Source organism: Mesorhizobium sp. P160219 (assembly GCF_057786095.1).
The window spans coordinates 1,518,739-1,575,092 of the sequence record NZ_JBYNWG010000001.1 but is presented as its reverse complement, the minus strand read 5'-3'; the positions used below and the strand labels follow the sequence as shown (position 1 = coordinate 1,575,092).

General features: G+C 62.9%; 53 protein-coding genes, 1 other RNA gene and 2 pseudogenes (2 of these 56 only partly in view). 12 read left to right on the top strand and 44 right to left on the bottom strand.

The window, feature by feature from the left end; genetic code table 11:
• Positions 1-101 carry the 5' portion of an iron response transcriptional regulator IrrA gene (gene irrA, locus AC3EMP_RS07725; RefSeq protein WP_023688734.1) on the bottom strand. The gene continues 331 nt to the left of window position 1, outside the view, so only the first 101 of its 432 coding nucleotides appear in the window; its start codon is at positions 99-101; its stop codon lies beyond the left edge, outside the window.
• 344 nt (positions 102-445) lie between these two features.
• On the opposite strand from irrA, the gene fabA reads away from it, so the two are divergent.
• The 4 genes from fabA to AC3EMP_RS07705 all read left to right on the top strand — a co-directional run bounded on the left by fabA (position 446) and on the right by AC3EMP_RS07705 (position 4,887).
• Positions 446-961 (top strand): 3-hydroxyacyl-[acyl-carrier-protein] dehydratase FabA, encoded by a 516-nt coding sequence (gene fabA, locus AC3EMP_RS07720; protein ID WP_023669566.1) that lies wholly within the window; start codon positions 446-448, stop codon positions 959-961.
• A gap of 122 nt (positions 962-1,083) precedes the next feature.
• Positions 1,084-2,304 (top strand): beta-ketoacyl-ACP synthase I, encoded by a 1,221-nt coding sequence (gene fabB / locus AC3EMP_RS07715; RefSeq protein ID WP_023736148.1) that lies wholly within the window; start codon positions 1,084-1,086, stop codon positions 2,302-2,304.
• 33 nt (positions 2,305-2,337) lie between these two features.
• Positions 2,338-3,150 (top strand): enoyl-ACP reductase FabI, encoded by an 813-nt coding sequence (gene fabI, locus AC3EMP_RS07710; RefSeq protein ID WP_023669564.1) that lies wholly within the window; start codon positions 2,338-2,340, stop codon positions 3,148-3,150.
• A gap of 183 nt (positions 3,151-3,333) precedes the next feature.
• Positions 3,334-4,887 carry a putative bifunctional diguanylate cyclase/phosphodiesterase gene (locus AC3EMP_RS07705; RefSeq protein WP_023688736.1) on the top strand — a complete coding sequence of 518 codons (1,554 nt, stop codon included), beginning with the start codon at positions 3,334-3,336 and terminating at the stop codon, positions 4,885-4,887.
• 16 nt (positions 4,888-4,903) lie between these two features.
• On the opposite strand, the gene AC3EMP_RS07700 is transcribed toward AC3EMP_RS07705, so the two are convergent.
• The 10 genes and pseudogenes from AC3EMP_RS07700 to rimP all read right to left on the bottom strand — a co-directional run bounded on the left by AC3EMP_RS07700 (position 4,904) and on the right by rimP (position 17,125).
• Positions 4,904-5,917, bottom strand: coding sequence for a class I SAM-dependent methyltransferase (locus AC3EMP_RS07700; protein ID WP_352670020.1), 1,014 nt, complete (start codon positions 5,915-5,917; stop codon positions 4,904-4,906).
• An 85-nt stretch (positions 5,918-6,002) separates the two neighbouring features.
• On the bottom strand, positions 6,003-8,150 hold the full coding sequence (gene pnp, locus AC3EMP_RS07695) for a polyribonucleotide nucleotidyltransferase (protein WP_023688738.1): 2,148 nt from the start codon (positions 8,148-8,150) through the stop codon (positions 6,003-6,005).
• 277 nt (positions 8,151-8,427) lie between these two features.
• Positions 8,428-8,697, bottom strand: a complete 270-nt coding sequence (gene rpsO / locus AC3EMP_RS07690) for a 30S ribosomal protein S15 (protein ID WP_006202929.1) — start codon at positions 8,695-8,697, stop codon at positions 8,428-8,430.
• A 198-nt stretch (positions 8,698-8,895) separates the two neighbouring features.
• Positions 8,896-9,990, bottom strand: coding sequence for a magnesium/cobalt transporter CorA (corA, locus tag AC3EMP_RS07685; protein WP_023692583.1), 1,095 nt, complete (start codon positions 9,988-9,990; stop codon positions 8,896-8,898).
• A 44-nt stretch (positions 9,991-10,034) separates the two neighbouring features.
• Positions 10,035-11,006, bottom strand: a complete 972-nt coding sequence (gene truB, locus AC3EMP_RS07680; RefSeq protein WP_023692584.1) for a tRNA pseudouridine(55) synthase TruB — start codon at positions 11,004-11,006, stop codon at positions 10,035-10,037.
• Entirely contained in the window at positions 11,006-11,425 is a 420-nt protein-coding gene (gene rbfA / locus AC3EMP_RS07675) for a 30S ribosome-binding factor RbfA (RefSeq protein ID WP_023669558.1), read from the bottom strand. Before rbfA ends, truB begins: the two co-directional genes overlap by 1 nt.
• A gap of 161 nt (positions 11,426-11,586) precedes the next feature.
• Complete coding sequence (gene infB / locus AC3EMP_RS07670) at positions 11,587-14,151, bottom strand: translation initiation factor IF-2 (protein ID WP_023669557.1); 2,565 nt, start codon at positions 14,149-14,151, stop codon at positions 11,587-11,589.
• The gene (locus AC3EMP_RS07665; protein ID WP_023726862.1) at positions 14,148-14,798 is read right to left on the bottom strand and encodes an RNA-binding protein; all 651 of its coding nucleotides are present in this window, start codon (positions 14,796-14,798) and stop codon (positions 14,148-14,150) included. The genes infB and AC3EMP_RS07665 overlap by 4 nt, the downstream gene beginning before the upstream one ends.
• A gap of 38 nt (positions 14,799-14,836) precedes the next feature.
• Positions 14,837-16,433, bottom strand: a pseudogene (gene nusA / locus AC3EMP_RS07660) (transcription termination factor NusA).
• A 47-nt stretch (positions 16,434-16,480) separates the two neighbouring features.
• A complete protein-coding gene (gene rimP, locus AC3EMP_RS07655; protein ID WP_023669554.1) occupies positions 16,481-17,125 on the bottom strand; it encodes a ribosome maturation factor RimP in 645 nt (214 codons plus the stop codon).
• Positions 17,126-17,460: 335 nt separating this feature from the next.
• On the opposite strand from rimP, the gene AC3EMP_RS07650 reads away from it, so the two are divergent.
• Positions 17,461-17,625 (top strand): hypothetical protein, encoded by a 165-nt coding sequence (locus AC3EMP_RS07650; protein ID WP_023669553.1) that lies wholly within the window; start codon positions 17,461-17,463, stop codon positions 17,623-17,625.
• Positions 17,626-17,666: 41 nt separating this feature from the next.
• Here the strand turns inward: AC3EMP_RS07650 and trmB are convergent, their stop codons facing one another.
• The 18 genes from trmB to AC3EMP_RS07560 form a co-directional block, all read right to left on the bottom strand.
• A complete protein-coding gene (gene trmB / locus AC3EMP_RS07645; protein WP_023669552.1) occupies positions 17,667-18,368 on the bottom strand; it encodes a tRNA (guanine(46)-N(7))-methyltransferase TrmB in 702 nt (233 codons plus the stop codon).
• Positions 18,369-18,489: 121 nt separating this feature from the next.
• Complete coding sequence (gene metK, locus AC3EMP_RS07640) at positions 18,490-19,755, bottom strand: methionine adenosyltransferase (protein WP_023669551.1); 1,266 nt, start codon at positions 19,753-19,755, stop codon at positions 18,490-18,492.
• Between the two features lie 222 nt (positions 19,756-19,977).
• Positions 19,978-20,397, bottom strand: a complete 420-nt coding sequence (locus tag AC3EMP_RS07635) for a helix-turn-helix domain-containing protein (RefSeq protein WP_023669550.1) — start codon at positions 20,395-20,397, stop codon at positions 19,978-19,980.
• A 137-nt stretch (positions 20,398-20,534) separates the two neighbouring features.
• Positions 20,535-22,127 carry an apolipoprotein N-acyltransferase gene (gene lnt, locus AC3EMP_RS07630; protein ID WP_023669549.1) on the bottom strand — a complete coding sequence of 531 codons (1,593 nt, stop codon included), beginning with the start codon at positions 22,125-22,127 and terminating at the stop codon, positions 20,535-20,537.
• Between the two features lie 77 nt (positions 22,128-22,204).
• On the bottom strand, positions 22,205-22,675 hold the full coding sequence (locus AC3EMP_RS07625) for a VOC family protein (protein ID WP_023669548.1): 471 nt from the start codon (positions 22,673-22,675) through the stop codon (positions 22,205-22,207).
• Positions 22,676-22,695: 20 nt separating this feature from the next.
• Positions 22,696-23,790, bottom strand: a complete 1,095-nt coding sequence (locus AC3EMP_RS07620) for a hemolysin family protein (protein ID WP_023682011.1) — start codon at positions 23,788-23,790, stop codon at positions 22,696-22,698.
• Between the two features lie 28 nt (positions 23,791-23,818).
• Positions 23,819-24,325 carry an rRNA maturation RNase YbeY gene (ybeY, locus tag AC3EMP_RS07615; RefSeq protein WP_023669546.1) on the bottom strand — a complete coding sequence of 169 codons (507 nt, stop codon included), beginning with the start codon at positions 24,323-24,325 and terminating at the stop codon, positions 23,819-23,821.
• 17 nt (positions 24,326-24,342) lie between these two features.
• Entirely contained in the window at positions 24,343-25,335 is a 993-nt protein-coding gene (locus AC3EMP_RS07610; protein WP_027049340.1) for a PhoH family protein, read from the bottom strand.
• 83 nt (positions 25,336-25,418) lie between these two features.
• The gene (gene miaB, locus AC3EMP_RS07605) at positions 25,419-26,828 is read right to left on the bottom strand and encodes a tRNA (N6-isopentenyl adenosine(37)-C2)-methylthiotransferase MiaB (protein WP_352710358.1); all 1,410 of its coding nucleotides are present in this window, start codon (positions 26,826-26,828) and stop codon (positions 25,419-25,421) included.
• 53 nt (positions 26,829-26,881) lie between these two features.
• Positions 26,882-27,682, bottom strand: coding sequence for a lyso-ornithine lipid O-acyltransferase (olsA, locus tag AC3EMP_RS07600; protein WP_023696735.1), 801 nt, complete (start codon positions 27,680-27,682; stop codon positions 26,882-26,884).
• Positions 27,683-27,710: 28 nt separating this feature from the next.
• Positions 27,711-28,205, bottom strand: coding sequence for a ribosomal protein S18-alanine N-acetyltransferase (gene rimI, locus AC3EMP_RS07595; protein ID WP_023669542.1), 495 nt, complete (start codon positions 28,203-28,205; stop codon positions 27,711-27,713).
• A complete protein-coding gene (gene tsaB, locus AC3EMP_RS07590; protein ID WP_023711441.1) occupies positions 28,205-28,882 on the bottom strand; it encodes a tRNA (adenosine(37)-N6)-threonylcarbamoyltransferase complex dimerization subunit type 1 TsaB in 678 nt (225 codons plus the stop codon). The genes rimI and tsaB overlap by 1 nt, the downstream gene beginning before the upstream one ends.
• A gap of 107 nt (positions 28,883-28,989) precedes the next feature.
• Positions 28,990-30,096 carry a DUF1513 domain-containing protein gene (locus AC3EMP_RS07585; RefSeq protein WP_352710355.1) on the bottom strand — a complete coding sequence of 369 codons (1,107 nt, stop codon included), beginning with the start codon at positions 30,094-30,096 and terminating at the stop codon, positions 28,990-28,992.
• A gap of 2 nt (positions 30,097-30,098) precedes the next feature.
• A complete protein-coding gene (locus AC3EMP_RS07580) occupies positions 30,099-31,178 on the bottom strand; it encodes an imelysin family protein (protein ID WP_023692589.1) in 1,080 nt (359 codons plus the stop codon).
• Positions 31,178-32,767: a di-heme oxidoreductase family protein gene (locus AC3EMP_RS07575; protein WP_023692590.1), complete on the bottom strand. Its 1,590-nt coding sequence runs from the start codon at positions 32,765-32,767 to the stop codon at positions 31,178-31,180. The genes AC3EMP_RS07580 and AC3EMP_RS07575 overlap by 1 nt, the downstream gene beginning before the upstream one ends.
• A gap of 12 nt (positions 32,768-32,779) precedes the next feature.
• Complete coding sequence (gene bfr / locus AC3EMP_RS07570; RefSeq protein WP_023669537.1) at positions 32,780-33,265, bottom strand: bacterioferritin; 486 nt, start codon at positions 33,263-33,265, stop codon at positions 32,780-32,782.
• Positions 33,231-33,542: a (2Fe-2S)-binding protein gene (locus tag AC3EMP_RS07565; protein WP_023751927.1), complete on the bottom strand. Its 312-nt coding sequence runs from the start codon at positions 33,540-33,542 to the stop codon at positions 33,231-33,233. The genes bfr and AC3EMP_RS07565 overlap by 35 nt, the downstream gene beginning before the upstream one ends.
• Positions 33,543-33,601: 59 nt before the next feature.
• A complete protein-coding gene (locus AC3EMP_RS07560) occupies positions 33,602-34,894 on the bottom strand; it encodes an imelysin family protein (protein ID WP_352710351.1) in 1,293 nt (430 codons plus the stop codon).
• Positions 34,895-35,384: 490 nt separating this feature from the next.
• Between AC3EMP_RS07560 and AC3EMP_RS07555 the strand changes: the two genes are divergently transcribed.
• A complete protein-coding gene (locus AC3EMP_RS07555; RefSeq protein WP_352710348.1) occupies positions 35,385-36,638 on the top strand; it encodes an NAD(P)/FAD-dependent oxidoreductase in 1,254 nt (417 codons plus the stop codon).
• A 122-nt stretch (positions 36,639-36,760) separates the two neighbouring features.
• Here the strand turns inward: AC3EMP_RS07555 and AC3EMP_RS07550 are convergent, their stop codons facing one another.
• The gene (locus AC3EMP_RS07550) at positions 36,761-38,038 is read right to left on the bottom strand and encodes a 4-aminobutyrate--2-oxoglutarate transaminase (protein ID WP_352710346.1); all 1,278 of its coding nucleotides are present in this window, start codon (positions 38,036-38,038) and stop codon (positions 36,761-36,763) included.
• Positions 38,039-38,233: 195 nt separating this feature from the next.
• Between AC3EMP_RS07550 and AC3EMP_RS07545 the strand changes: the two are divergent.
• A pseudogene (locus AC3EMP_RS07545) lies at positions 38,234-39,017 on the top strand (efflux RND transporter permease subunit); the annotation flags it as partial.
• 12 nt (positions 39,018-39,029) lie between these two features.
• On the opposite strand, the gene AC3EMP_RS07540 reads toward AC3EMP_RS07545, so the two are convergent.
• From AC3EMP_RS07540 to ffs, 12 genes are all read right to left on the bottom strand, one after another.
• On the bottom strand, positions 39,030-39,368 hold the full coding sequence (locus tag AC3EMP_RS07540; RefSeq protein WP_023696743.1) for a DUF2185 domain-containing protein: 339 nt from the start codon (positions 39,366-39,368) through the stop codon (positions 39,030-39,032).
• 38 nt (positions 39,369-39,406) lie between these two features.
• Positions 39,407-40,156, bottom strand: coding sequence for an ABC transporter ATP-binding protein (locus tag AC3EMP_RS07535; protein WP_023669527.1), 750 nt, complete (start codon positions 40,154-40,156; stop codon positions 39,407-39,409).
• Positions 40,153-40,989 carry an ABC transporter ATP-binding protein gene (locus tag AC3EMP_RS07530; RefSeq protein ID WP_023669526.1) on the bottom strand — a complete coding sequence of 279 codons (837 nt, stop codon included), beginning with the start codon at positions 40,987-40,989 and terminating at the stop codon, positions 40,153-40,155. The genes AC3EMP_RS07535 and AC3EMP_RS07530 overlap by 4 nt, the downstream gene beginning before the upstream one ends.
• 10 nt (positions 40,990-40,999) lie before the next feature.
• Complete coding sequence (gene nikC, locus AC3EMP_RS07525) at positions 41,000-41,920, bottom strand: nickel transporter permease (protein ID WP_023682024.1); 921 nt, start codon at positions 41,918-41,920, stop codon at positions 41,000-41,002.
• Positions 41,917-42,984: an ABC transporter permease gene (locus AC3EMP_RS07520; protein ID WP_023669524.1), complete on the bottom strand. Its 1,068-nt coding sequence runs from the start codon at positions 42,982-42,984 to the stop codon at positions 41,917-41,919. The genes nikC and AC3EMP_RS07520 overlap by 4 nt, the downstream gene beginning before the upstream one ends.
• 19 nt (positions 42,985-43,003) lie before the next feature.
• On the bottom strand, positions 43,004-44,647 hold the full coding sequence (locus tag AC3EMP_RS07515; RefSeq protein WP_023708185.1) for an ABC transporter substrate-binding protein: 1,644 nt from the start codon (positions 44,645-44,647) through the stop codon (positions 43,004-43,006).
• A 264-nt stretch (positions 44,648-44,911) separates the two neighbouring features.
• Complete coding sequence (locus AC3EMP_RS07510) at positions 44,912-46,189, bottom strand: lytic murein transglycosylase (RefSeq protein ID WP_023669522.1); 1,278 nt, start codon at positions 46,187-46,189, stop codon at positions 44,912-44,914.
• A gap of 175 nt (positions 46,190-46,364) precedes the next feature.
• On the bottom strand, positions 46,365-46,970 hold the full coding sequence (recR, locus tag AC3EMP_RS07505; protein ID WP_023669521.1) for a recombination mediator RecR: 606 nt from the start codon (positions 46,968-46,970) through the stop codon (positions 46,365-46,367).
• 96 nt (positions 46,971-47,066) lie between these two features.
• A complete protein-coding gene (locus tag AC3EMP_RS07500; protein WP_023669520.1) occupies positions 47,067-48,035 on the bottom strand; it encodes a cell wall hydrolase in 969 nt (322 codons plus the stop codon).
• Positions 48,036-48,250: 215 nt separating this feature from the next.
• Complete coding sequence (locus AC3EMP_RS07495; RefSeq protein WP_023669519.1) at positions 48,251-48,574, bottom strand: YbaB/EbfC family nucleoid-associated protein; 324 nt, start codon at positions 48,572-48,574, stop codon at positions 48,251-48,253.
• A 31-nt stretch (positions 48,575-48,605) separates the two neighbouring features.
• Complete coding sequence (locus tag AC3EMP_RS07490; RefSeq protein WP_023708186.1) at positions 48,606-50,417, bottom strand: DNA polymerase III subunit gamma/tau; 1,812 nt, start codon at positions 50,415-50,417, stop codon at positions 48,606-48,608.
• A 204-nt stretch (positions 50,418-50,621) separates the two neighbouring features.
• Positions 50,622-50,718, bottom strand: an RNA gene (ffs, locus tag AC3EMP_RS07485) — signal recognition particle sRNA small type.
• 157 nt (positions 50,719-50,875) lie between these two features.
• Here ffs and AC3EMP_RS07480 point away from each other — a divergent pair.
• From AC3EMP_RS07480 to AC3EMP_RS07470, 3 genes are all read left to right on the top strand, one after another.
• Positions 50,876-51,295, top strand: a complete 420-nt coding sequence (locus AC3EMP_RS07480) for an HIT domain-containing protein (RefSeq protein ID WP_023682032.1) — start codon at positions 50,876-50,878, stop codon at positions 51,293-51,295.
• A 35-nt stretch (positions 51,296-51,330) separates the two neighbouring features.
• Positions 51,331-52,272 (top strand): NAD(+) diphosphatase, encoded by a 942-nt coding sequence (nudC, locus tag AC3EMP_RS07475; protein WP_023682033.1) that lies wholly within the window; start codon positions 51,331-51,333, stop codon positions 52,270-52,272.
• Positions 52,273-52,347: 75 nt separating this feature from the next.
• Entirely contained in the window at positions 52,348-52,653 is a 306-nt protein-coding gene (locus AC3EMP_RS07470) for a Dabb family protein (protein WP_023669515.1), read from the top strand.
• Positions 52,654-52,659: 6 nt separating this feature from the next.
• Here the strand turns inward: AC3EMP_RS07470 and AC3EMP_RS07465 are convergent, their stop codons facing one another.
• Entirely contained in the window at positions 52,660-53,523 is an 864-nt protein-coding gene (locus AC3EMP_RS07465; protein WP_023682034.1) for a prephenate dehydratase, read from the bottom strand.
• Positions 53,524-53,546: 23 nt separating this feature from the next.
• Positions 53,547-54,272: a 3-deoxy-manno-octulosonate cytidylyltransferase gene (locus AC3EMP_RS07460; RefSeq protein WP_023669513.1), complete on the bottom strand. Its 726-nt coding sequence runs from the start codon at positions 54,270-54,272 to the stop codon at positions 53,547-53,549.
• Between the two features lie 193 nt (positions 54,273-54,465).
• Between AC3EMP_RS07460 and AC3EMP_RS07455 the strand changes: the two genes are divergently transcribed.
• Positions 54,466-55,131, top strand: a complete 666-nt coding sequence (locus AC3EMP_RS07455) for a c-type cytochrome (RefSeq protein ID WP_023669512.1) — start codon at positions 54,466-54,468, stop codon at positions 55,129-55,131.
• A gap of 151 nt (positions 55,132-55,282) precedes the next feature.
• Positions 55,283-56,354, top strand: partial view of an extracellular solute-binding protein gene (locus AC3EMP_RS07450; protein WP_023682035.1) — the 5' portion only. Its footprint extends 806 nt past the window's final position; only the first 1,072 of its 1,878 coding nucleotides appear in the window; the start codon lies at positions 55,283-55,285; its stop codon lies off the right edge, out of view.

The window sequence follows — 56,354 nt, the reverse complement described above, 5'->3', positions numbered from 1 at the left end:
AGCAGATCGGCCAGCGCAATGCGTTGGCGTGTCGGCCTGAGGCCGGCTTCGCGAACCCGCTTGTCCACAGCGACATTTTCCTTCCGGCAGCCCAGATCCATCTATCCGTCCAAGCCCACAGTTCTGCCTCAAGACACGCCCAGAGTGGCGAAAAAACGTCATCAACCGAAACTGGATACCTCCCGACATATATTCTGTTGGCGGAATACGATCAATAGAGCGACGTGCGTCCAGTTGGACGCACTAAGTGCGCTCTATCGCTTTTTTGGCGTCGCATCGTGCTTTCCGGAATCGAGATCGATTTCGGGCCGATGCGAGAGCGCGCATTGACCCGGGCAGACGGGCGGGTTAAGCGCAAACGCCGGTTTCCGGACCGAAAGGGATTGTGTTAGGAAACCAACGACAAGGGCGCCCCACCGCCCGGGACATTATGGGGACGAGACATATGGCGGGTTCGAAATCCAGCTACGGTTATGAGGAATTGCTTGCCTGCGCCCGCGGCGAGCTGTTTGGGCCTGGCAACGCCCAGCTGCCCTATCCGCCGATGCTGATGTTCGACCGCATCACCGAGATCAGCGAGACCGGCGGCGCCCACGACAAGGGCTTCATCCGCGCCGAATTCGACATCAAGCCGGACCTGTGGTTTTTCGCCTGCCATTTCATCGGCAATCCGATCATGCCGGGGTGCCTGGGCCTCGACGCCATGTGGCAATTGACGGGTTTCTACCTCGGCTGGCTCGGCGAGCCGGGCAAGGGCATGGCGCTGTCGACCGGCGAAGTGAAGTTCAAGGGGATGGTGACGCCTTCGGTCAAGAAAGTGGAATACGGCATCGATTTCAAGCGCGTCATGCGCGGACGCCTGGTTCTCGGCATCGCCGATGGCTGGCTTAAAGCCGACGGCGAACCCATATACGCGGCGACAGACCTCAAAGTGGGGCTGTCCAAGCAATCGGCCGCCTGACCGGCGCCACTGCAGCAGGGCGTTCCCGGACGCGCAACGACGCTGCGGCATTTTTGTTTTGCGTATGATCGCCGGCGAAAACCGACTAGGGTTTCGGGATCATCCGCTGGAAGGAGTTGCGAATGAGAAGGGTCGTCGTCACAGGCCTCGGCATCGTATCGTCGATCGGCAACAACGCCAACGAGGTGCAATCCTCGCTCCATGATGCCAAATCAGGCATCAGCTTCTCAGATTCCTTCGCCGAACACGGCTTCCGCTGCCAGGTCTGGGGTGCGCCGACGCTCGACCCGACCCCTATGATCGACCGGCGCGCCATGCGCTTCCTGAGCCAGGGCGCGGCCTGGAACCATGTCGCGATGGACCAGGCGATCGCCGACGCCGGGCTTGGCGAAAGCGACATCACCAATGAGCGCACCGGCATCGTCATGGGCTCGGGTGGCCCCTCGACCCGCACCATCGTCGAGGCGGCCGAGACCACGCTCAAGAACAACAGCCCCAAGCGCATCGGTCCGTTCGCGGTGCCGAAGGCGATGTCGTCGACCGCGTCGGCGACGCTCGCCACCTGGTTCAAGATCCACGGCGTCAACTATTCGATCTCGTCGGCCTGCTCGACCTCGGCGCATTGCATCGGCAACGCCTACGAACTGATCCAGTGGGGCAAGCAGGATGTGATGTTTGCCGGCGGCCATGAGGACCTCGACTGGACGATGTCGGACCTGTTCGATGCCATGGGGGCGATGTCGTCGAAGTATAACGACAAGGCGTCAACAGCGTCACGCGCGTATGACGCCACCCGCGATGGCTTCGTCATCGCGGGTGGCGCGGGCGTCCTCATCCTGGAGGAGCTCGAACACGCCAAGGCGCGCGGGGCCAAGATCTACGCTGAGATCGTCGGCTATGGCGCGACGTCGGACGGTTACGACATGGTGGCGCCGTCGGGCGAAGGCGCGGTGCGCTGCATGCGCCAGGCTCTGGCGACGGTGTCCACGCCGGTCGACTACATCAACACCCACGGCACCTCGACGCCGGTCGGCGATTCCCGGGAAATGGGCGCCATCCGAGAGGTGTTCGGCGACAAGATGCCGTTCATCACCTCGACCAAGTCGCTGACCGGCCATTCGCTGGGTGCCGCCGGCGTCCAGGAATCGATCTACTCGATCCTGATGATGCAAGGCGGCTTCATCGGCGAGAGCGCCCATATCGAAAACCTCGATCCCGAATTCGAGGGCATGCCGATCGTGCGCAAGCGCATCGACGACGCCAGGATCGACACGGTTTTGTCCAACTCGTTCGGCTTCGGTGGCACCAACGCAACGCTGATTTTCCAGCGCTATTCCGCATAAGGCCAGCGTTTTTTTGTAGGGGGATTGCCGGCCATGGACGGACTGATGAAGGGCAAGCGCGGGCTTGTCATGGGCGTCGCCAACGATCATTCGATCGCCTGGGGCATCGCCAGGAAATTGTCCGAACACGGAGCGGAGCTTGCCTTCACCTATCAGGGCGACGCATTCGGGCGCCGCGTCAAGCCGCTTGCCGAGAAGCTTGGGGCGTCTCTGGTGGTGCCGTGCGACGTCGAGGACAGCGCATCGGTCGCCGCCACCTTCGAGACGCTCGGCAAGGAATGGGGCGGGCTCGACTTCGTCGTCCACGCCATCGGCTTTTCCGACAAGAACGAGCTCAAGGGGCTCTACGCCGACACCAGCCGCGACAATTTCGTCCGCACCATGGTCATCTCCTGCTACTCCTTCACCGAGGTCGCCCGCCATGCCGCCCCGCTGATGAGCGAAGGCGGCGCGATGATCACGCTGACCTATGCCGGTTCTGTCCGCGTCATGCCGAACTACAACGTCATGGGCGTCGCCAAGGCCGGACTGGAAGCCAGCGTGCGCTATCTCGCCAACGACTATGGCCCGCGCGGCATCCGGGTGAACGGCATATCGGCGGGACCGGTGCGTACTTTGGCCGGCGCCGGAATCTCGGACGCCCGCCACATGTACTCCTACCAGCAGCGCAACTCGCCGCTGCGCCGCACGGTGACCATCGACGAGGTCGGCGGCTCGGCGCTCTATCTTTTGTCCGACCTCTCGTCAGGCGTCACCGGCGAAATCCATTATGTGGATTCCGGCTATCACATCGTGTCGATGCCAACCCTGGATGAGTTGAAGCAGACCGACAGCGTACGCGATTAATTCACCAGTAAAATTAGATGCATGGGCGGAAACTCATTTTAAGGAGATATCCGCTAGAAGTCCTATGGGCTTGGGCTCTGCGCGTTCTTGCTGGGCGCAAAGGATGCTTTAGCCTTTATGAATTTGCGCTTGATATTTCCCGAAGTCGAGTTGATTTCGGGATCATGCGACAGGGACTGAGCAATGCCTGCTGTCAGCAACCCGAAGCGAACACCTGTGTTCCGGCTGCTCACCGTCGCCAGTTCGGGCCTTGGCAGTTTCATCCTTGGGCTTTGGGGCCTCCGGCATGGTTTCGGGGACGGCTTTGCCGGCATGCAGGCGGAAACCATGATCGGCATCGCGTCGGCGCTATGCGCGCTGGCCGCCGCCGGTGCTGCCTTGTCCTTCTTCGCCGGCGTCGATGAATCGGTGGACTACGTTTTCAACGAAACCCATTTCGACAAGCTGACCGGGCTTTTTGCGCGGCCGGCGATGGTCGGCAGGATTGCCGACGCGGCGTCCGCGACGATCAGGACCGGTGAGCCGGTGTTCCTCATCGACATCGACATCGACCGCTTCAAGCAGATCAACGACGCCATCGGCTACAGCCATGGCGACGAACTGATCCGCGGCTTCACCAAGCGGTTGAAGGCCTGCATGCCCGAAGGCGCGGTGATGGGGCGCATCGGCGCCGGCGAGTTCGCTATCCTTGTCTGGGAACACCAACTCCAAAGGTCCATGGAAAGCACCGTCGAAACCATGATCGAGGAGATGCTGAAGCCGTACCAGCTCGATTCCCACCTGCAGTCGGTCGGCCTGTCGGTCGGCATCGTGGCGATGCCAAAGGATGGCGTCGATCCGGTCCTCATCCTGCGCCGCTCCAACCTGGCGCTGCAGAATGCCCGCGCCGGCGGCGTGGGCAACTGGTCGGTCTTCCATTCCGACATGGGCCAGGTCGCCGACTACCGCCACTGGATCGAATCCGAACTGCACATCGCCTTCGACCGTGGCGATTTCGACCTTCACTACCAGCCGCAGCTCGACCTGCCGACCGGCCGTGTCGTCGGCTACGAGGCGCTGATCCGCTGGAAGCACCCGGAACGCGGCATGATCCCGCCGATGGAATTCATTCCGATCGCCGAAGAGACCGGCATGATCCACCCGATCGGCAATTGGGTGCTGAACAAGGCCTGCAGCGATGCCCGTCATTTGCCCGAGGACTGCTTCGTTGCCGTCAACATCTCGCCGGTCCAGTTCAGGACCAAGGATTTCGTCGGTATCGTGCGCGACACGATGGCCAGCACCGGCATCAAGCCGTCGCGGCTGGAGCTCGAAGTGACCGAGACGGCGATGATGCAGGACCGCGACCGCGCCGCCATCATCCTGCAGCAGCTTGCCGACATGGGCATTTCGGTGGCCGTCGACGATTTCGGCACCGGCTATTCCAATCTCAGCTACCTGATCGACTTCGCCTTCGGCAAGCTGAAGATCGACCGCTCCTTCGTCAGCCGCATCGACACCGATTCCAATTCGGGCGCCGTCGTCTCTACCATCGTCGGCCTGTCGCGGGCGCTCGGCGTCGGCATCATCGCCGAAGGCGTCGAGACCGAGAACCAGGCGACGCTTTTGCGAGCAGCTGGTTGCGAGATGGTGCAGGGCTATCTGTTCGGCAGGCCGGCGCCGCTCAAGATCAAGCCTGGCGATATCAGACCGACCATTCCCGTCCACGAGCCGGCGCGCATCGTCAGCATGCATTGAGGCGACCGGCACCGTCCTATCGGCGCGCGGAGAAAACCTTGAACATGCCGTCGCGGGCGAGTTCGGCATGGCTGGAGAAGACAGCCTTCAGAACCGGTTCGTAAGGCAGCTGACGGTTCGCCACCATGAACAGCCGCCCGCCCGGCTTCAGCGCCTTGCCCGCCGCCTGGATCATGCCGGCGCCGATTTCCGGCTCGGCCGCCCGGCTGCGATGGAAGGGCGGGTTCATGACGATGGCATCATAGCGCCGCTCGACCGGCTCGCTCAGCAGATCGGTCCAGAAGAAGCCGGGCTCGAAGCCTGTCTGGCCGATATTGCCCTTGGCCGCCTCAAGCGCGTCGAAATCCGCTTCGTAAAGGTCGAGCCCCGTTATACCGGATGAACGTGCCGCGACCTCGGCGGCGACATAACCCCAGCCGGCGCAGAAATCAGCAATGTTGCCGCGCAGGTCTTTGGGCAGGTTGTCGACCAGAAGTTTCGAGCCGACGTCGATCCGGTCGAAGGAGAACATGCCAGGCGCGGTACGGAAGCGGTCCTCTACGACCAAGGCGGGATTGGCGACGCGCAGTTTTTCCGCAGGCGCCAGATCGGCCGGACGGCGAAGCCAGAAGGCGATGCCGTGATATTTCGGCAGATGCCCTTCGATGGGAACAAGCTCGTCGATGCGCTTGCGCAGGCTGGCGATGCCTTCGTCCTTACCGCCGGCGACAATGATCAGACCGCCCGGCGTGACGCGTTCGATCGCCTCGGCAATACGCATCTCGTTTAGCCCACGATGGCGGCCGGCAAGCACGAGCGCTGCATCGAATGCATCGCCTTCCGCGCGCGGCGTTACCTTGTGACCGGCACGCTCCAGCGCTCGGAGATGCGGCCGGAAACCCTGTGCAAGATGGAGCTCTGCCTCGAAGCCTTCCGGCAAGCGGAAGCCGGGCTCCGCACCCAGGAACAACACACGCTCGCCCTTTTGCGGCAGAGGGAACCCCTCGGCCTCGAAGGGATGGAACAGTGTCTTCAGCGGCTCAGCGGCCATTCTTCGATTCTCATGTCGTAGACGGGTATTAAACGAAAACGGGCGCGACATAAGCCGCGCCCGTTCAACTCTATTGTCAGACCACTCAGGCGGCGTTTTCTTCGCCTTCGGCCTTCTTGTCGCGGGCGATTTCCTTGCCGGTGGCCTGGTCGACGACCTTCATCGACAGGCGGACCTTGCCGCGCTCGTCGAAGCCCATCAGCTTGACCCAGACCTTGTCGCCTTCCTTGACGACGTCCGAGGTCTTGGCGACCCGGTCGTTGGCAAGCTGCGAGATGTGGACGAGGCCGTCACGCGGACCGAAGAAGTTGACGAAAGCCCCGAAGTCGGCGGTCTTGACGACCGTGCCTTCGTAGATTTCGCCGACTTCCGGCTCGGCGACGATGGTATGGATCCACTTCTTGGCCGCCTCGATCTCCTTGGCGTTCGACGAAGCGATCTTGACCGTGCCGTCGTCCTCGATGTTGATCTTTGCGCCGGTCTTCTCGACGATCTCACGGATAACCTTGCCGCCGGAGCCGATCACGTCGCGGATCTTGTCGGTCGGGATGTGCATAACCTCGATGCGCGGTGCGAACTCACCGAGTTCGGGGCGGGCGCCGGTCAGAGCATGCGCCATCTCGCTGAGGATATGCTGGCGGCCGTCCTTGGCCTGGTCCAGCGCGATCTTCATGATCTCCTCGGTGATGCCCTCGATCTTGATGTCCATCTGCAGCGAGGTGATGCCGCCTTCGGTACCGGCAACCTTGAAGTCCATGTCGCCGAGGTGATCTTCGTCACCCAGGATGTCGGACAGAACCGCGAAGCGCTCGCCTTCCTTGATCAGGCCCATCGCGATACCAGCAACCGGCTTGGCCAGCGGAACGCCGGCATCCATCAGCGCCAGCGATGTGCCGCAGACGGTGGCCATCGACGACGAACCGTTGGACTCGGTGATCTCCGAGACGACGCGCAGCGTGTAGGGGAACTGGTCCGCGCTCGGCAGCATCGGACGGATAGCGCGCCAGGCGAGCTTGCCGTGGCCGATTTCGCGGCGGCCCGGCGAACCCATGCGGCCGGTCTCGCCGACGGAGTAGGGAGGGAAGTTGTAGTGAAGGAGGAACTTCTCCTTGTACATGCCGGTCAGCGAATCGACATACTGCTCGTCCTCGCCGGTACCCAGCGTGGCAACGACCAGCGCCTGGGTCTCGCCGCGGGTGAACAGCGCCGAACCGTGCGTGCGCGGCAGGACGCCGACTTCCGAGACGATCTTGCGGACAGTCTTGAGGTCACGGCCATCGATGCGCGAACCGGTGTCGAGGATGTTCCAGCGCACGACCTTGGCCTGGAGTTCCTTGAACACCGAACCGATCTGCTCGGAGGTGTACTTGGCGTCTTCGCCTTCGGCCGGGGCGAACGCTGCCTTGACCTTCGCCTTGACGGCGTCGACGGCGGCGTAACGCTTCTGCTTGTCGACGTTCTTGTAGGCATTGCTGAGCTCGTCGCCGACGATCTTCAGCATTTCGGCTTCAAGCGCGGAGTAGTCCGGCGCCGTGAAATCGCGCGGCTCCTTGGCGGCAACTTCGGCCAGCTTGATGATGGCGTCGATGACCGGCTGGAAGCCCCTGTGGCCGAACATGACGGCGCCGAGCATCAGCTCTTCGCCGAGTTCCTTGGCTTCGGACTCGACCATCAGCACGGCGTCGGTGGTGCCGGCGACGATCAGGTCCAGCCTGGATTCCTGCATCTCATCGACATGCGGGTTGAGCACGTATTCGCCGTTGATGTAGCCGACGCGGGCGCCGCCGATCGGGCCCATGAAGGGAACGCCCGACAGCGTCAAAGCGGCCGAGGTGGCGACGATCGACAGGATATCGGGATCGTTCTCGAGGTCATGCTGGACGACGGTGACGACGATCTGGGTGTCGTTCTTGTAGCCGTCGGCGAAGAGCGGGCGGATCGGGCGGTCGATCAGGCGGGAAACCAGCGTTTCCTTTTCGCTCGGACGTCCCTCGCGCTTGAAGTAGCCGCCCGGGATCTTGCCGGCGGCGTAGGTCTTTTCCTGGTAGTTGACGGTCAGCGGGAAGAAATCGAGGCCTGGCTTCGGCTCCTTCATCGAAACGACGGTGGCGAGAACCTTAGTTTCGCCGTAGGTCGCAAGCACCGCGCCGTCAGCCTGACGTGCGATCTTGCCGGTTTCCAGGATGAGCGGACGGCCGCCCCATTCGATTTCCACTTTGTGGTAGTTGAACATATCTTGTCCTTAATAAGCGGAAAGGGCCGCGCCGTTTCACGGTGCGCGGATGCCCTTTCCCTGGCTTCCTTTCTCGGGCAGCCACGGGCAAGACAACGGGAAGCTCGGTAAATTTCGGCGCTGGTTAGCGCACGAGCGTCCTGCAATCCTGCCCCATGACCGTCCATGGGCGGTTTCGAGTGGCCTCTGCACGCTCGAAACCGGGTCTGGCCAATCGATGCGACTGGCAGAATGCGCGACCGGCGGGCTCTCCTTCGAAAGCCCGCCGGTCAATTCGTCAACGGCGCAGACCGAGCTTCTCGATCAACGTCTGATAGCGCGCGTCATCCTTGCGCTTGAGATAATCAAGCAGGCTGCGGCGCTGGGAGACGAGAGCGAGCAGACCACGGCGGGAATGGTTATCCTTCTTGTGGTCCTTGAAGTGGTCGGTCAGGTTCTTGATGCGCTCGGAAAGGATGGCCACCTGGACTTCCGGAGACCCGGTATCGCCCTTGGCGGTTGCGAATTCACCCATCAATTCCTGTTTGCGCTCGGCAGTAATCGACATCGTGTTTTCCTTATCTGTTTGAGGAAACGGGTCGCCCTCAGCCGGGATGTCGTCCAGCAGGGGCCGGTGCAAGCAAAGCGACATGGCGCGATGCTGCGGCGCATATAGGGCAATTCCCCGGAAAACACCAGCCCATTCATAAAGCCGGCTTGTCGCAGCCTTTGCTCGGGAATCCAGGATTCCCCTGACACCGGAAGCTTACAGCCACTTCTTGCTTTTGAAGAAGACGATCAGCCCGACAGCAACGGCCAGCATGAACAGCAGCGAAGCCGGGTAGCCATAGTAGGCTTTCAGTTCCGGCATGTTCCACGGCGAGATATCGGGATCGAAATTCATCCCCCAGATACCGACCAGGAAGGTTAGCGGCATGAAGATCACCGAGACGATGGTGAGATAAGAGATGACGTCGTTGGTGCGCGCCTGGCTCAGCGACAAATGCATTTCGATCAAGCCGGTCAGCATATCACGCTGGTTCTCGACCAGCTCGATCAGCCGCAATGCGTGGTCGAGCGTGTCGTTGAAGAAGATTTTCGTCTCCGGCTTCACATAGGGCACGTCGTTGCGGATCAGCGTCGCCAGCGTGTCGCGCATCGGCCACAGCACGCCCTTGAGCACATTGGCGTCGCGCCGCAATTCGTGCAGCTGGCGCATCTGATGCTTGTGAGGCGTGTTGAGCATCTCGTCCTCGATGCCATCGACCTCCTCGCTAGCGGCCTCAATCGGCGGGAAATAGCTGTCGACGATGGAATCGATGAGCGCATAGGCCAGATAGTCGGCGCCGCGCATCCGCAAGCGGTTGGGCAACGCTGCGGCGATGCGCTTGCGCACGGGGTCGAACGGATCGCCTTCGCGCTCCTGGAAGGTGACGACGAATTTCTTGCCGAAGAACACCGCGATCTGCTCATAGCGATGCACCTTGACGTCGTCGATCATGCGCATGACGACGAAGGCGTGGTCCTCGAAGAAGTCGACCTTCGGCCGCTGGCCGGTGTTGACGACATCTTCCAGAGCCAGTGGATGCAGGTTGAAGATCCGGCCGATCTCCTCGATCAGCTGGATGTTGGCGAGACCGGTGCAGTCCAACCAGACGACCGGCCAGTTGTCGCAATGGGTGTTGAGATCGTCGATGCTGGCATCGTTGATGGTCTTGAATTTTTCAGGCGAAATCAGCGTCAGCCGCAGCTCGGACCGTCGCGCCGCCGGATCGGCGATCAGCGTGCCGGGCGAGGCTCCAACCGGCGGCCGGCGCGTTGTCACCGGCGCCCGCTTCTTCACCGCCTCAGCCTTTGCCATGTGCCCCTCGGATGTGACGTCGACGTAAAACTAGACGGGAGTGGTCAGCCGGCAAAGACCCGCTTCGGCTTGAACATGCCTTGCTCGATGGCGCCGATGGCGACAAGCTTGCCGCGCGCGGTGGCGCAGGCTTCCTCGGCTTCCACGGGCGCGTCGCGGCCGCGGATGATGACGGGATTGCCAAGGCGGATCTTGGTCGCCGCTTCGTCGCTGATGGCAATCTGCGGCAGGCAGTCGAGCGCGGCGGCCGTGTCGACGAGCAGCGCATCGATTGCGCCAAAGTCGATCGGCGCGTCGGCAACATCGGCGTCGCCCTCTTTGTCAGCTTCGCGCTGTTCGCCGAAACGGGCGGCTTCCAGTTCGGCGACGGTGACGAAATCCTCCTGGGTGAACGGCTCGACCTCGACCCTGCGCAATTCGGCGATGTGGCCGAAGCAGCCGAGGTCGCGGCCCATGTCGCGGGCCAGCGAGCGCACATAGGTGCCTTTGCCGCATTCGACCTCGAACAAAGTGTGGTCGGCAGCGTGCTCGACGATGTCCAGACGGCCGATCTCGATCTCGCGCGCGGGGATGTCGACTGTCTCGCCCCCACGGGCGAGATCGTAGGCGCGTTCGCCTGATATCTTGATGGCCGAGAATTGCGGCGGTGTCTGCATGATGACGCCGGTGTAGTTCGGCAGCAGCGCCCTGACATCTTCTTCCGCCGGACGGCGGTCGGAACTTTGCGTCACCGGGCCTTCGAGATCGTCGGTCGAACGCTCCTCGCCCCAAGCGACGGTGAACCGGTAGATTTTGGCGCCGTCCTGCACATAAGGCACGGTCTTGGTTGCCTCGCCCAGCGCGATCGGCAGCATGCCAGAGGCCAGCGGGTCGAGCGTGCCGGCATGGCCGGCCTTTTCGGCCTGGAAAAGCCATTTGATCTTGGAGACGGCTTCGGTCGAACCCATGCCAACCGGCTTGTCCAGCACCACCCAGCCGGAGATCGGCCGGCCCTTCTTCTTGCCGCGGCGCCCCACTATTTCTCGTCCTTGTCGTTGTCTTCGCCATCGGCACCCAAGTCTCGCGCGACTTCCGGCGATTTCAGCAAATCGTTGATCCTGGCGAAATTGTCGAAGGACGTATCGAGCTTGAAGCGGAACTCCGGCATGAACTTCATCTGGCGGAGCGCGCCGGAGACGCGGCCACGGACGAACTTCGCGTGCTTGTTGAGCGCGTCGATGACCGCACCCGTGTCCTTGGCGCCGAGCGGCGAAACGAAGGCCGTTGCGACCCTCAGATCAGTGGACATACGCACTTCCGAGACCGAAACCACGGTGTTCTCGATCAGCGGGTCGATAATCTCGCCGCGCTGCAAGGTTTCCGACAGCGCATGGCGCACCTGTTCGGCGACGCGAAGCATGCGCTGGGATGGGCTGGAGGCGGTTGGACGGGGCATTTTTCTCAATCCGGAAAGCGTGAGGCGCGGGATGGGACCGTGCCGCCATGTCTCATATTTGTTCTATGCATGTCGTTTATCCCGCACTTTTGGGCGACAGGCATTAATGTTAGGGCGGCGGTCTTTCGACCACCGCCCGGTCGTATCGACAGTATGCGAACTCAGAGCGTCCGGGTCACCATCTCGACGCGGAAGCACTCGATGATGTCGCCGACGCGCATGTCCTCGTAGTTCTGGAAGGCCATGCCGCACTCCTGGCCGCCCGGAACTTCCGCGACTTCGTCCTTGAAGCGCTTGAGGGTCTTCAGCGTGCCTTCATGGATGACGACGTTGTCGCGGATCAGGCGCACGCCCGCTCCACGCTCGACCTTGCCTTCGGTGACACGGCAGCCGGCGATCTTGCCGACCTTGGTGATGTCGAAGATCTCGAGGATCTCGGCATTGCCGATGAAGGTCTCGCGGCGTTCCGGCGACAGCAAGCCGGAAAGTGCTGCCTTCACATCGTCGACGAGGTTGTAAATGATCGAGTAGTAGCGGATTTCGATGCCCGCGGCCGCCGCGGCCGCACGTGCCTGCACGTTGGCACGGACGTTGAAGCCGATGATCGCGGCCCCCGAGGTCTCCGCCAGCGACACGTCGCTTTCGGTGATGGCGCCGGCGCCGGCATGAACGATGCGCGCACGCACCTCGTCGGTGCCAAGCTTGTCGAGAGCGGCGTTGATCGCCTCGATCGAACCCTGCACGTCGCCCTTGATGACCAGCGGGAATTCCTTCAACCCGCTCGTCTGCAGCTGCGACATCATCTGTTCGAGCGAGCCGCGCTGGCCGGCATGGCGAGCCACTGCCTTCTCGCGCGCCAGACGCTGGCGATATTCGGTGATCTCGCGGGCGCGGGCCTCGTTGTTGACGACAGCGAAGCGGTCGCCGGCTTGCGGCGTGCCCTGCAGGCCAAGCACCTCGACCGGCATTGCCGGCGGCGCCTCCTTGATCTGCTCGCCACGGTCGTTGACCAGCGCGCGCACCCGGCCCCATTCGTTGCCGGCGACGAGGATGTCGCCCGGCATCAAAGTGCCGGTCTGCACCAGTACGGTGGCGACGGGGCCACGGCCCTTGTCGAGCTGGGCTTCGATGACCACGCCCTCGGCGGTACGGTCCGGATTGGCCTTGAGGTCGAGGATTTCGGCCTGCAGCAGGATCGCCTCGAGCAGCTTGTCGAGGTTGGTGCCCTTGGTCGCCGACACTTCGACGTCCAGCACTTCACCGCCCATCGATTCGACGAACACCTCATGGCGCAGCAGTTCCGACCGCACCTTCTGCGGATCGGCATCATGCTTGTCGATCTTGTTGATCGCCACGATGATCGGAACGCCGGCCGCCTTGGCATGGCTGATCGATTCGATGGTCTGCGGCATGACGCTGTCGTCGGCCGCCACCACCAGGATAGCGATGTCGGTCGCCTGAGCGCCGCGGGCGCGCATCGCCGTGAAGGCGGCGTGACCGGGCGTGTCGATGAAGGTGATCTTCTGACCGTTCTTCTCGACCTGGTAGGCGCCGATATGCTGGGTGATGCCGCCGGCTTCGCCGGAGACGACATTGGCATTGCGGATGGCGTCGAGCAGCGAGGTCTTGCCGTGGTCGACATGGCCCATGATGGTCACGACAGGCGGCCGCGACACCAGGTCCTCGGCATTGTCGGCAATGTTGAACAGGCCTTCCTCGATGTCGGACTCGGCGACGCGGCGGACCGTGTGGCCGAATTCGGTGGCGACCAGCTCGGCCGTGTCGGCGTCGATGATGTCGCCCGGCTTCAGGATCTGGCCCTGCTTCATGAAGTACTTGACCACATCGACAGCGCGCTCGGACATGCGCTGCGCCAGTTCCTGGATGGTGATGGTTTCAGGCAGGATCACTTCGCGCATAACCTTCTCGCGCGGCTCATTATGCATCGCGCGCTTGAATTTTTCCTGGCGGCGACGCATCGACGACAGCGAGCGGGCGCGCGCGTCCTCGTCGGAAAGCGCCGTGTTGAGGGTCAGCTTGCCGCGACGACGGTCTTCCTCGGCCTTGGTCGGCTTGGCCGGGCGCGCCACTTCGGGCGTAACCGGACGGCGTACCGGGGCGCCGGCGGCGGTGCGCTTCGGCTTGACCTCTTCCTCGTCGTCCGATGCCACAAGCTCGGCAGCCTGCGGCGCGCGGCGGCGCGCTTCTTCCTCGGCGCGGCGGCGGGACTCGGCCTCGGTCTGCAGGCGGGCTTCTTCCTCGGCCTGACGGCGCGCGGATTCCTCGCGCTCGCGCTTGCGGCGTTCCTCATCCTCGTTGCGGCGCTTGGCCTCTTCGATGGCGCGTTGGCGGTCCTCGACGTCGCGAACCTTGGAGCCTTCGAGCGCCCTGCGGCGCGCTTCCATTTCATTGCGCGACAGTTCGTTCAGCACCATGCCGCCGCGTTCGGCCGGCGGCGGCGGAGGCGGCGCCTTAGGCGCTTCCTGCACGACGGGGGCTGCCACTACCGCGGGCTTGGGCGTAAATACGGGTGCAGCCACCGGCTCCGGCTTGTCGCCGGGCATGGAGAATTTGCGCTTCTTGATCTCGACCTGGACCTGCTTGGTGCGGCCATGCGAGAAATTCTGTCGCACGACGCTCTGCTCTGTACCGGGGCGCTTCAGCGTCAAGGTCTTCTTCGGTGTAACACTCAACGTCTTATCGTCGCCCGATTTCGTATCGCTCATTCCATATCCTCTGCAGCATCATCTTCGTCAGCAACGGCCGCAAGCATTGCCAGATCGTCGGGGGTTCCGCCCCGATATCGGTCGAGCGCAACCATGCGCCTCTCAACCGCCTTGCCCGCGTCTCCCGCGAGAACGGCAGCATGTATCACATTTGTACCCCCCAATGCCAAGCTCAACTCGGCCTCGGAGAAAAGTTTGTAGGCAAGGACTGCCGGCCCGCCGAGGTGGACAGTTGCCCGCCGCGCCTGACTGATCTTGCGCACGCCATCGTCGGATGCCTCGGTCGCGTGGAGCACGAAAAGCGCCGACCCCGAGCGCACCGCGCTCTCGACCTTGGTTGCGCCGAGTGCGATCGAGCCAGCCTTGCGGGCAAGGCCAAGCATACCCAAAGCGGATCGTGCAAGCAGTCCGTCGACCATGCCGCCGAGATCGGGCGGCACGACGACCTGCGCCTTGAAGGCGCGGGCAAACAGGTTCTTCGCCGCCGCCTTGTCGATATGTAGGCGGTCGGCGCTCACCCAACAACCACGGCCGGGCAGATTTCTCTTCAGGTCAGGAACGACGGCCGAATCCGGGCCGACGACGAAACGGATCAGCTCATCCGGCTCGGCTTGCTTGCGCGTGACGATGCAGGTGCGATCGTTCATCTCGTCCTGGGGCGGGTTGTGTGCGATGCGGTTTCACCTCACGCACCAACGGCTTCGTCAGCCGGGACCTGTTCGGCTGCAAGCTCGTCTTCGGTGATCCAGCCGGCCTTGAGGCGGGCTGCCAGAACCATCTGCTCGGCGTCGGCGCGCGACACGCCGTGATTGGCGAGCACACCCGGGAATACCTTGGTCTCGCCGTCCTTGCGTTCCTTCCAGCCGGTCAGGTCGTCGGCGGCATAGCCGGCGAAATCCTCGATCGTCTTCACGCCATCCTCGCCGAGCGTCACCATCATGGCGGTGGTGACGCCAGGGATCTCGCGCAGTTCGTCGGTGACGCCCAGCGCCTTGCGCTTGTCGTCATGCTCGGCTTCGATCTTCTCCAGATATTCGCGGGCGCGGGTCTGGATCTCCGAAGCGGTGTCTTCGTCGAAACCGTCGATCGAGGCGATCTCGCCCGAATCGACGTAGGCAACTTCCTCGACGCTGGTGAAGCCTTCGGAGGCCAACACCTGGCCGACCATCTCGTCGACATCAAGGGCTTCCATGAACAGCGACGAGCGTTCGACGAATTCCTTCTGGCGGCGCTCAGAACTCCTCGGCCTCGGTCAGGATGTCGATGTCCCAGCCGGTGAGCTGCGAGGCAAGACGCACGTTCTGGCCACGACGACCGATGGCAAGCGACAGCTGGTCATCGGGAACCACCACTTCGATGCGCTCGGCATCCTCGTCGAGCACGACCTTGGCGACTTCCGCCGGCTGCAGCGCGTTGACGATGAAGGAGGCAGCCGAAGGCGACCACGGGATGATGTCGATCTTTTCGCCCTGCAATTCGCCGACCACGGCCTGGACGCGGCTGCCGCGCATACCGACGCAGGCGCCGACCGGATCGATCGACGAGTCACGCGAAATGACGGCGATCTTAGCGCGCGAGCCTGGGTCGCGGGCGACCGACTTGATCTCGATGATGCCGTCATAGATTTCCGGCACTTCCATGGTGAAGAGCTTGGCCATGAACTGCGGATGGGTGCGCGACAGGAATATCTGCGGGCCGCGCTGTTCGCGGCGCACGTCGTAGACATAGGCGCGGACGCGGTCGCCGTACTTGTAGTTTTCACGCGGGATCAGCTCGTCGCGGCGGATAATCGCCTCGCCACGGCCGAGATCGACGATGACGTTGCCATATTCGACGCGCTTGACGGTGCCGTTGACGATCTCGCCGATGCGGTCCTTGTATTCGTCATACTGGCGGTCGCGCTCGGCCTCGCGCACTTTCTGCACGATGACCTGCTTGGCCGACTGGGCGGCGATGCGGCCGAAATCCATTGGCGGCAGCTGTTCGGCGATGAAGTCGCCAAGCTGGGCGTCCGGATTGCGCTCGCGGGCCGAGGAAATGGCGATCTGGGTGGCGTAGTCGTCGACCTTCTCGACCACTTCCATCAGCCGCTGCAGCTTCATCTCGCCGGTGTTGGCGTTGATGTCGGCGCGGATGTTGGTTTCCTGGCCGTAGCGCGAGCGCGCGGCCTTCTGGATCGCATCAGCCATGGCGGCAATGACGATCGACTTGTCGATCGACTTTTCACGCGCCACCGCGTCGGCGATCTGCAGCAGTTCAAGTCTGTTGGCGCTTACAACCATCTTATTTCTCCCGAGCTTGTTGCCGAGCTTTTAGGCCCGGCCGCTCATCATAGTTCCTGTTCGATTTCGTCTTCCGCGCCGCCTTCAGCACCTTCGGGTGCATCATCAGCTTCGCCGCGGCGTTTCTTGGCTTCCTTGCGTTCCCGGTTGTCCTTCGAAAGGGCATCGCGAATAAGGTCGTCGGTGAGGATCAGCCGCACATCGGCGATCGCGTCATAAGGAATGCGAACCGTCGGCTCTTCGCCGTAGGCGGCCTTGTCGCGCTCGAGCAGCATGTCGTCTTCGCCGGCTTCGGCGATCTTGCCCTTGAAGCGCTTGCGGTCGGCGACCGGCACCGAGGTTTCCATCTTCACAAGATGGCCGGTCCAGGTGACGAAATCCGACTTGCGTACCAGCGGCCGGTCGATGCCCGGCGACGACACTTCGAGATGATAGGCCTTTTCGATCGGGTCATCGACGTCGAGCGCCGGCGACACAGCGCGGCTGACCTCTTCGCAATCCTCGACGGTCATGGTGCCGTCTTCGCGTTCGGCCATGATCTGCAGCGTCAGGCCGTTCTGGCCCGACAGATGCACCCGCACGAGACGGAAGCCAATGCCTCGCAACACCGGCTGAACGATCAGCGCGATGCGCGCATCGATACCGCTTTCGCGGATGATGCGGTCGTCGGCTTCGCTTGCCGTTGCAGTCATGCGGTTCCTGTCGTTCTCTGGATCAGGATGATCGTCGTCCCGAACCATCTCTTTGCTGATGGCTGACCGGCAGGTAATAAAAAAGAGCGGGACCGGGTGGACCCACTCTTCGTCATACCGACCAAGAATTTGAGGCTGATATAAACGATCCCGGCCGGTGTTTCAAGTCTGTTGACGGGCCGGGCAGAGTGCAGCCGGGGACGGCTGGCAGGATTGCGCGCGGCGCATGCCGGCTATGCGGTAACGGCCCTGTGATCCCGGATTTCACATCCCTATCTATGTTGCACTGCACAAATCAAAGATGAGCGCGCGGTGGCGCGCGAAAGGTCAAGACAATGAGCAACCGTACCGTGTTTTCCGCCATAGGCGACGCCTTTGCCCTGTTCGGCAGCGCCGTTGCCGCCTCGCGGGCCGTCGAAGCCGGCCGCAAGCCGCGCGCCAACGATCTGCGCCGGCTCGGCATGGACCCGACCGCTTTCGGCAAGATCGGCCGTTTCTGAACCAGACCGGCTGTCGATGCGGGACACTTTCCCGCATCGAACTATTTTCTGATGAAGGTGAGATAGGCCGGCCGTCGGCCCTCGCGAATGGCTTTTGCCTCGTAGCGTGTGCCCGGCCAGCCTTCATAGGGCCGATGCCAGTCGGCCCCATCTTGCACCTGCCAGAGGAGCGCGCCATGCGCCCGACAGTGCAACAAGGTCCAGTTCACATAGGTGTCGATGTCGGATGCGAAGCGGAATTTTCCGCCCGGCTTCAGCACGCGCGCGAACCGATCGAGGTTGAGCGGGCTGACAAAGCGCCGCTTCCAATGCTTTTTCTTCGGCCAGGGATCGGGGTAGAGCAGATCGATGCCGTCGAGCGACGCCTGCGGCAACCAATCGAGCAGGCGCGTGGCGTCGTCGTCATAAACGCGAAGATTGGCAAGCGGCTTTTCCCGCACCGCCATCATCAACTTGGCCATGCCGTTGACGAACGGCTCGACACCGATGAAGCCGGTCGCCGGTGCCTCCGTGGCACGGTGCAGCAGATGCTCACCGCCGCCGAAGCCGATTTCCAGCCGAACCGTTGAAACATCCGCTGAGAATAGCGCGCGCAATTCTGCCGGTGCCTGGACGGAGAGGTCGAGGCCATACGCTCCAAGACCGCTTTCCAGCGCCGCGGCCTGCTGCGGGCGAATGGTCTTGCCGTGCCGGCGGCCGAAGAACCCTTCGGTCGCGCGGCTCCGCCTGTCCTGTGGATCCATGGCCTGGTCGCGCGCCGCGCTTAGATTGAGATGAGATTTGGCTGAAATCTCATTCTCAATCTAATCCTTTGTTGGAGCATGATCTTTTCCAAAAAACCGGTACCACTTTTTGGAATCATGCCTAAGCAGCGATCGCGTCCTTGAGCGCCTTGGCCAGATCGGTCTTTTCCCAGGAGAAGGACCCGTCTCGGCCGGCCTTGCGGCCGAAATGGCCGTAGGACGAGGTCTTTGCGTAGATCGGCTTGTTGAGGTCGAGATGCCTGCGGATGCCGGATGGCGACAAATCCATCACCGTGCGCAGCGCTTCCTCGAGCTTGGCCTCGTCGACCTTGCCGGTGCCGTGCAGGTCGACATAGACCGACAGCGGCTGGGCAACGCCGATGGCGTAGGACAGCTGGATGGTGCAGCGGTCGGCGAGCTTGGCCGCCACTACATTTTTGGCGAGATAGCGCGCCGCATAGGCGGCGGAGCGGTCGACCTTGGTGGTGTCCTTGCCGGAGAAGGCGCCGCCGCCGTGCGGGGCAGCACCACCGTAGGTGTCGACGATGATCTTGCGGCCGGTCAGGCCGGCGTCGCCGTCCGGTCCACCGATGACGAACTTGCCCGTCGGGTTGATGTACCACATGCAATCGTCGGCGATCTTGAGGTCGCCGAGCGCCTCACGGATGTAAGGCTCAACGACCTTGCGGACCTTCTTGGAATCCCAGGTCGCGTCGAGATGCTGCGTCGACAGCACGATCTGCGTCGCTTCGGCGGCTTTGCCATCGACATAGCGAACGGTGACCTGGCTCTTGGCGTCGGGTCCGAGCTTGCCGGCTTCGCCGTTGTTTTCGTGACGGGCAGCGGCGAGCAGTTCGAGAATCTTGTGGCTGTAATAGATCGGCGCCGGCATCAGGTCCGGGGTCTCGCGGCAGGCATAGCCGAACATGATGCCCTGGTCGCCGGCACCCTCTTCGCCCTGGCGGTCGGCGGCGTTGTCGACTCCCTGGCCGATGTCGGGCGACTGGCCGTGCAGCAGAACCTCGATCTTTGCCGTCTTCCAGTGGAAGCCGGCCTGCTCGTAGCCGATTTCGCGGATCGCCTTGCGGGCGACCGACTTGAACTTGGCCGGGTTGACGACCGAATGCCCGGCGGCGTCCTTGAGGATGTTGCCGGCTTTGTCCCGCTTCAGCAGAGTATCGGGAACCCTTACTTCGCCGGCGATGACGACGCGGTTGGTGGTTGCGAGCGTCTCGCAGGCGACGCGGACTTTCCACGGGTCCATGCCGGTCTTCTTGGCCTCGCGATAGACCAGATCGACGATCTCGTCCGAGATGCGGTCACAGACTTTATCGGGATGACCCTCGGCCACGGATTCCGAGGTGAAGAAGTAGTTCTGCCGCGTCACGGGTGTCCCCTCTTGAAAAAACGATCGGCAGGGCTGCCGATTTTGGCGCGCCACGTGTTAACGGTGCCGGGCGCCGCTCGTCAAGCGGTGCCGCGGTTCTGGCATGAGTGCCGCAGCAATATATCTTGTACCACCGGCGGCTTGGCGCCGCCGGCAGTCGAGCCTCTGGGCTACTCGGGCCCGGGGGATTACTGGGGCCAATGGGTCAATCGACCCACCGAATCACTCGGCATCTTCGGCAGAAAGGGACTTCACAAGGTCGATAATCCGGCGGCGCACCTTCACATCCGCGATCTTGACGAACGCGCGGTTGAGCTGAAGCCCTTCCGGACTGCCGCAGAATTCGACGGCGAAAGCCATCGAAGTGTCCTCGGCAAATCCTCTATTACCCACCGGCTCCTGCCCTGGCGCATCCTCGAAAAAGAAGGCGACAGGCACGCTGAGTATCGAGGCTATTGCCTGCAGACGGCTGGCGCCGACGCGGTTCGTTCCTTTTTCATATTTTTGGATCTGCTGAAACGTAATACCGAGATTTTCACCAAGCTTTTCCTGGCTCATTCCAAGCATATTGCGCCGAAGGCGGACGCGACTTCCGACATGGATGTCGATCGGATTCGGTTTCTTCTTGTTTTCTTCTGTCATTTTTTCCTCGCCGAATTTTTCCGGCCTTTTCTATTTTTCTCGCCCAAACGAAGCCGGAGCCAACTGCCCCAACAGAAACACCAACCGACTTCGAGAAAATTAGGCGGTAACAGTATGAGTTTCTAATGTGTCGACTGTCAATTCACCCGTAGCCGTTGCCTTACGTTCAAGCTGAGGGCGATTGCGGCAAACACCAACATGATCAGCATTCCGTTAATGCGCCGCCCCGCGGCGGAGATGAAGGCTTGGCCGGAGATCGGCACCCGCACGTCGATGGCGCCACGTGCATCGACCGCCAATGCGTCGACGATGCGTCCCCGCGTATCGACAACGGCGGAAATGCCGTTGTTGGCGGCGCGCAACAGCGGCAATCCGTTTTCCACCGCGCGAATCTGAGCCTGCCTGAAATGCTGGTACGGCCCAGGCGTGTCGCCGAACCATGCGTCGTTGGTGACGTTCACAATAAGCTGGGATGACGTTGCGTCAACAGCCACAAGATCAGGAAAGATCACCTCGTAGCAAATAAACGGCAAGGCGCTGATGCCGCCGGGCAAAGCGATCGGATGGCGCTCGTTGCCGGCGGCGAAATTCATCGGCCCGGCGACGAGCTGTCCGATGCCGAAGCGGCTGAGCAGACCGGAAAACGGCAGATACTCGCCGAACGGGACCAGATGGACCTTGTCGACGGCATCAGCGATTTCGCCCTTGTCATCGATCGCCACCACCGAATTGTAGTAGCGGCTGTCGGCATCCGCCCCGGATCCGCGCTCCTCGCGCACGACGCCGGCAATCAGCATCTGACCAGGCTGCAGCATGTCGCCGACCGCGGTCAGCGCGTCCGGACGCTCGGTGAACAGGAAGGGTACCGAGGTCTCCGGCCACAGGATCAACTGCGGTTTGTTATGGCCGGGATCGGGCGCTGCGGCCGACAGGCCCATCATCGTGGCGAAGATGCGGTCGCGCACCGAGGCGTCCCATTTTTCGCTGAGGTCGACATCCGGTTGCACGATACGGACATCGAGAGTGCGGGTTGTCGGCTTGTCGGGGGTCGCGAGCCTGAAATAGCCGAAGCCAGCATGGGCGGCGACGAGAATGGCAAGCAGGACCACACCGAGACGGACATGCCGGCGTGCTGCAAGCAAGGCCGGCATGGCGAAGACAAAGACCGCCAGCGCGTTCATGCCGACCATGCCGGTCACCGACACGCTTTGCATCAACAGCGGCACGGGCATCGCCGCATAGCCGACGGCATTCCAGGGAAAGCCGGTGAACAGGAAGCCGCGCAGCCATTCCGTCAGGCCAAAAGCAAAGGCAAGGGCGGCAACGCGGCCAATATCGTTGGTCCATAACAGCCGCGCGACGACGGCGGCGAAGCCGTAGAAAAATGCCAGCGCCAAAGGAATGCCGACGACCGCGAAGGGTAAGGCCCAGGCGAAACTGTCGGCCTCGACCAGAAGCGCCTCGCCGATCCACCACAGGCCGGCGAGGAAATAGCCGAAACCGAACCACCAGCCGATGGCAAAAGTCGGCCGCAGGCGCCTGAGCCAGCCGTCGGAAGCCTCGCCGGTGGCGCCGTCGAGCAGCCAGACCAGCAGTGGAAACGAGACGAAACAGACGGCGAAGAAATCGTAAGGCGCCTGGGCGAGCACCGCCAGCGCCCCGGCAAGAAACGCCACCAGCGCGCGTCGCCAGCCCCAAAGCAGAATTATCCGGCCGGCAAGGCGCTCCATACAGACTTCCCAAGTCGCGCGAATCAGGAGCCAAGATTTATCAGATTTATTGAAACGCGAACCGGCCGATCGCTGCGCTATCGGTGCCATCCCTCGATGGTGAGCCCGCTCAGGTGCTCGGCCTCCTCGCGCGGCACGGTGCGCACGGTCTGGGTGAAGGTCCAGACATGGCCTTCGGGGTCGCGCGCCCGATACTGCCGTTCGCCGTAGAAATGGGCGGCAGGCTCCTCGACGATTTGGGCTCCAGCCGCCATTGCCCGCTCACAATGCACGTCCAGGCCGTCTTTCAGATGCACACAGACCGACTGAGTGTTCTTGCCGCCGACGCTTACCGGACTGGCAATATGATCGGCCCATTCGGAATCGACGATGATGTAGCCGTCGCCAAAACGCATTTCGGCATGGACCAGCCGTCCGTCGGCGTCGCTGACCACCATGCTCGGCTCGAAGCCGAAGGCCGTTTCGAGCCATTTCAATGCGGCTCGCGGGTCCTTGTAGAACACACCCGAGCCAAAGGTTGAGTGCTTGAAGGGATCGTCGATCGTCATCGGCCGGGCGACGTTCTGTCCTAGGCCTGCTCGGTGCGGGGGGCGGTCACGCGGCGGCGACGCTCGCCCTTCTGGTTCTGGACGATGCGCACCCGCTTGACGCGGCGCGGATCGGCGTCGAGCACGTGGAATTCGAAGCCGGGGATGGCTTGCACAACCTCACCACGCGCGGGCACGCGGCCCAGCGTGTTGAAGATCATGCCGCCGATCGTGTCGACATATTCACCATGCTCACCGGCGGTAAAGTCCTCGCCGATCATCTTGGCGACCTCGTCGATCTCGGCCTTGCCGTCGACGACGAACACGCCCTCGCCGGTCTGGGTGATCAGCGGCTCGTCCTCGTCATGCTCGTCCTCGATATCGCCGACGACCATCTCGACGATGTCTTCCAGCGAGGCGAGACCATCGGTGCCGCCATATTCGTCGATGACCAGCGCCATCTGGGTTCGCGTCGTCTGCATATGGCCCATCAGGTCGGAGGCAAGCATCGAGGGCGGCACGAAAAGCACCGGGCGGATTAGATTGAGGTCGCCGATGGTGCGGCCGAGATCGACCTGGGCGAGGTCGAGAAGCGTCGTTGCCGGCGTCTTCCTGGATGTTCTGCCCTTCTTGACCCGGGCGACCTTGGTGATGTGGGCCAGCACGTCGCGGATGTGAACCATGCCGCGCGGATCGTCGAGCGTCTCGGAATAGACCGGCATGCGGGAATGGCCGGACTGCTCGAACAGACCGAGCAGATCGCCCAACGTCGTGGTGATCTCGACGGCCTCAATATCGGCGCGCGGCACCATGACGTCCTCGACGCGTACCTCGCGCAGGCGCAATATGTTGTTGAGCATGGCGCGTTCGCCGGGCGAGAAAGACCCGGCATCGCTGGTCGTTTCGGCAAGCGCGCCGGCGATTTCCTCGCGCAGGCTGGTGCCGTTCCGCTGCCTGAAAAGGCCCAAGACGCGGTCGAACAGGGACGGACCGGCAGGCGATGGCTCGCTGGCAATGCTACCAGAAGCGGGGCTGCCGGAACTGGGACTCGGACTCGATCCCTCTTCCGTCGTATCGGAAGGCTTTGTCGCACTGCCAGCCTCGGGGCGGGCGGCAGTTTCTGGTTTGTCGTTCATCGTCGTCCGGTCAATTGGTCTTTTGTCATTACGTGTAGGGATCGGGAATGGCAAGCCTTGCGAGCGCTGAGCGCTCGATGGCTTCCATCTCATCGGCCTCTGCATCGGTCTCGTGATCGTAGCCCAGCAAATGCAGCAGGCCGTGGATGACGAGATGGGTGATATGGTTCTCGAAGGGCTTGTCTTCCAGGGCTGCTTCGCGCGCCACCGTCTCGGCGGCCAGCACGATGTCACCCAGCATGGGCGGCAGCTTGCCACCCCTGGGGAACGGAAAAACAGGGAAAGACAAGACGTTGGTCGCCTTGTCCTTGCCGCGCCAGCCGGCATTGAGGGTACGGATATGGGCATCGTCGGAAAAGACGATGCTGAGTTCGGAAGGACCGGCAGCAGCGGTTTCGGCAAAGGCAGCCGACACGGCGCGATCGACCAGACGCGTCAGCGCCGCCTCATCGGGCCAGTCGCCGGCCTCGACCGACATATCGATCTCGACGGGAACCGAACTATCCCCGCCGCCAGGTCTTATGTCTTCAGGCATGAGCCCGCATCGTCACATCAGCTCTCGGCGCCGAGGCCGCGCGCCAGCTTGGCGTCGCGGTCATAGGCCCTGACGATTTCGGCCACCAGCGGGTGGCGCACAACGTCGACATCGTTGAAGCGCACGGTTACCGCGCCGGCCACGCCGTCAAGGACACGCAAGGCTTCGACGAGGCCCGACTTGGTGCTTGGAGGCAGATCGATCTGCGTCGGATCGCCGGTGACGATCATGCGCGAATTCTCGCCGAGGCGGGTCAAAAACATCTTCATCTGCATCGGCGTGGTGTTCTGCGCCTCGTCGAGGATGACGGCGGCATGCGCCAGCGTGCGGCCGCGCATGAAGGCCAGCGGCGCGATCTCGATGACCTCGGCGGCAATGGCGCGCTCGACCTTGTCGGCCGGCATCATGTCGTAAAGCGCGTCATAGAGCGGCCGCAGGTACGGATCGACCTTTTCCTTCATATCGCCGGGCAGAAAACCCAGCCGCTCGCCGGCCTCGACCGCCGGCCGTGACAGGATGATGCGCTCGACCATGCCGCGCTCGAGCAGCATCGCCGCATGCGCCACCGCCAGATAGGTCTTGCCGGTGCCGGCGGGGCCAATGCCGAAGACAAGTTCCGAACGCTCCAGCGCCCGCATATAGGCGTCCTGGTTGAGCGAACGGGCATAGATCGTCTTCTTGCGGGTGGAGATCTGGGCGGCCGAAACCTTGCCCTTGCGTTCCAGCGTCGGCAGCGTCAGCTGGTCGTCGGCGGCAATCGCCATGCGCACGGCGCCATCGACGTCGGACTGGCCGATATCGGTGCCCTTCTGGAGAATGCCGTAGAGATTGTCGAGTGCGCGGCGCGCCTGTTCGGCCGCCGAGGCCGAGCCCTTGATGGTCAACTGGTTGCCGCGCGAGCGGATGTCGACGCCGAGCTTCTGCTCGAGCCGGGCCAGGTTCTCGTCGAACTGGCCGTACAGGGCGCTGGCAAGCTTGTTGTTGTCGAAAGTCAGAACGATGTGCGCCATGTCAGAGGCCCCGGATGTCTGGTTCTGGGGCAGAGTCTTCACTTCAGCAGCGCTCAACCGTCTCTCCTCATCTGCCGAGGCCATCAAACCAACTCGGCGAACAGGCTATTGTAGCCCGTCTTCGTGATTCGCACCCGGATAATGTCACCGATTTCCCCGGCCTTTTCATCAACAATAACCGGCTGCAGCCAGGGCGAGCGGCCGACCTTCTGGCCGGCCTGACGGCCGGGTTTCTCGATCAGCGTGTCGATGGTGCTGCCGACCAGGCCCAAGCCGAAATCCTGCTGCTGCTTGAGCAACAATGCCTGCAGCTGTTGCAAACGTTCATCCTTGACCGCTTCCGGCACGTGATCGGGCATATCGGCGCCCGGCGTGCCGGGACGCGGCGAATATTTGAACGAGAAGGCCGAGGCGTAGTTCACCTGGCGCACCAGACCCATCGTGGCCTCGAAATCCGCCTCGGTTTCACCGGGGAAGCCGACGATGAAGTCACCGGACAGCGCGATGTCGCCGCGTGCAGCGCGGATGCGCTCGAGCAGCGCCAGATAGTCCTTGGCCGTGTGCCTGCGGTTCATCGCCTTGAGGATGCGGTCTGACCCGGATTGCACCGGCAGGTGCAGATAAGGCATCAAAGCCGGGAGATCGCGATGGGCAGCGATCAATTCGTCGTCCATGTCGCGCGGATGGCTGGTGGTGTAGCGCAGCCGCGCCAGGCCAGGAATTTCGGCCAGCCGGAACAGCAGGCGACCAAGCCCCCATTCCATGCCATCCTCACCCTTGCCGTGCCATGCATTGACGTTCTGCCCCAGCAGCGTCACCTCGCGCACACCGGCATCGGCCAGCCGCTCGGCTTCGGCGACGATCTGCGCCACCGGCCGCGACACTTCCGAGCCCCTGGTATAGGGCACGACGCAGAAGGTGCAGAATTTGTCGCAGCCTTCCTGCACCGTGAGGAAGGCGGTGACGCCGCGCTTGATCATTTCGGCGCGCTTCGGCTGCGGCAGATGCTCGAACTTGTCCTCGATGGCGTATTCGGTCTCGACGATCTTCTCGCCGCCACGCACCCGGGCCAGCACATCGGGCAGCCGGTGATAGGTCTGCGGGCCGATGACCAGATCGACAGCAGGCGAACGGCGGATGATTTCCGCGCCTTCGGCCTGCGCGACGCAACCGGCGACGCCGATCAGCATTTCGCGCCCAACTGCTGCGCGTTCAGCCTTCATGTCGCGGATGCGGCCGAGCTCGGAATAGACCTTTTCCGCCGCCTTCTCCCTGATATGGCAGGTGTTGAGCAGCACCAGGTCGGCGTCGGCGATGACATCGGTCGCGGTGTAGCCGTCGGCTGCCAGCGCATCGGTCATGCGCTGTGAGTCATAGACATTCATCTGGCAGCCATAGGTCTTGACGAAGACCTTTTTGGCCGAGGCGGACGCCACAGCAGCGCTTTGCAAGGCGCTGTCGGTTTCGTTCCGCTCTATCGTGTTCAAATCCATCCGGCGGCTTCTAACGCCTTTCCGTGACAAAAAACAGACGATTCTAGGTTGCGCTACCGACTCTGGCGCGGGTCGGCGAGCGCGGCCTGCATCATGGCGCGCACCTGGCTTTCCATCAGCCTCGACGTTTCCTTGCGGTTCGAGCCCTTGGAAAAGGCGATGGGCTCGCCGAAATGCACCTCGACGTCAATGGCGCCTTCGGCCATCAGCACCTTGAGATGCGGCATCAGGTCCTGATCGCCGATCCAGGCAGCGAGCGGCCGGTGGCGACGGCCGAGAGGCACGCCGTGCACCCGCGTGTAGGCAATCGCCAGCGGCTGGATGAAGACCTGCTCGGCCGCGCCTTCCGAAATCGCCATCGAGGCGGCGCCGAACAAGGTGCTCTTGAACGGCAGGATGGTGTTGCCGTCGCCGGTAGAGCCCTCGGCAAACAGCACCATGGCGTCGCCCTTGGCCATGCGGCTGGCGATCTCGCTGGCCTGGTCGCCAGCTGTCCGCTTGCGCTCGCGTTCGATGAAGACCGTACGCTGCAGTTTCGACAGCCAGCCGATCAGCGGCCATCCCTCCATGTCCGCCCGAGCGATGAAGGTCACATCGGCAAAGGAGCCCAGCACCATGATGTCGGTCCAGGAGATATGGTTCGAGGCGACCAGCAGCGGGCGCTGGCTGGACAGCGCACCTTTGACATGGATGCGCAGGCCGAGCGTCCGGACGATGAGGCTGTGCCAGGCCTTCAGAATGACCGTCTCGCGCCAGATTCCGGTCTTCATCGACAGCAGCTGCAAAGGCACAAGGACCAGCGAACCGATGACAACGAGGCTCAGCGCCAGGAAAATCCTGATTTTTCCGATCATGCAGCTTGGCCCTGCCCCAAAACTTTGGCTAGCGAAGATCGCGGCGCATGACAAGCGCGCCGGTAGGACCATGTTCGGTCGAGCGGTAATAATTGGCGCGGTGGCCGACCTGGCGGAAACCCAGCCGCCGGTAGAGGGCGATGGCAGCGACATTGGTCTCGTCGACCTCAAGGAACAGCGCCTCGGCCCGCTGCGCATGCAATTCGCGCAGTACCGCGTCCATCAACTGCCAGCCGAGCCCCTGGCGGCGATGCGAGCGCGCCACCGCCACGGTCAGAATCTCGCCCTCGCCGGCTGCAAGCCTGGCCAGCACGAAGCCGACCGGCGGCTTGGCGCCCTGGCCGATTTCGCGCGCGGCATAGCCGAACACGGTTTCCTGTTCGAGCAACGCGGCGAACTCGCCATCGGTCCAGGGCCGGACGAAATCCTCGCGGTGCAGCACCGACGCTGCCGGGCTGTCGGCGATGGTCAGCGGCTCGAGCGCATAGTCCCTGCGGCGCGGCTGGAGGAAAGGGATGCGCATCACTTTTCCTGCCTCAACAGGATGAACCCGGCCTGCGCCTTGGCATCGGCGCCGCGCAGATAGAGTGGCTTCGGCTTGTCGCCCTCACCTTTTGCAGCGGCGAGCCGGGCGTAGACGGCAATGTCGGCGGTGGCAGCCGTCGGGCCGATATCGAAATCGCGACCGGCCGCGGCTGCGATCTGCACGGCGGCCGTGCCGGCAAGCACCGGACGATTGTCCGCCGCCATTCCCGCGGCTTGGGCAAGTGTGGTCACAGCCGGACCATAGCGCAAAATCGCTTCCGCATCGTAAAACGCCGCATGGATCTCCTCGCGGCCTGCATCGAGAGCCGCCAGGATCGGGCGGCCGGGAAATGCCGCCCTCGCCTCGGCCGCCAGCGCCTCCAGTGTCGTTACCCCGATCGCCGGGATCTTCAGCGCCAGCGCCAGGCCGCGCGCCGCCGAGACGCCCACCCGCAGGCCGGTGAAGGAACCCGGACCGATGGAGACCGCAACGGCGCCAAGGCCGGCATAATCGGTGCCGTCCGCTTTCAACGCTTCGTCAATGACAGCCATCAGGTGTTCGGCGTGGCCTTTGCCGAGATCGAGTACCGAGCGGCCGAGCTCTCTGTCGCCCGATGCGTCATAGACGCAAGCGGCGCAGAGATTGGCGGCACAGTCGATGGCGAGCAGTTTCATGGGCGACCGGTTCGAAAAACAGTCTCCCTCTGCCCGCCACGGCGCGCCGCCGCAAGAGCCAGCGCGTAAATTGTTAAGCGGCTTCGCTTCGGTGCAGGCCGGACGGCTTACGCCGCCGGCGCGATGCGCAGCATGTGGTTGTCCCAGACATAGTCGGGCTCGGAGCGCGTCGCGCCGCTGCCTTCGATGATTTCGCCGGCACCCGTGGTTGCCATGAAGCCCGGGCCGTCGGGCGCCAGGCCGCAGACCTCGACCAGCGCCTTGGTGGCGACGATCTTGCCGCTGGCGGCGTCGATGACGGCCAGCGAATTGCCTTCCGGCGAAGACACCGCGACCGTGCCGGCAATCGGGTTGGCGGCGACCGAGCCGATGTAATTCCGGAAGCCGGATAGCACGTCCTGCGGCATGTCGAGCAGCTGCAGCCCCTTGCCGCGCGTGGCGCGGCCGACCAGCGGTGGCCGCTCGGTGCCCGGCCCGCGGTACTGGCAGCCGAACCAGATGGTGCCTGTGGGGTCGGCATCCATGTGGCGAATCGACAGCTGGTGCAGAGCCGGCGGCAGTTCGTGCTTTTCGATGAGATCGCCGGTTGTGCGATCGACCAGCACATAGGACGGCTTCATGGTGGCGATGTTGAGCTCGGCGCGGCCATAGTCGGGATGGGTCTCGATGCCGCCATTGGCGATGGCGATCGTCCGGCCGTCTCCGAGCAGCAAGAGCTCATGCGGCCCCATGCCATAGGTCGGAAACTCGCCGATGCGGCTGAACTTGGCCCGTGCGTCGTAGATCCCGACGACGCCGGCGGCATTGTCGAAATTGTTTTCGGTGACGTAAAGCAGCGCGCCGTCGGTGGAAAACACACCGTGGCCGAAGAAATGCCGACCGGTGATGCTGACGATGGTCAGCGGCGGCTCGCGGCCGGCATGGTCGAAGACCACGGCGAAGGTGCCGGGTTGCCGGGCGAAGACCACGGAGCGCTTCGAGACCGGATCGAAGGTGACGTCGTGGCCACGGTCGGGCAGGTCGATCGCATGCAATACTTTTCCGGCTTCCGACAACACAGCGGCGCCAAAGCTGCCGTCACGCTTGACGAAGGCGGTGGCAAAGACGGCATCGGCGGCAAGCGTGTCCGCCCAGGCCCGCGGCGCCATTGACGCGACGAAGCCGGCGCCGGCAGCCCTGAGAAAATCGCGGCGGTCGATCAGCGGCGTCCTCATGATCAGTCTCCGTCGAGCGAGGAGAAGCCGGCGGTCAGGCCGAACTCGGCGGTCAGCCTGGTTCCGATCAGGCCCGACAGGCTGGAGGTGATCAGCGCGAAATGCTCGAGTTTTCCGCGCTCCGCGGGATCGGCCAGCGTCTTGTCGATCGGACCCTGGATGGATTTGGCAGTGGCAACGCCATTGATGAGCTGGATATGGATGGATTCCGCCATCCATCTGCTATCCTCGGGCAGCGCGTCGCCGAGCTTCGAGGCCTGGAACAGCGCATCAATGCCGGAGAGGTTGCCGGCTAATGACAGGCCGGTGTTTTGCGACCGCCAGTAGATCGCCTGCCTTGGCTTGTCAGCCTCCGGCTTGGCGCCGAAAAAACCTTTGAGGCGCACGTCGCGGACCATTTCCAGCTCGTTGATGAAGACGCCGACCAGTTCGGTCACCGCTTCGGTGCCGTCGCGGTAAAGCGCATTGTCGGGTCCGGGATTAGCCCACGAGGCTGCAAAACCGTCCGGTTTTTTCCAGGCCGCGTCGACATCGGCCGCCATGGTCTCGATGTTCTTGGCGACTGCCGCGCCATAGGCGCAGCGATAGGGCTCGTCCTTGCCGACGAGCGTCTCGGCGCCGTCGCCGTAAAGCACGAACTCAAGCGCCCCTAATCCCTGCATCGCGACACTCTTGCCCGCCAGCTGCGCCGGATCGGTGGCGGTCGGATCCTTGCCGGCCAGCGCCGCCTGCACCTGCTTCAGGCCGATGCTCTTTCGGTCCGGCCAGTAGAGCATGCGCTCCAGCCGGTTGTTCTCCTTGATTGGCCCGAAGCCGATGATTTCAGCCGACGACCAAGCTGCGACCGTGGCCGAGAATCCGGCATGCGCGGCATCGAGGTTGCCCTGCGACGGCGCCTGGCAGAGCGCGTCCATGGCCTTCGCCAAGGTGCCGGCATGGCCATGCAGGCTGGCATAGGCGGGGCGGACAAAGCCGTCGATCGCTCTTTGGATCACGTCGGAGGCTTTCACCGAGGCCGATGCCGGGGACGCACCGAACAGAGCCAATGGGAGGAGGAGAACAGGCAAAACCCGCTTGAGCATCAGAATGACTCCAGGAATTTGATGAGAGCATCGCGGTCGGCCGTATTGGCGGCGGCAAAGCGATCGCGCGCCTTCTGCCCCTCGCCGCCATGCCACAGGATCGCTTCGGTAAGCGTGCGCGCACGCCCGTCATGCAGGAAGAAAGCGTTGCCGTTGACGGTCTTTGTCAGGCCGATGCCCCATAGCGGCGGGGTGCGCCATTCACTGCCCGTGGCATCGCCCACCGCCTGGCCGTCGGCAAGGCCAGGCCCCATGTCGTGCAGCAGAAAGTCGGAATAGGGCCAGATCAGTTGGAACGCCTGCGCCTTGTTCCCGCGCATGGTGACGAATTTCGGCGTATGGCAGGCAATGCAGCCCATCTCGTAGAACAGCTTCTTGCCGGCGAGCACGGCGGGTGCGCCGACATCGCGCCGCGCCGGCACCGCAAGGTTCTGTGAATAGAAGGTGACGAGGTCCATCACCGGTGGTGGCGCCTCGACCGGGCCGAGCCGCTTCTGCACGCCATTGGGCATGGCTAAGCAGGCCTCTTCGGCTGCGGTGCAATCGCCCCAGTGGCTGGGCTCTTCCGGCGTCGAAATGCCGATATCGCCGGCAAAGGCGTCCGCCGCCTGCTGGCGGATCGATGCGGTCTGCGCCTTCCAACCGAAGCGGCCAAGCGTCAGTTGCCCGCTGCTGAGGTCACGCACCATGTTGGGCTTGCCGGAAATGCCGTCGCGGTCGTCGGGATCGGCATGGGCAAGGATGTCGGCCGGCGCGATCTGTTCGATCAGGCCAAGGCCGATCATGGGCGGGGTCAGACGTGGCGACAGCGTGGTGCGCGGGTCAAGCGGGCCGTAGCCAAGCCCGTCGAGCGAATAGCTCGGCTTGCGCAGCGAAACGATGCTACCGTCACCGAGCGTGACCTTTTCCTTGCGATAATCGACATACATGCGGCCTTCGCCCTTGAGGCCGGGCACCGCCAGTTCCTGCAACTGCGCGCCGTAGACCGGATCGGGGAAGTTCAGCACCTTGTGCACGGCAATCTCGGCTTTTTCCTCGGCCGTGCTCGCATCGCGCGCCAGCCGCAGGAACATCGACGTGGTGCGGCTGTCGGCGGCCGGCGGGCGGCCGCGGCCATCCTTCAAATGGCAATTCTGGCAGGCGCGCTCGTTGAACAGGGGTCCGAGACCGTCCGAGGCCTGGGTCGAGGATGGCGACGACACCCAGTTCTTGCGGAAAAGCGCATTGCCGAGCTTGAAATTGCCCTGTTCCTCGAAGGTAATGTTTTCAGAGGGTTGCGAGAAGGCGTCGCGGTCGACCTGCTTGCGCGACGTGCCGGCGCCGCCTTGCATCGTTTCGAAGGATTCGGGCTTGGAGAAATCCTGGGTTGGCCTGGTAACTGCAAGGACGCGGGCCTGGTCCTTCGGCGTCAGGTCGGTGCGGCTCGTGGCGAGGCCGACCGGTTCCGACGATCCGGCCAGGGCCGGGGCCAAAATTGCCGCCAGGGTTACAACCGAAAGCCCGCGAAAGGCCTGATATCGCGGGTTTTTGAGGAGCAGCGGGCCGGCGGCCCGCCGCAAGCGGCGCAGAATATCTATGGGGCGCCGCATTCCTGCATGGTCCTATTCCGCCTCGTCCGCCGATGCGGCGTTGAGCTGGCCGTATTTTTCCTCGCCGATCGAGGCAAGGAGGTCGAGCTGCGTCTCGAGGAAGTCGATGTGACCTTCCTCATCCGCCAGCAATTCCTCGAACAGCTTCATCGTCACGTAGTCGCCGGCTTCGTTGCAGATCTCGCGCGAACGCTTGTAGGCGGTGCGTGCGTCATATTCGCCGGCGAGATCGGATTCGAGCACTTCCTTGACGTTCTGGCCGATGCGCAACGGCGCCACGGACTGCAAATTGGGATGCCCTTCGAGGAAGATGATACGGGCCACCAGCCGGTCGGCATGGTGCATCTCCTCGATCGATTCGGCGCGTTCCTTCTTTGCCAGCTTGGCATATCCCCAATCTTCGAGCAGGCGGAAATGCACCCAGTATTGATTGACGGCGCCAAGCTCCAGGAACAGAGCCTCGTTAAGCCGCTCGATGATCTGCGGTTCGCCTTTCATGGATTCTGCTCCCATATTGGACGCGCAGGCCTCTGACGCGATCCAGGTGTGAAACGATGTCCACGCCGCTCGCCTCCGAACGGGCGTGGTAATTTTCGGTGACCCGAATGATCGTTTCGACCACATTTGGGAAGCAGCCGCAACAGCGACCGCGCTTTTGCATCGTGTGATAGACCTTCGCCGGCACGATCAGTTGCCAGGGGTCCTGATCCAGCAGATCGACGATCGTCTGCTCAATCTCCTTTTCGGTGATGATGTTGCAATGGCAGATCAGCATGGATTGGCTCTGGCTGACGGCGCCCCTCCGCGCCGTTTGGCTAGTGGTTGGTTGGGGTGCTACTTGAACACCTTGTCCGGTGCGTCGAGGCTGTCGGACCCCTCGAAGGCTATGTTGTTCAGCTTCAGCGCGCCGACGGCGCGTTCGATCGACTTGGTCTGGTCGACCAGCGCGTCGATTGCCGCCTGCACGGTAGCATTGCCTTCGGTGTTGCCCTCGGCGATCTGCTGGTCGTAGGCATCACCGGCCACTCCCCGCGCCTTGATCGCCTCCATCTTGGCGACCGAGACATCGAGCTTGTCGGACAGTTCCTTGTCGATCGCCGGATCGGCCGCCTTGACCATATCGTGCACCGACGGGCCTGAAACGACGGTGCCGTCGATGCGCGTGTAGCTGGCGAGATAGGCGGCGCGGATGCCGATGGCGTCATAGAGATGCGAGTTGTAGGTATTATCCGAGAAGCAGTCGTGCTCCTCTTCGGGATCGTGCAGCAGCAGGCCGAGTTTCATGCGCTCCCCGGCCAGTTCGCCGTAGGACAGCGAGCCCATGCCGGTGAAGATCACCGAGATAGCGGTGTTCGGCTGGCCATCGACGAGGTTCTTGCGGGCGGCGCCGTCTTCCTTCCAGTTGCCGACCATCTCCTGCAGGTCGGAGACCAGAAGATCGCTGGCCGACTTCAGATACTCGGCCCGGCGATCGCAATTGCCGCCGGTGCAGTTCTTGAGGTCGTAGTCGGTGTACGGACGCTCGCCGGCGCCCGGGCCGGTGCCGTGCAAGTCCTGGCCCCAGAGCAGGAATTCGATGGCGTGATAACCGGTGGCGACATTGGCCTCGATGCCGCCGGCCTCCTGCAGCGTGCCGGCGAGGAACTCCGGCGAAAGCTTCGAGGCGTCGACCTTCTTGCCGTCGATCTCGATGTCCTTGTTGGCGATGACATTGGCGGTGTAGAGCGCGTTCGCGTCGGACTCGGTGCCGTAGCTCTTGGCGACGTAGTCGATCAGGCCTTCGTCGAGCGGCCAGGAGTTCACCTTGCCTTCCCAGTCGTCGACGATCTTGTTGCCGAAGCGGTAGACCTCGGTCTGCTGGTAGGGCACGCGCGACGCCTTCCAGGCATCGCGGGCGGCATTCAGCGTGTCCGCCGACGGGTTGGCAAGCAGCGCGTCGACAGCCTTGTCGAGCGCCTGCGCCGTGGTCAGCGAATCCTCGTACTTGGCCAGCGCGATGTCGGAATAGGTCTTGATGACCGCCTTGGCATCGATCTCCGCCGCCTTGGCCGGCAGGATGAAAACCGCCGCCGTCAACATAGCCGTGGCACCGATCGCAGCCAGTCTGCCGCCATATCGCGCTGTCATCATCAGTCTCCAGTTCAAAGGGGATTCGGTAAAAGGCGCGCGTGCCAAACGGTGCCGGGACATAGGCATGCCGTAGGACACCACAGATGCCGCGCCGCTCTGCGGCTCACGGGAGAAAGACACCAAATGCCTCCAATCGAACGGGTTCAAGGCCCAAACATCAAAGGGATGCGCTGACGCGCGAGCCTCCATAAAACGATCGCGAGGCCGGAAGTCAACTGGTGAACCCTAGAAAATTCAATTGAAACAACAGTTTAGAATTATTCTAAACTAGCACTATCAACTTTAAATCGTAGCCAGCAGCCAAGGTGAGAGACGCCGCGATTGACAAGCGACCGTTCCGGGTGCGACCCGGACCGGGGCTCTTGCGACGGCGGCAGACAATCGCCATCTGGCGGAACGGCTCACAATCAAAGCATGATGTCGTCCGAAAACCGCTTCACACTTTTCGGCATCATGCTCCAGATTTGAAACAGGAATTCGGGTTGCGATGAAGAACGGGGTCGTCATTGTCGGTGCGGGTCATGCGGGCGTGCAAGCGGCCGCCAGCCTGCGCGAGGAAGGCTATGACGGGCCTGTCATACTGATCGGCGACGAAACCGATCTGCCCTATCACAAGCCGCCGCTGTCGAAGACCTTCATCAAGGACGCCGATGCCAAGCCGCAACCCTTGCGCGGCGAGGCCTTTTACACCGGCAGCGCCATCGACTTCAGGCCGGGCATCCGAATAGACAGCCTCGATACGGCAGGCTGCAAGCTGGAGGTAGCGGGCGGCGGCGTGCTGCCGTTCGACCGGCTCATCCTGGCCACCGGTTCGCGGCCGCGGCTTCTGCCGCTGCCGGGCGCCGACCTCTCGGGCGTGCTGTCGCTGCGCTCGATCGCCGATGCGCGGCTGATCCGCGCGCTCAGCGCCCAAAGCGAAGACGTGGTCATCCTCGGCGGCGGCTTCATCGGGCTGGAGATCGCGGCAACGCTGAGGGCCGCCGGCCGCAACGTCACCCTGGTCGAGGCTGTCGACCGGCTGCTTGGCCGCGCCGTGGCGCCGGTGGTGGCGAGCCATGTCCGCCAACGGCTGGAGGCGATCGGCGTTCGTATCCTCACCGGCACAACCATTGCCAGGCTGGAAGGGGAAAACGGCCATGTCTGCGCTGCCATCACCTCCACCGGCGAAAGGCTGCCCGCGCGCATGGTCATCGTCGGCATCGGCGCCGTGCCGAATGTCGAACTTGCGCAGGCTGCCGGACTGACTGTCGCCAATGGCATCCGCGTCGACCAACAGATGCGCACCTCAGTGCCTGATATTCTGGCCATCGGCGACGCCGCTTCCTACCGCCACTGGTCGACCGGCGGCGACGTGCGGCTGGAATCGGTGCAGAACGCCACCGACCAGGCGCGGCTTGCCGCACGCACGATCACCGGCCATACGGACGCCTATGCGGCGGTGCCGTGGTTCTGGTCTGACATCGGCGACATGAAACTGCAGATGGTCGGGCTGACCTCGGGCGGCGACAGCCATGTCGTGCTGGGCGACCTCGCTGAGAACAAGTTCTCGATCTACCACTATGCTGGAAGCCGGCTGCTCGGCATCGAATCCGTCAACAGGCCGGGCGACCATATGCTGGGCCGCAAGATGCTCGGGGCCGGGTTTTCGCCGATGGCGCAGACGATTGCTGAGGGACCTGACGGGCTGAAGGCTGCACTGGCAGCGTTCCAGCAGGATGAGCCGGCACGGGCTGCGGGCTAGACGCACTTACCCTCCCCCTTGTGGGGAGGGTCGCTGCGAAGCAGCGGGGTTGGGGTCGGCGCGAGGCCCCCCCACCCGGACCTGCGGTCCGACCTCCCCACAAGGGGGAGGTAGGTTTTGCGCTAGGCAGTGCAGACTTCGCGGATCGAGCTTTCCAGAATGTCGAGCGCCTCGTTCATGACATTGTCCTGGATGGTGATCGGAGCCAGGAAACGGATGACGTTGCCGTAGACGCCGCAGGTCAGCAGGATCAGCCCCTTGTCGAGCGCCTTCAGCCGGATCGCATTGGCGATCTCGGCCGACGGCAGGCCCTTCTTGACGTCGTTGAACTCGACCGCGTTCATGAAGCCGAGACCCCTGATGTCGACAATCTCGGGCACATCGTCGCGGATCGACTGCAGCCGCTGTTTCAGCCGGGCGCCCAGCGTATTGGCGCGGTCGCACAGCTTTTCGTCCTCGATTACGTCGAGCACGGCGTGTGCTGCGGCGACACCGATCGGGCTGCCGCCATAGGTGCCGCCGAGCCCGCCAGGACCGGGCGCATCCATGATGTCGGCGCGGCCGGTGACCGCCGCCAGCGGGAAGCCGCCGGCCAGGCTTTTCGCCATGGTGGTAATGTCGGCCGCGACCTCATGATGATCCATGGCGAACATCTTGCCGGTGCGGGCAAAGCCGGTCTGCACCTCATCGGCGATCAGCAGCATGCCGTGCTGGTCGCAGAGCTTGCGCAGCGCCGTCAGGAATTCGCGTGGCGCGTCGTAGAAGCCGCCCTCGCCCTGGACCGGCTCGATGATGATGGCGGCAACGCGAGCCGGATCGACATCGGCCTTGAACAGTTTGTCGAGTGCGACCAGCGAATCGGCTGTAGACACGCCGTGCAGCGGCACCGGAAACGGCGCGTGGTAGACGTCGCCCGGCATGGCGCCGAAGCCGACCTTGTAGGGCACGACCTTGCCGGTCAGCGCCATGCCCATGAAGGTGCGGCCGTGGAAGCCGCCGGCAAAGGCGATGACGGCTTGGCGGCCAGTGGCGTTGCGGGCGATCTTGATGGCGTTCTCGACCGCTTCAGCACCCGTAGTGACGAAGATGGTCTTCTTCTCGAACTTGCCGGGCAGCATGCCGTTCAGCCGTTCGGCCAGCCTGACATAGCTCTCATAGGGCACGACCTGGTGGCAGGTATGGGTGAAGCGGTCGAGCTGTGCCTTGACCGCCTCGATCACCCTGGGATGGCGGTGGCCGGTGTTGACGACGGCGATACCGGAGGAGAAATCGATGTATCGGCGGCCTTCTACATCCCAGATCTCCGAATTCTCGGCGCGGTCGGCATAGATCTGCGTCGTCATGCCGACGCCGCGCGAGATCGACTGGTTCTTGCGCTCAGAAATGGCTGCGTTCTTCATTTCGTCCCTCATCGGGCCGACGCCCGTTCTCGTTAGATGAATGCCAAGGCCTCTTCTGACCTTATTTCACGTTTTCCTCAAGTTGGCACCGCCGCCGGGCGATTGGGCCTGTCGTCGATGCGGGCCACTTCGACAGACCGGTCTTAACCAGCCGACCGATACACGTACGGGGCAGTCCGTGACAGCTCACCCGTCACCGGGAACGGCGAAGCGATCCCGCTCGCCGCGGTGGCGAACTTCCGCTACGACCTCGAACAGCCGACGGTGTGGCGGCGAAACCGCATCCCGACGATCACCGTTCGCGCAGGCCTCGTTGGCGACGTGCTGCCGGCCACCGTCGTCAACGAATTGAAGCCGTCGGTCGACGCCTTCATCGCCAAACTGCCGCCCGGCTATTCCGTTGCAACCGCCGGCTCGGTCGAGGAAAGCGCCAAAAGCCAGGGACCGATCGCAGCGGTGGTGCCGCTGATGCTGTTCGTGATGGCGACCATCCTGATGATCCAGTTGCAAAGTTTTCAGCGACTGTTCCTGGTCGTGGCGGTGGCGCCGCTCGGCCTGATCGGCGTGGTCGCGGCCCTGGTGCCGAGCGGCGCACCGCTCGGCTTCGTCGCCATTCTGGGCGTCCTGGCGCTGGTCGGCATCCTGATCCGCAACTCAGGTGATCCTGATCGTGCAGATCGAGGATCTGGTGGCCGAGGGCCAAGACCGCTGGGAAGCCGTGATCGAAGCGACCGAGCACCGCATGCGGCCGATCGCGCTGACGGCCGCGGCCGCCAGCCTAGCGCTGATCCCGATCGCGCGCGAAGTGTTCTGGGGCCCGATGGCCTACGCCATGATGGGCGGCATCATCGCCGGCACGGCGATCACGCTGCTGTTCCTGCCGGCGCTTTATGTGACGTGGTTCAGGATCAAGGAGCCTAAGCAGGGGGACGAACCATCTGTTCCGGAGAACGGCGAACTGGCGCAAGACCCCGCTTAAGGCTTTGCCGGATCATTCGTTATCGTTAGAGGGTTCGGGGCGCGATTTCGCTCGCTGCCATGGCGATGATTTTGACGTCCGCCAAGCATGCCAGCCTTTTGGCAAGTCGGCCAATGCCAGGATGCTTTCATCCTGCTGCACCACCTCTTGCAGGCCAACGAGCATTATCTCGCGTTCATCCCAATCTCGAGAGTCGCTGCTATAGAATTGCCAACTGCCCCCTTCATCGTTGTAGTTCTCGTCATCGTCAGCTTCATGCACAACGTATGCGATCCAGTCGCCCCGTTTGAATATGCTCTTGTCCGATAGCACCGCGACATTGGGCGGATCTGCAAACTTCCATTCTTCCATGGAATTCCCCAAGCGATTATTCTGCGGAACAAACTAGTTCACGCCGTCCGAACAAACCCCTCGCTCGCCCTAAGCAAATTGCGTGTGTAATCCTTCTCCACGCGGTGCCCGATCAGCTGGCCCGCCGTCAGGTTCTCCACCGCTTCGCCATTCTGCATCACCATCAGGCGCTCGCACATATGGGTGATGATGGCGAGGTCGTGGCTGACCATCAGGAAGGTCAGCTTGCGCCGACGGCGAACCTCTTCCAGCAGGTTGAGCACTTCCGCCTGCACCGAAGCGTCGAGCGCCGAGGTTGGTTCGTCGAGCAGCAGGATCGACGGTTCGAGGATGAGCGCCCGCGCGATCGCCACGCGCTGACGCTGACCGCCGGAGAGCTGGTGCGCGTAGCGGAAACGGAAACCGTTGCCTAATCCGACCTCGTCGAGGGCGCGCTGGATGCGTTGCTCGCCATCGGCAAAGCCGTGAATGGCGAGCGGCTCCTGTAGCAGGCGGTCGACGGTCTGACGCGGGTGCAGCGAACCATAGGGGTCCTGGAAGACCATCTGCACTTCGCGATAAAAAGCCTTGTCGCGTCGCGCTCCCAGCGTCTTGCCATTGACCGTGATAGTACCGGATGCGACAGGCACCAGGCCGGCAATGGCTTTGAGCAGCGTCGACTTGCCGGAACCGCTCTCGCCGACCAGGCCGAAGGATTCGCCGGACTTCACCTCGAGGTTCGCCCCTTTCAGCGCGCGAAAACGGTCGAACACCACCTCCAGCCCTTCAATCGAAATGGCTGGCGTCATGCCGCCCACTCCGGCTTGCGGTCGAGCACCGGCAGCGGGTGGCGTTCGTAACCGATCCTGGGCATGCAGTTGAGCAGGCCGCGCGTGTAGGGATGCTGGGCGTCGCGCAGCTCCGACGCCTTGAGCTGCTCGACCACCTTGCCGGCATACATGACGATGACGCGGTCGCAGAAGGAGGCGACCAGCCGCAGATCGTGCGAGATGAAGATCAGACCCATGCCGCGCTCACTGACCAAGCGGTCGAGGATGCCGAGCACATCGAGCTGAACGGTGACGTCGAGCGCCGAGGTCGGCTCGTCGGCGATCATCAGTTCCGGTCCGGCGATCAGCATCATTGCGATCATGGCGCGCTGGCCCATCCCGCCGGACACCTCGTGCGGATGCAGGTCGAAGACACGCGAGGGATCGCGGATCTGCACAGCTTCCAGCATGGCCAGCGCCCGCTCGCGCGCTTCGGCCTTGGAGACCTTTTCATGCGTGCGCAGCGTCTCGACGATCTGGCGGCCGATGCTCATCACCGGGTCGAGCGAATATTTCGGATCCTGCAGGATCATGGCGATGCGTTTGCCGCGCAGCGCCCGGCGCTGGCGGGCGGGTATGTCCAAAAGATCGATGCCGTCCAAGGCGAGCTTCTTGGCCGAAACCAGAGCCTGCGGCGGCGTCAGCCCCATGATGGCGCGGCCGGTCTGCGACTTGCCGGAGCCGCTTTCGCCGACAATGCCCAGCCGCTCTCGGCCGAGCGAGAAGGTGACGCCGCGCACCGCCTGGATGAGGCCGGTCCGAGTCGGGAAGGTGACGCGCAGGTCGTCGACATCGAGAAGTGCACCGCTCATTGGTCACCACTCATTGGTCGCCACTCCGGGGATCGAGCGCATCGCGCAGGCCGTCGCCCAGCAGGTTGAAGCCGAGACTGACGATCAGGATGGCGAAGCCGGGCGCGCCGGCCACCCACCATTGGTCGAGCACGAAGCGACGGCCGGACGCGATCATGGTGCCCCATTCCGGCAGCGGCGGCTGCGCGCCGAGGCCAAGGAAACCGAGGCCGGCGGCGGTGAGGATGATGCCGGCCATATCGAGCGTCACCCGGATGATCAGCGAAGAGATGCAGAGCGGCATGATGTGGCGCAGCACGATGCGGAACGGCGAGGCGCCCATCAATTGCACCGCCTTGATGTAATCGGAATTGCGCACGGTCATCGTCTCGGCCCGCGCAATTCGCGCGTAAGGCGGCCACGAGGTGATGGCGATGGCCAACACCGCGTTTTCGATCCCGGGGCCAAGGGCGGCGACAAAGGCCAGTGCCAGGATCAGCTTGGGGAAGGCGAGGAAGATGTCGGTAATGCGCATCAGAATGGCATCGGTCCAGCCGCCGGCATAGCCGGCGACGGTGCCGACCAAAAGGCCGATGGGGGCTGCGATGACAGCGACAAGAATGACGACATAGAGGGTCCAGCGTGAGCCAAAAAGAATGCGCGAATAGATATCGCGGCCGAGATCGTCGGTGCCGAACCAATGCGCCGCACTCGGCGCCAAAAGCCGCGCGTTCTTGAGATCGCCGATGGTCGGCGAATAGGGCGCCAGCACATCGGCAAAGGCGGCGACCAGCAGCAGCGCGATGATGATGAGCAGGCCGAGAAACGCCAGCCGGTTGGCGGAAAAGCGCCGCCAGGCGACATAGGCGCGGCCGAGCCTTGCCTGCATGCGCGAGGCCGGCCGATCGCTGAGCAGCCAATCGCGGCGCGTTTGGATTGCTTCGGCGCTCATCCTGTCTTCGTCCTCGGATCGAGCACCTTGTAGAGAACATCGGACAGGAGATTGATGCCGATGAACACCGAACCGATGACGATGGTGCCGCCGAGCACGGCGTTCATGTCGGCGTTCTGCAGCGAATTGGTGATGTAGAGGCCGATGCCGGGCCAGGAGAACACCGTCTCGGTCAGCACCGAACCTTCGAGCAGCCCGGCATAGGACAGCGCGATCACCGTGACCATCGGCACCGCGGCGTTGCGCAGCGCATGGCCCCAGATGATTCGCGTTTCAGACAGGCCCTTGGCGCGCGCGGCGACGATGTATTCCTGCGACAGCTCGTTCAGCATGAAGGAGCGCGTCATTCGGCTGATATAGGCGAGCGAGAAATAGCCCAGCAGCCCTGCCGGCAGGATGATGTGGCGGTAAGCGTCGTAGAAGACATCCCACTGGCCCTGCAGCGCGGCGTCGAGCAGGTAGAAGCCGGTGATCGGTGTGAATGTGTACTCGTAGACGATGTCGAGGCGGCCGGGAAAAGCTACCCATTGGAGCTTGGCGTAGAACAGGACAAGCCCCAGAAGCCCGATCCAGAAGATAGGCACGGAATAGCCAATCAGGCCGACAATGCGAACGATCTGGTCGATGAGACTGCCGCGTTTTACCGCTGCCAGCACGCCGAGCGGCACGCCGATCAACGAGCCTATCAGAGTGCCCAGCGTCGCCAGTTCGATCGTTGCCGGAAAGGCGCGGCGGATGTCGGTCATCACCGGATTGGTGGTCAGCACCGAGGTGCCGAAATCACCGTTCAGCGCATGCTTGAGATAGATATAGAATTGCTCGATCAACGGAAGATCGAGCCCCATCTCGCGGCGGGTGCGCTCGACGACATTGGCCGGTGCGCGGTCGCCGAGCACCGCCAGCACCGGATCGATCGGGATGACGCGGCCGATGAAAAAGGTCACCGCGAGCAGGCCGAGATAGGTGGTGACGGCGATGACCAGGAAGCGGCCGATCGCCAACAAGATAGCGACGGCGCGGGCGCTTCCCTGCCCCGCCGTCGCCTGGTTTTCAATCGCGCTCATCAGGGCGCGTCCGCCGGCGCTATTCCTTGGAGACCGGGCCGACGAAGTTGGTGTCGAAGCTCGGACCGAGCGCAAAGCCTTTCAGGTTTTTGCGCAGGCCTGCCACTTCCAATTGCTGGTGGATGATGACGAAGGGGCTGGTGTCGAGGATCGTCTTTTCAAGGCTCTTGTACATATCGGCGCGCTTGCCGGCATCCTTCTCCAGCAAGGCTGCTTCGGTCTGCTTTGTCAGGTCCGGGATGTCCCAGGCATTGCGCCAGGCCAGCGTCTTGGTCTTGCCTTCATCCGAATTGTCCGGGTTTGAGGCAAAGGTCTGGGCGTTGGAGTTCGGATCGAAATAGTCCTGGCCCCACTGGCCGATATAGATGTCATGATTGCGGGCGCGGTATTTGGTCAGCGTCTGCTTGCCGTCGCCGGGGATAATTTCCAGCTTGATGCCGGCTTGGCCAAGCGTCTGCTGGATCGATTCCGCCATGCCGGTGGTCGGCTGTCCCGTGCGTACGTCCATGGTTACACTGAAGCCGTCGGCCAGGCCGGCCTTGGTCAGCAGTTCCTTGGCCTTGGCGACGTCGAACTTGAACGGATTTTCGTCCAGTTCGCCCAGAACGCCCTTGGGCAGGAAGGTCTGGTGAATCTCGCCAATGCCCTTGAGGATGGTCGTGCTCAGCGCATCGTAGTCGACCAGATATTTGAACGCCTGGCGAACCTCGGGCTTGGCGAGGTTCGGATTCTTCTGGTTGAGGCTGATATAATAGACCGTGCCCTTCGGCGCGCTGGTCGTGGTGAGATCGGCATTCTTGGCGATGGCGTCGAGATCGTTCGGCTCGAGGTTGCGGGCAACGTCGATGTCGCCTGCTTCGAGCGCCAGGCGCTGTGCCGAGCTTTCCTTCATGTTGCGGTAGATGACGCGGGCGAGCTTGGCCTTCTCGCCATTGTAATTGTCGTTGCGCTCCAGCACGACGACCTCATTGGCCCGCCATTCGCGCAGCTTGTAGGCGCCGGAGCCGGCATAACCGGTCTTCAGGAAGGCGTTGCCGAAATCGTTGTCCCATTTGTAGTCGGCACTCGGCGTCACCGCGGCGACATGTTCCTTGACCAGCTTTGCGTCGACGACCGAAGCGACCGTTGCCGACAGGCAGTTTAACACGAAGCTCGGCGCATAGGCCTTGTCGACGGTGAACTGGAAGGTGGTGTCGTCGACGGCCTTGGCCTTGTCGGCGACGTTGTCGCCGCTGATGCCGAACTGGTTGATGATGAATGCTGGCGGCTTGTCCAGCTTGATGGCGCGCTCGAAGGAATAGGCGACATCGCCGGCTGTCAGTGGATTGCCCGAAGCGAACTTTAGGCCGGGCTTGAGCTTGAACGTATAGACCAGGCCGTCGTCGGAGACGGTCCAGCTCTCGGCAAGGTCGCCCTTGACCTTGGAGGTGTCGCTGAGGTCGAGGCGGACCAGCAGATCATAGGTGTTGCCGGTGACTTCGGCGGTCGACAGTTCGAACGCCTCGCCCGGATCCATGGAGATGATGTCGTCGATGGCAAAACCTTCGACCAGCGTGTCGGCGGGGGTCACGGCAAAGGCCGGCGCGACGCCAATGAGCAGAGCGGACATGGCAGCACCTGCGAGCCAGACGCGCGAACGTAGAGCAAACTTTTCCATCATCATGATGATTGTTCCCTGTTTTGTTGATTGTTGACCCCGAGTTCCCGGCTCAGGGCTGCAGTAATCTTTTTCGCGGCCGGAGGACGACCGTTAGACCCCATACCGTGTTGATTTTTTTCCAGTTGGTCAACACCCTATCCGGCAGCCCTCCAACCGGCAACGGGCATTTTTGCGAGCCGGCATACTGGACCGGAATATGCTGTGCGCGTCGAAGCATGGGCGAGCCAATTGCAGCCGCCGATGGGGAAAAATCTGCTCTTTTCGGTGTTACTTGATGGCAGCAACCAGATCGGCGTCGGGGAAGCAGGTGGCGGGGCGGCCGTTCTTTTCCTGCCAGGAGCCGATCGAGCGGCGGGTCTTGAAGCCGGGCAGACCATCGGCGCTGCCGACATCGTAGCCCTTGGCCTCCAGCGCCCGTTGCAGCGCGGCGATGTCGGAACGATGCAGGCCGCCGACCGCACCCCAGCTGCGGACAAAATCAGCATCGCCATGGGCGATGCGGTCAGCGCCATGGCCGATGAACAGGGCGTAGAGGTCGCTGGTGTTGTATTGCTTCAGCACGTAAAAATTCGGCGTGGCGATGAAGGCCGGACCGCTGCGTCCGGCCGGCATCAACAGGAACCCTTCCGCCTTCAGTTCGTTGGCCGGAAAGGCTTTGCCGCCGACGCGGCTGATTCCCATCGCCGCCCAGGTTGAGATCTTCTTGCCCTGGTCGGGACCTTCGAGCGAGCAGGAAACGCTTTCCGGAACCGTCACCTCGAAACCCCAGCCACGCCCCTTCACCCAGCCATAGTGGACGAGAAAATTGGCGATCGAGGCCAGCACGTCCGGCGTCGAATTCCAGATGTCCGGGTGCCCATCACCGTCGTAGTCGACGGCGTGCTTCAGGAACGAGGTCGGCATGAATTGCGGCTGGCCGAGCGCGCCGGCCCAGGACGATTTCATGGCGCCGACCGGCGCCAACCCATGCTCGACGATCTCGAGCGCCGCCAGCACCTCGGTGCGGAAGAAGTCCTTCTTGGTCGACATGAATGCCTTGGTGCCGAGCACCTCGAAGGCGTCGTAGGGCATTTTCGCCGCGCCGAAGCCGGTCTCGCGGCCCCAGATCGCCAACAGTATCTCGCCCGGGACACCGTAGCGCTTTTCGATCGCAGCCAGCGTCTTGGCGTTGGCCGCCTCGCGCGTGCGCGCACCTGACGTGACGGCGCGCACCGTCTTTTCGGCGAAATAGGCGCCGGGCGAACCGAACTCGGCCTGATGCTGTTTTTGCGGGGTTTTGGGTTTCTCGCCGGGCAGGACGAGGTCGGGCAATTTGAGGTTCGGCTTCACGCCGTCGAAAGCGGCGTCGAAAGTGGATTTGGAGATGCCTTTGGTCTGGGCTTGCGGCCAGAGATCGGTTTGCAGCCAGGCGCGGAACTGGTCATCGATTTTGGCAGCGGAGGCGGGGGCTACAAAAAGCAGGGCAACAAGGGATGCGAGGAGCGCAACGAGCGCCAATCCGAAAGATCCGCGTTCTGTCGCGCCCCCCTCTGTCCTGCCGGACATCTCCCCCTCAAGGGGGGAGATTGGCTGTCGCTTCGGTTTTCGCCAACCACCAGCGTTGAAAGAAGAATGCCGCCCGAGAAGCTGCTGATCTCCCCCCTTGAGGGGGAGATGTCCGGCAGGACAGAGGGGGGCCCGAAGGAATGCTGTCATCTCCGGAGCATCCCCGCCAATTGCGTCAAAACGCCGTCCGCGATCGCAACGCGGCTGCCAGCGTACCCTCATCCAGATAATCAAGCTCGCCGCCAACCGGCACGCCATGGGCAAGTCGTGTCACCTTGACCTCGAAGCCCGACAACTGGTCGGTGAGATAATGCGCCGTCGTCTGGCCCTCGACGGTGGCGTTGACGGCGAGGATCACCTCCTTCACCTCGCCGCCGGCGACGCGGTCGACCAGCGAGCGGACATTGAGCTGGTCGGGGCCGATGCCGTCGAGCGGCGACAGCGTGCCGCCGAGCACATGGTAGCGCACATTCATGGCCGCGGCCCGCTCCAGCGCCCAGAGGTCGGAGACATCCTCGACGACGATCAGCGTCGAGGCATCGCGGCGCGGATCGGTGCAGATCATGCAAGGGTCGGAGGTATCGACATTGCCGCAGGTCGTGCAGATGCGCACCTTGTCGGCGGCTTCAGCCATGGCGGCGGCGAGCGGCGACAAAAGCTGCTCCTTCTTCTTGATGAGGTGCAGTGCCGCACGCCTGGCCGAACGCGGCCCTAGCCCCGGGACCTTGGCCAGGAGCTGGATCAGGCGTTCGATCTCGGGACCGGCGATTCGCTTCGACATCGCACTGATCTAGGATTTTTCCGCGCGCTTTGAAACATGCGCATACGCACCGAGCCCGCCATGCTGCCATGGCGGGCTCGGAAACTGTTTTAGGCGTCAGTAGGCTGAGAGCGGCCGGGTTTGATCGACGATCATTGCGCCGATAGCGTCGGTGTTCTCAGGCGTCGACTGGAAGCCCATCGACGCTTCCTGCGTTGCCGATGGAACCGAGGTGATGTAGCGGGCGTTCAGCGTGCCGCCGAAACGCGAGGCATCGGGCTCGGCCATCGGCTCCTGCATCGCCACCTCCGTCTGCTTGGCGGCGACGCGGGCGCTCTTGGCGGGCGCCGCGGAAGCCGTCACATAGGTCTGCTCGGCCGGGGCACGTGTCGCCTTGGCTGCGCGAACCGCCGCGGCCTGCTTGGCCGGATCTGGACGGACAATGGTCTTCACCACCGGCTCGGCGTAGGCAACCTGCAACGGCGCTTCAGGCACAGGCGCGCGCGGCTGCGCCGAGGCAACCATGGTCGTGGATTCATCCGGCAGCGGCTGCCAGTTGCGACCGCGCTTCTCGTAGAAGGCGTTGCCGCCGGCAACCATGGTGTAATGCATGTTCTTGTAGGGGAACCTCAGTCCGGCGGTGTGGAAGTACATCGTGTTCTTCAGCTTGGCCTTGCGCTCGCCCTTGAGCACCGCATCGGCGGCCTCCTCGACATCGGGCATCGCTTTCGAATTCATCGCCCGCGTCATCACGCCGGGCGCGAACTGGCCCGGTTCGCCAACCACTTGGCAAATGGTGCTGCCATGATTGCCGGAGCGCAGCCGGTTCATCACCACCGTGCCGACGGCGATCATGCCGTCACGGCTCGAGCGGTTGGACTCGAAGAACATCGCCCGCTCCAGGCATTCCTTCTCCTTCGGCGTGTTGCGGTAGGCGCGCGTCGAAAGGAAGCTGGGCGTGATGGCGTCGGTCAGGCTGGCGACCGACAGGCCATGCGAAGACGTGGTCTGGCTGCAACCGGCCAGGAACACAGGAGAGAAGATAATGCCGAGCAGAAGCGGCGTCTTCCATCGCGTAGCGATCAACAAAAATGCCTCATTGTCCAGATGCCAGCTCGCCCCGAGATGTGGCAAGAATGAGACTCTTAAAGGCAAAAAGATGGCTAAAGGATTAGCTTTCGTGCAGCATAGGTAAAACTTTATAAATGCCCGGATATGTCCGTGAGCAAAGCCCGAGAAAGTCTTAACAACAGCCTCCGCAGCCGATTTCCCTTCATAATCAATTAACTGGTTGGGCCGGCTCAGAACGGCAATTTCATTCCGGGCGGGATCGGCAAGCCTGCCGTCAGCGCCTTGGTCTTCTCCTGCATAATCTGCTCGACCTTATTTTTGGCGTCATTGTGAGCGGCCAGCAGCAGGTCTTCGAGAATCTCGACCTCGTCCTCCTTGAACAGCGACGGATCGATCTTCAGCGACTTCATTTCGAACTTGCCGGTCAGCGTGACATTGACCAGCCCGCCGCCCGCCTGCCCGCTTGCTTCAATCGTCGCGATCTCGTCCTGCATGGCCTGGAACTTGGCCTGCATTTCCTTCGCCTTGCCCATCAGGCCGAGAAGATCTTTCATGGTCGGGTCCTTTGCGGATTCGTGGCTATGGTCAGGTTTCGTCGTCGTCGGACGGCGGCTCGACCGGCGCTTCGGCCTTGTCGGTGTCGACTTCCGGCGCGTCGGGAATGCGCACGTCGATGATCTTGGCGCCGGGAAAGCGCGCCAGGATGGCGGCCACAGCCGGATCGCTTTTCGCGTCGGAGAAAGCAGTCTCGCGCCTGGTCGATTCCATCTCGGCCAGCGTTTGGCCGCCCTCTTCCTTCGACAATGACACCAGCCAGTTGCGGCCGGTCCAGGCGCGCAGCTTCGTCGTCAAGTCGTTGAGCAGCATCTTGGGCGCATCGGCGGTCAGGCCGACGTCGATACGGCCGGGCTCGATGCGCACCAGGCGAATACAGCTCTTGACCAGCACCTTAAAGGCGATGTCACGCTGCGCGTCGGCAAGAGCGACAATATCGGCCAGCGATTTCAGCGGCGGCGATTGCGGCTCGACGACCGGCTGCGGAGGCGCGACAAAGGCGACCGGGGGCGCGTCGACCAATCGCATGGTTTGCGCACCGGCTGGCCCGGACGGCATCCGGGTCTGCGCTACCGCGCTGGCGCCGCCGCCATTGCCGGCATTTACCGGCGCACCATTCGGGCGTGACGCACCACCGGACGCCGGAGCGCCGCTCTCTAGAGATTTCAGCGCCTCGTCCAGCGTCGGCAGGTCGGCGGCATGCGCCAGCCGGATCAGCACCATCTCGCCGGCGCTGACCGGTCGGTTGGACGACTGCACCTCGGGAATGCCTTTCAAGAGCATCTGCCAGGTTCGCGACAGAACCTTGACCGACAGCGTGCTGGCGAAGTCGGCGCCGCGGCGGCGCTCATCCTCGGACAGGGAAGCGTCGTCGGCAGCCGTCGGCACGAAGCGCAGCCGGGTGACGAGGTGGTTGAATTCGGCCAGATCGGTCAGCACGGCAGCCGGATCGGCGCCGGTGTCGTACTGGTTGCGGAATTCGGCAAGGGCGGCCGCCACATCGCCTTTCATGACATGTTCGAACAGGTCGACGATGCGGGCGCGGTCGGCGAGACCCAGCATGGCGCGCACCGCTTCGGCGCTGACGGCGCCGCCGCCATGGGCGATTGCCTGGTCGAGGATGGAGAGCGAATCGCGGGCCGAGCCTTCGGCGGCGCGCGCGATCATCGCCAGCGCGTCGTCGTCTACCGAAATGCCTTCCTTGCCGGCAATGGAGGCGAGATGCGCGACCAGCGCGCCGGCATCGATGCGTCTCAGGTCGAAACGCTGGCAGCGCGACAGCACGGTGATCGGCACTTTGCGGATTTCGGTGGTGGCAAAGATGAATTTGACGTGCGGCGGCGGCTCTTCCAGCGTCTTCAACAGGCCGTTGAAGGCCTGGGTGGAGAGCATGTGCACTTCGTCGATGATGTAGACTTTGTAGCGCGCCGACACCGGGGCATAGCGCACGCGCTCGATAATGTCCCTGATGTCGTCGATGCCGGTATGCGACGCGGCGTCCATCTCGATGACGTCGACATGGCGGCCTTCCATGATCGCCTGGCAGTGCTCGCCCAGGAGGGCGAGGTCGACCGAGGGATGGTCGACCGTCGGCGTCTTGTAGTTGAGCGCCCGCGCCAGGATGCGCGCCGTCGTGGTCTTACCGACGCCGCGCACGCCGGTCAGCATCCAGGCCTGGGCGATGCGGCCTGTGGAGAAAGCGTTGGTCAAAGTGCGGACCATCGGCTCCTGGCCGATCAGTTCCGAGAAATTCGACGGACGATATTTGCGCGCCAGCACGCGATAGGCGACGGCCTTTTGCTTCTCCAGGTTTTCGGGGTCCGAATTTCCGGCTTCGCTCATTCGCCCGTAAAGCTCCAAAAGGCCGCGTCTCAGCGTAGCCGATTCCTGCTAGATCGTTTCCCCGTTTTCTGAAACGGCAAACCGCTCTACCCTTTGCTTTAACGCAATTCCGGACGGGAAACCGCTCACACTTTCCCTGGAATTGCTCCAATAGTCTCGCCCGCGCTGCAATGCGTCGTCAATGTCGCGAGAGGGGCCGATGAGGTGGGAGGCTGGAACAATGACCCGTTCCGGGCTCGTTAGGGCTGCTTCCTTCCGGACCTGACCCGGTTGGCGAGTGGATCGTCCACCACCAACCTCCCGCGTTCCATATCGGCAATTCAGCGATCAAATGCAAGGGTGCATTGAGAATCGGATGCCCTTGAACTCCGCCGCTCAATGAATCGCTTGCAGCCCCCGTGCAGCCGCTCTAGCGTCATGAGTTTGGGAATAATGCGAGAAGCGCAAGGGAAACGCCAATGCTACCGGGCCTCAAGGCCGGATTCACGCTCGACTCCAGGCTGGAGGCGGATAGCGAGCAGCTGATGTGGCTCGGCCTGTGCGAGCTCAGGGTGATGAACGATAGCCGCTGGCCATGGCTGGTCCTGGTGCCGCAGCGGCCGGGGGCCGAAGAAATCCACGACATGACGCCGCTCGACCAGGCGATGTTGACCTTCGAAACCAACATGGTGGCGCAGGCGCTGAAAAGAACCACGGGCTGCACCAAGATCAACACCGGCGCGCTCGGCAACATCGTTCGGCAATTGCATGTCCACGTCATCGCCCGCTCGGAAGGCGATCCGGGCTGGCCGGGGCCGGTGTGGGGGCACGGCATGCGCGAGCCCTATGAGCGTTCAGGCATCCGCCAATTTGCGCAACAGATCAAGGCGGCGCTATAAGCCGCCTGTGTCCATCCCTAGACGTTCGAGCTTCCATGACCTTTCGCCTTTTTGACGCGCCCTTGCGCGAACCGAGCCAGTTCGTCGGCTTCGCCGGAAACACGATTGATCGGCAATCCGAGAACCGCGCCGACGATTCCGTCGAAAGGGCGTTGGCCGATCCCTCGGCACGTCTTCTGCCGATGCATGGCGGACGGCTGTATCTGAAATTGCACGATGGCAGCTTCGACCCTTGGTTCGATCTGGCTGAGAGCCAGAAGCTGCAGCCATCACTCGCACAAGGCGTGCTGCTTGGCTTTGCCGAGAGCGGCCCGGTCCTTGCCGTGCCGGTCGGCCTCGATCCCGAACAGCTACCGGAGACCATGAAGGCGATCGATTATCGCTCGGTCTATATGCAGGGGCTGATCGACGAGGCGGCAGCGGGCGCGCTGGCGCAAGGCGCCGCCCTGCTTGCCTGGCATGCCACCCATCGCTTCTGCAGCAAATGCGGCCATGAATCGCATATGCGGGCCGGCGGCTACAAGCGCCATTGCCCAAATTGCGGCACCGAGCACTTTCCACGCACCGATCCGGTGGCGATTATGCTGACGGCGACGCGGGAAAAATGCCTGCTCGGCCGCGGCCGGCATTTCGGGCCCGGCATGTACTCGGCGCTTGCCGGCTTCATCGAGCCGGGCGAGACGATCGAGGCGGCGGTGCGCCGCGAAACGCTGGAGGAAGCCGGCATCCGGCTCGGCCGCGTCGTCTACCATGCCAGCCAACCCTGGCCGTTCCCCTATTCGCTGATGATCGGCTGTTTCGGCGAACCGCTCAATGACGACATCCAGGCCGATCTCAACGAGTTGGAAGATTGCCGCTGGTTTTTTCGCGACGAGGTGCGTTCCATGCTGGAGAGGACGCACAAGGACAATCTGGTCACGCCGCCGAAAGGCGCGATCGCGCATCATCTGATCCGCGCCTGGGTCGACAGCGAATAAGACTTGTTATTTTACGCAATTCCGGACGGAAAACCGCTTCACACTTTTCCTGGAATTGCTTAACGGGAGCAAAAAATGATCCGTCACACCGTGGTTTTCACCCTGAAGCACCCGCAGTACTCGCTGGAGGAAAAGCGGTTCCTCTCCGATGCCAAGCGCATTCTCAGCGCAATCAAGGGCGTCACCCATTTCGAGCCGCTGCGGCAAGTCAGCCCGAAAAACGACTATCACTTCGGCTTCTCGATGGAGTTCGTCGATCAGGCCGCCTACACCAGATATAACGAGCATCCCGACCACGTTGCCTTCGTGCGCGACCGCTGGATCCCGGAAGTCGAAACCTTCATGGAAATCGACTATGTGCCGCTGACCCTGCTGGTTTAGGGAACCTTAGTCCGCGACCTTCCACTGCTCGCGCGACTCGCTGGCGGGATAGACACCCAAAATGCGCACTTCGCGCGAGAAGAAGCGCAGTTCGTCCAGCGCCAGCTTGACCAGTGGATCGTCGGGATGGCCCTCGATATCGGCGTAGAACAGCGTCGCGGTGAAGGCGCCCAACTGATAGCTCTCCAGCTTCGTCATGTTGACGCCGTTGGTGGCGAAACCGCCCATTGCCTTGTAGAGCGCAGCCGGCACGTTGCGGACACGGAACATGAAGGTCGTCATCATCTTGGTGTCGGCCGAGGGCCGTTCGGCCAATCGCTTGTCCTTGGTCAGCACGACAAAGCGGGTGACATTCGAATCCGTGTCCTCGACGTTCTTCTCGATGATGTCGAGGCCGTAGAGTTCTGCGGCTAGCGCCGGGGCGAGCGAGGCCATGGTGCGGTCCTTGAGCTCCGAGACCAGCTTCGCAGAGCCCGCCGTGTCGCCGGCGATCACCGGCTTCCAACCGTTCTTGCGGATGTATTTGCGGCACTGTCCCAGCGCATGGATATGGCTGTGCACGGTCTTGATCTCTTCGCGTTTGACGCCTGGCAGCACCATCAGCTGGAAGTGGATCGGCAGAAAATACTCGCCGACGATGTGGAGTTTCGATTCCGGCAAGAGATGATGAATGTCGGCGACGCGGCCGGCGATGGTGTTTTCGATCGGGATCATGGCGAGGTCGGCCTTGTTGGTCTCGACCGCGTTGAAGGCATCCTCGAAGGTGGGGCACGGCAACGGCTCCATCGAAGGGAACATGTTGCGGCTGGCGGTGTCGGAATTGGCGCCCGGTTCGCCTTGGAAGGCTATTCTGTTGGTCTTGTCAGGCATGCCGATATCTCAGGTTGAAGGTCTCAGGAAAGAATTTGTCGGGCGCGTTCGAGGTCTTCCGGCGTGTCGACGCCCAGCGGCAGCGATTGCACGATCTCGGCATCGATGCGCATACCGGCCTCCACCGCCCGCAACTGCTCCAGCCGCTCGCGCCGTTCGAGCGGCGAAGGTTTTAGCGCGACGAAGCGTTCGAGGGCTGAGCGCCGATAGGCGTAGAGGCCGACATGGTGATAGAGCGGCCCCTCGCCCCAGGGCGCGGTGGCGCGGGTGAAATAGAGCGCCTTCAGCCGCGTCGCCGACAACGGCGAACCGACGATCTTGACGACGTTGGGGTTGGCCTTTTCCTCGTCGCGGACGATCTCGACGCCGAGCGTGGCGATGTCGACCGCAGCGTCCTCGAACGGTTTCAGCGCCGCACCGATGATCTTGGGATCGATGGTCGGCAGGTCGCCCTGCACATTGACGATGGTTTCGACCTTGCGATCGGGGTCGAGGGCGGTCAGCGCCTCGAAGATACGGTCGGAACCGGATTCGTGGTCGGTGCGCGTCATCACCGCCTCGAAACCGTGCGCGCGCACCGCTTCGGCCACGTTGCGCGTGTCGGTTGCCACCACTACCCGGCCAAGCCCAGCCTCAGCGGCGCGGCGGGCGACATGGACGATCATCGGCGCGCCGGCTATGTCGGCCAGCGGCTTGCCCGGCAGGCGCGTCGAGGCCATGCGGGCCGGGATCAGGATGAGCGTGGACATCGAGGTTGCAAGGCGTTCGAAAGAGGATGGGGAAAGTGGCAAAAGGTCTCACTGGAAGCGCCCTTATAGGTGTTGCAACGCCCAAGCAAAAGACCTAGTTTCCGCCCGATTTGACCGGCTCGACGGGGTGGGTCACGATACCGACGGACGGAGTGGACGGAGAGGTCCGCCGGAAAAGGGAGCCCTGGGGCGTATGGATTCCAACGAAGTCAACAAACTGCTCGCCGGGTTGCTTGGAACCTGTTTCGTCGTCTTCTCGGTCGGTTTGGTGTCCGACGCCCTGTTTGCCTCGCCGGCGCCGGAAAAACCCGGCTTTGCCATCGAGGCGACGGAGCCTGCCGAAGGCGGCGCCGCCGGACCCGCAGCAGAGGCGAAGCCGATCGCCGACCTTTTGGCCACCGCCAATGTCGAGCAAGGTGCGGCCGTCTTTAAGAAATGCCAGGCCTGCCATTCCGGCGAAAAAGGCGGCCCCAACAAGGTCGGCCCGGATCTCTGGGACATCGTCGACCGCCCCGTCGCCGAGCATGAGGGCTTTGCCTATTCGGCCGGCATGAAGGAGTTTTCCAAGGGCGGCGCCGAGAAGTGGACCTATGACAATCTCAACCACTTCATCACCTCGCCGAAGAAATTCGTGAAGGGCACGGCGATGGGCTTTGCCGGCCTGCCGAAGGACGAGGACCGCGCCAACGTCATTGCCTATCTGCGCACGCTGTCGGATAGCCCGAAGCCGCTGCCGACGCCAGGTGCCGCCGCCGATGCAACGGCGCCGGCCAAGCCGGCCGAGGGTGCCGCTCCGGCCAAGCCGGCTGAAGGTGCAGCTCCAGCCCCTGCGACGCCGGCACCGGCGCCCGCCAAATAACCGAATTGTCATCTCCATGACCTCAAAAAAGCCGGGTTCAGCCCGGCTTTTTGTTAGGAAAATCGCATATGCGGCGACAAAGCCGCCGCATGGCGGTTTTCACCGGCGTCAAATCATTTAGGATTGCCGGGCATCGCGACGAGGAGAACGCATGACGGTTGGCCGAACGCTTCTGAGGTCCTTTCTGGTTGTGGGCGCCCTCGCAGGCGGCCTGCAGGCATCCTTCCCCCAGGAATGGCACACCACCTCTTCGCTGATCGGCCCCTCCAAATATGGCGAGAACTTCCAGCGCTACGATTATGTGAATCCGGATGCACCGAAGGGCGGTACCTACAATTCGGTCGTTTCCGGCACGTTCGACAGCTTCAATCCCTACGTCGTGCAGGGCTCGCCGGCGGCCGGCCTGCAGCCATTTGGCGGCGGCCTGCTCTACGACACGCTCATGGATCAAGCGACTGACGAAGGCAGCGTCAGCCACCCGCTCATCGCCGATGCCTACAAGTACCCTACCGACTATTCCTCGGCCACCTACCGGCTCGACCCACGGGCGAAATGGCATGACGGACAGCCGATCACCACTGACGACGTGATCTGGTCGTTCCAGGTGCTGAAGGCCAACAGCCCGATGTACAGCCGCTATTTCGAAAACGTCACCGACGCCGTCGCTGTCTCGGACCGTGAGGTCGAGTTCCACTTCGACCAGAAGGGCAATCGCGAACTGCCCAAGATCCTCGGCGACCTTGTCGTGCTGCCCAAGCATTGGTGGGAAGGCACCGACGACAATGGCAAGAAGCGCGACATCACCAAGGGGACGCTGGAGCCGCCGCTGGGCTCGGCTGCATACAAGATCGCCAGCTTCAAGGCGGGGTCGGAAATCGTCTGGCAGCGCGTCCCCGACTATTGGGGCGCCAAGCTGGCTGTGAAGATCGGCCGGGAGAATTTCGACACGCAGCACTTCACCTACATTCTTGACGACAACGCCTCCTGGGAGGCGTTCAAGAAAGGTGGCCTCGACGATATCAAGCCGGAAAACAGCTCGAAGCGCTGGGCGACATTTTATGATTTCGCGGCGATCAAGGCCGGCGATGTGATCAAGCAGGAGTTCAAGACCACCTCGCCCGAGCCGATGCAGGCTTTCATGCTCAACCAGAGACATAGGTTGTTTGCCGATCGTCTGGTCAGGGCCGCGCTCACCTACCCGTTCGATTTCGAATCGATGAACC

Coding starts and splice junctions, on each gene's coding strand:
- fabA (WP_023669566.1), top strand. CDS start 446: ATGGCGGGTTCGAAATCCAGCTACGGTTATGAGGAATTGCTTGCCTGC.
- fabB (WP_023736148.1), top strand. CDS start 1,084: ATGAGAAGGGTCGTCGTCACAGGCCTCGGCATCGTATCGTCGATCGGC.
- fabI (WP_023669564.1), top strand. CDS start 2,338: ATGGACGGACTGATGAAGGGCAAGCGCGGGCTTGTCATGGGCGTCGCC.
- AC3EMP_RS07705 (WP_023688736.1), top strand. CDS start 3,334: ATGCCTGCTGTCAGCAACCCGAAGCGAACACCTGTGTTCCGGCTGCTC.
- AC3EMP_RS07700 (WP_352670020.1), bottom strand. CDS start 5,917: ATGGCCGCTGAGCCGCTGAAGACACTGTTCCATCCCTTCGAGGCCGAG.
- pnp (WP_023688738.1), bottom strand. CDS start 8,150: ATGTTCAACTACCACAAAGTGGAAATCGAATGGGGCGGCCGTCCGCTC.
- rpsO (WP_006202929.1), bottom strand. CDS start 8,697: ATGTCGATTACTGCCGAGCGCAAACAGGAATTGATGGGTGAATTCGCA.
- corA (WP_023692583.1), bottom strand. CDS start 9,990: ATGGCAAAGGCTGAGGCGGTGAAGAAGCGGGCGCCGGTGACAACGCGC.
- rbfA (WP_023669558.1), bottom strand. CDS start 11,425: ATGCCCCGTCCAACCGCCTCCAGCCCATCCCAGCGCATGCTTCGCGTC.
- infB (WP_023669557.1), bottom strand. CDS start 14,151: ATGAGCGATACGAAATCGGGCGACGATAAGACGTTGAGTGTTACACCG.
- AC3EMP_RS07665 (WP_023726862.1), bottom strand. CDS start 14,798: ATGAACGATCGCACCTGCATCGTCACGCGCAAGCAAGCCGAGCCGGAT.
- rimP (WP_023669554.1), bottom strand. CDS start 17,125: ATGACTGCAACGGCAAGCGAAGCCGACGACCGCATCATCCGCGAAAGC.
- AC3EMP_RS07650 (WP_023669553.1), top strand. CDS start 17,461: ATGAGCAACCGTACCGTGTTTTCCGCCATAGGCGACGCCTTTGCCCTG.
- trmB (WP_023669552.1), bottom strand. CDS start 18,368: ATGGATCCACAGGACAGGCGGAGCCGCGCGACCGAAGGGTTCTTCGGC.
- AC3EMP_RS07635 (WP_023669550.1), bottom strand. CDS start 20,397: ATGACAGAAGAAAACAAGAAGAAACCGAATCCGATCGACATCCATGTC.
- lnt (WP_023669549.1), bottom strand. CDS start 22,127: ATGGAGCGCCTTGCCGGCCGGATAATTCTGCTTTGGGGCTGGCGACGC.
- AC3EMP_RS07625 (WP_023669548.1), bottom strand. CDS start 22,675: ATGACGATCGACGATCCCTTCAAGCACTCAACCTTTGGCTCGGGTGTG.
- AC3EMP_RS07620 (WP_023682011.1), bottom strand. CDS start 23,790: ATGAACGACAAACCAGAAACTGCCGCCCGCCCCGAGGCTGGCAGTGCG.
- ybeY (WP_023669546.1), bottom strand. CDS start 24,325: ATGCCTGAAGACATAAGACCTGGCGGCGGGGATAGTTCGGTTCCCGTC.
- AC3EMP_RS07610 (WP_027049340.1), bottom strand. CDS start 25,335: ATGGCGCACATCGTTCTGACTTTCGACAACAACAAGCTTGCCAGCGCC.
- miaB (WP_352710358.1), bottom strand. CDS start 26,828: ATGGATTTGAACACGATAGAGCGGAACGAAACCGACAGCGCCTTGCAA.
- olsA (WP_023696735.1), bottom strand. CDS start 27,682: ATGATCGGAAAAATCAGGATTTTCCTGGCGCTGAGCCTCGTTGTCATC.
- rimI (WP_023669542.1), bottom strand. CDS start 28,205: ATGCGCATCCCTTTCCTCCAGCCGCGCCGCAGGGACTATGCGCTCGAG.
- tsaB (WP_023711441.1), bottom strand. CDS start 28,882: ATGAAACTGCTCGCCATCGACTGTGCCGCCAATCTCTGCGCCGCTTGC.
- AC3EMP_RS07585 (WP_352710355.1), bottom strand. CDS start 30,096: ATGAGGACGCCGCTGATCGACCGCCGCGATTTTCTCAGGGCTGCCGGC.
- AC3EMP_RS07580 (WP_023692589.1), bottom strand. CDS start 31,178: ATGCTCAAGCGGGTTTTGCCTGTTCTCCTCCTCCCATTGGCTCTGTTC.
- AC3EMP_RS07575 (WP_023692590.1), bottom strand. CDS start 32,767: ATGCGGCGCCCCATAGATATTCTGCGCCGCTTGCGGCGGGCCGCCGGC.
- bfr (WP_023669537.1), bottom strand. CDS start 33,265: ATGAAAGGCGAACCGCAGATCATCGAGCGGCTTAACGAGGCTCTGTTC.
- AC3EMP_RS07565 (WP_023751927.1), bottom strand. CDS start 33,542: ATGCTGATCTGCCATTGCAACATCATCACCGAAAAGGAGATTGAGCAG.
- AC3EMP_RS07560 (WP_352710351.1), bottom strand. CDS start 34,894: ATGACAGCGCGATATGGCGGCAGACTGGCTGCGATCGGTGCCACGGCT.
- AC3EMP_RS07555 (WP_352710348.1), top strand. CDS start 35,385: ATGAAGAACGGGGTCGTCATTGTCGGTGCGGGTCATGCGGGCGTGCAA.
- AC3EMP_RS07550 (WP_352710346.1), bottom strand. CDS start 38,038: ATGAAGAACGCAGCCATTTCTGAGCGCAAGAACCAGTCGATCTCGCGC.
- AC3EMP_RS07540 (WP_023696743.1), bottom strand. CDS start 39,368: ATGGAAGAATGGAAGTTTGCAGATCCGCCCAATGTCGCGGTGCTATCG.
- AC3EMP_RS07535 (WP_023669527.1), bottom strand. CDS start 40,156: ATGACGCCAGCCATTTCGATTGAAGGGCTGGAGGTGGTGTTCGACCGT.
- AC3EMP_RS07530 (WP_023669526.1), bottom strand. CDS start 40,989: ATGAGCGGTGCACTTCTCGATGTCGACGACCTGCGCGTCACCTTCCCG.
- nikC (WP_023682024.1), bottom strand. CDS start 41,920: ATGAGCGCCGAAGCAATCCAAACGCGCCGCGATTGGCTGCTCAGCGAT.
- AC3EMP_RS07520 (WP_023669524.1), bottom strand. CDS start 42,984: ATGAGCGCGATTGAAAACCAGGCGACGGCGGGGCAGGGAAGCGCCCGC.
- AC3EMP_RS07515 (WP_023708185.1), bottom strand. CDS start 44,647: ATGATGATGGAAAAGTTTGCTCTACGTTCGCGCGTCTGGCTCGCAGGT.
- AC3EMP_RS07510 (WP_023669522.1), bottom strand. CDS start 46,189: ATGTCCGGCAGGACAGAGGGGGGCGCGACAGAACGCGGATCTTTCGGA.
- recR (WP_023669521.1), bottom strand. CDS start 46,970: ATGTCGAAGCGAATCGCCGGTCCCGAGATCGAACGCCTGATCCAGCTC.
- AC3EMP_RS07495 (WP_023669519.1), bottom strand. CDS start 48,574: ATGAAAGATCTTCTCGGCCTGATGGGCAAGGCGAAGGAAATGCAGGCC.
- AC3EMP_RS07490 (WP_023708186.1), bottom strand. CDS start 50,417: ATGAGCGAAGCCGGAAATTCGGACCCCGAAAACCTGGAGAAGCAAAAG.
- AC3EMP_RS07480 (WP_023682032.1), top strand. CDS start 50,876: ATGCTACCGGGCCTCAAGGCCGGATTCACGCTCGACTCCAGGCTGGAG.
- nudC (WP_023682033.1), top strand. CDS start 51,331: ATGACCTTTCGCCTTTTTGACGCGCCCTTGCGCGAACCGAGCCAGTTC.
- AC3EMP_RS07470 (WP_023669515.1), top strand. CDS start 52,348: ATGATCCGTCACACCGTGGTTTTCACCCTGAAGCACCCGCAGTACTCG.
- AC3EMP_RS07465 (WP_023682034.1), bottom strand. CDS start 53,523: ATGCCTGACAAGACCAACAGAATAGCCTTCCAAGGCGAACCGGGCGCC.
- AC3EMP_RS07460 (WP_023669513.1), bottom strand. CDS start 54,272: ATGTCCACGCTCATCCTGATCCCGGCCCGCATGGCCTCGACGCGCCTG.
- AC3EMP_RS07455 (WP_023669512.1), top strand. CDS start 54,466: ATGGATTCCAACGAAGTCAACAAACTGCTCGCCGGGTTGCTTGGAACC.